We start from the raw sequence: 46714 nt of genomic DNA, 5'->3' as shown, positions 1-46714 counted from the left end.
ACTACAACTATCAAAGACCGCATCAAGCGCTCGATGGACGAACGCCAGTCGAGGAGGTTACTAACTAGACAGTGCCCTACGGTACAATCCATCACTGTCTTTAGATTTTGTAACAGACATATCAATAAAGTGAGTTTGTCCATTTATAATAATACCGAATTCTTTTTGAAAAACAAGCAGGGACAGTCAGATGTTGTTTAGATAGTCTCGTCGTTGTTCCATTTTCTCCATCTGTGAACGCTTATCGTAGTGTTTATCCAAAACCTTTTCAGACACATTTGCTCGGTCGCTGACTACTTTTTCTGGAAGACCATTTCTCAAAAAGTACGTTATCGATCCACGACGAATTCCGTGTGGGGAAACGGCATCATCGCATTTACGATTCTTGTGGTACCCATCACACTCTGTATCGAGACTTCGGAACGCAGGACAGGTTAGTTTGTACGACCACCTACGGAATGTGTTCCGGTGAACCCGCCCCTGGTTAGAACTGAAGAATGGCTCTCGTCCGAACTGGTCTGTGTTGTCTATCCTGTGGTGTTTGATGTAGTCTGAAAGAACCTCAGTTGTCTCTTCAGATAGGGCTACAGGGCGTTCACCGAGAACACCGTTTTTTAGCTCTGTACTGTCTCGTTCTCGGAAGTAGACGTATTGTTCACCTGGACTAAAATCTTCTAAATCTAAGGCTCTTAGTGATGATATTCTGGCGCTCGACCTCCAACCCAAAATGAAGAAGGCGTGGAGTTTTGTGGCATAATGATAACGGTCTAACGTTTCCAAGATTCTGTGCGCCTCGTCATCAGTAACAATGCGTTCATTGCGAGAGTCTTCCAGCTTCAAACTGATTGAAGGAACAGACTCGGAGAGTCCATTTTTGACTGCACCAACTCTTTCGAGATATTGAATATAGACACGTAGAGTGTCCATCTGTCCTTTCAACGTTGCAGGTGAAAGTTCGTCTTCGTCTCTCCGACCTACTTTGAACTGGTCAAAGTGTTTCTGTTCAATATCCTCGGCTGATTCTATTCCTTGTTCTGAACAGAACTCCAACCACCTTCGAAGACGGTATGTGTGGGACTGAATTGTACTTTCTCTTACGTTTCCTTTCCTACTTTCAAGATACATTTGAAGAGTGTTATTGATTAACATTGTCTTTGTTTCTAATATTTTTTATTGAACAAAGACCAGAGATCTGTTTATAATCCACGAGCGCCGTTCTGTGGCGGTGTACAAGGCTGAGGTCGGTGGTTCGAATCCGCCCGAGCCCACTAATTCTGTGCGAGCGACAGCGGGCACGAACTCGTGGATCGAGGGCGATTCGAATCAGGGAGCGAACGGAGTGAGCGACCGAGGTTCGAATCCGCCCGAGCAACCAAACCGCCGACTCACACGCTCCGTTGCATCACGAGCAGCGACATCGGGACGCTGGCGGCGACGAGACCGAACGCGCCGCCGACGAGCGGGTCGACGCCCAGCGACGGACCGAGGAGGTAGCCGCCGACGAACCCGACCGGGTCGAGCACCAACGCGAGGATGACGAGCTGTACTGCGAAGTTCTTCGACGTGAACCAGCGGGGGAGTAGTGACACGGTAGTCGAAACGTGTCTTCCACCTGCTATTTAGTTCCGTGTGGTCGCGTTCGAAGCCACGAAGACACGAACCCTTTAGCCCGAGACGGACCCACCACCGGGTAGTGAACCCAATCACGCGACTCCGCGAGAACCCGCGGCGGGCGGCCGTCGCCCTCGGGTACGCGCTCGGCGTTTTCGCGGCGTCGGTCGCGCCGACGCCGCCGGGGAGCCTCGCACCGATGGGACCGCTCGGAGTCGTCGGCCTCGACAAATGGGTCCACGCGGCCGGGTACGCCGGTCTCGGCTTCGCCTTCGCGTCCGCGGTGCGCGCGAGGGGCCGCGACGAGGTCGCGGCGGCCGCCCTCGCCGCCGGCGCGTTCGGAGCGGGTATCGAGGTCGTGCAGGCGGTGCTCCCGTACCGGTCGTTCGGCGTCGCTGACGCGGGGGCGAACCTCGCTGGCGCGGTCCTCGGCGGGGTCGTCTGGGTCGCGGCCGTTCGGGTCGCGGACGCTCGGGGGTAGGGTTATCTCACCCCCTCTCCAAGGGGGCACGAACGGTGAAGGCAATGGGCACGAGACGACTCATCCGGGCACTCGGTCTCGCGGGAATCGGCGTCGTCGGGACGTACCTCCTCGCGGTTCGGCCGTGGCACAGACGCTGGGGGACGACCGACGACGAGGCGACGGGCTGGCTCCCCGGCGACGACTTCGCCGGCGACGCGGACGTTTCTTCGACGCGGGCGATTACGATTATGGCCCCCGCGCGAGCGGTCTGGCCGTGGCTCGTCCAGTTGGGACAGGGCCGCGGCGGCTTTTACAGCTACGAGCGACTGGAGAACCTGTTCGGCTTGCAGATTCATAACGCGGACCGAATCCGCCCGCAACACCAGCGACTCGACGTGGGCGACGAGATACGGCTCGGCCCGCCGGGGTCGGGCGCGCCGTCGTTCCGGGTCGCCTTCGTGGACACCGAGCGCTGCCTCGTGTTGAGCGCGCCGGGTTGGGAGACCGGCGAGAGCCGGGCGACGTGGAGCTTCGCGCTGCACGAGGTGGCACCCGGTGCGACGCGGTTGGTCGTCAGATTCCGCGGGCGGTCGGAGACGCTCCGCGAGCGCGCGGTGAATCGGTTAGTCGTCGAGCCGGTCCAGTTCGCCATGGAACGGAAGATGCTCAAAGGGATTCGTTCGCGGGCGGAGCGGGCGCGGGCGAGCGCGACGGGCGGTCGGCACCGCTGACCCAGCGCCGACGGGCGATTCGAAAGTCTTTTTGATGCGGTCCGGCTTCGGAAGAGTGCGAGCCGCCTTAGCTCAGACTGGGAGAGCACTCGACTGAAGATCGAGCTGTCCCCGGTTCAAATCCGGGAGGCGGCATTTTCCTGTGAACTACCGAGGGAGCGTAGCGACCGAGTCGTGAGCAGTGAAAATGTGACCCGACCGGATTCTGAACCAGCGAGCGACGCGAACGAAGTGAGCGAGCGAGTGAGGTTCAAATCCGGGAGGCGGGGAGCGACATAGAACGTCGGGGCCGAGAGTCCCCTCGGAAAAACGACGACCGAACTCTCAACGACGAAATACGAACGACGCGGAATCTGGGCGGTTCAACCACGGAGAGTCGTCTATACCGCACTACGGGAAGCCGAGGCGTGCTTCAGAAGACTTATCAGCGTGAGGTCGTTGGGTTCAAAGGCAATGGCGAAAGGTAAGGTCGACTTCTTCAACGACACTGGCGGCTACGGTTTCATCTCTACTGACGACGCGGACGACGACGTGTTCTTCCACATGGAAGATGTTGGCGGTCCGGACCTCGAAGAGGGTCAGGAAATCGAATTCGACATCGAGCAGGCCCCCAAGGGCCCCCGCGCGACGAACGTCACCCGCCTCTAAGCAGGCTTCCGTTCACCGCAGTACATTCACAGACTGACGAACTTTCCTCCGTTTTTCACGACCGCGAGCGGCGGCGCTCGGTGGCGAGTCGTCGACTGGGCGAGCGATACCCACACATGCGGAAAGGTTATCCGTCCGCAGGGTCGTTGTACAGTCGCAATGGCGAAAGGTAAGGTCGACTTCTTCAACGACACTGGCGGTTACGGTTTCATCTCTACTGACGACGCGGACGACGACGTGTTCTTCCACATGGAAGATGTTGGCGGTCCGGACCTCGAAGAGGGTCAGGAAGTGGAGTTCGACATCGAACAGGCCCCCAAGGGCCCGCGCGCGACGAACGTCACGCGCCTGTAATTCGGTTTCCGAATTCAGTACCAGACGAATCGATTTCTGAGCGTTTTTTCACACCCCTGAGCTACGGGACCGTCCGGTGCGAGGCCGGCCGGAGCGCAGGAGACACCTTCCTCGGCCCGTAACCCAGAAGGCTCTTATCCTCCGGCAGTTGTGCATCAAACGAACAACAATGTCTGACGACGGGGAGCTGGAACCTCCCGCGGGAATGGACGACACCCACATCGGCGCGGGCGTCTTCGACGAGACGATGGGGCCGGGGTCGTCGTTTGCGCACCTCTATCGGGGAGAGATACACCGGATGAAGTCGTGGCGGGAGCGGCTGGACCGGACCAGCAACTGGGCGATCACGCTGATGGCCGGGATTCTGACGTGGTCGTTTTCCGCACAAACGCATCCGCACTACCTCATCCTGCTCGGAGTGGTGACGCTGAGCATCTTCCTCAGTATCGAGGCGCGTCGCTTCCGCGCGTACGACATCTGGCGCTCTCGGGTTCGGCTGATTCAGCAGAACGTCTGGGCGTACGCGCTCGACCCGGACGGCGGCGTCCTCGACGAGAACTGGCGGGAGAAACTCGGCGAGGACTACCGCACGCCGAACATGAAAATCCCCTTCGAGGAGGCGCTGGCTCACCGGCTCCGGCGGGTGTACCTGCCGCTGTTCCTCGTGATGCTCGCCGCGTGGGTCATCCAGTTGACGACGTACACGGACGGAACGACTCTCGTCGGGAGCGCCGGCATCGGCGGCGTCCCCGGAAACATCATCGTCGCGTTCGTCGCCGGGTTCTACGCGACGCTGCTCGGCATCTCGTTCCGCCCGCGCGAGTGGCACGTCAACGGCGAACTCATCCCGAGCGACGTGACGGGGTGGGAAGAGTCGGAGTACGGCGGGTCGTAGCGCCGCAATTCGAAATGGTTTTTTCGCTCCTGCGCGTCTGTCGAATCGCGCCGCCTTAGCTCAGACTGGGAGAGCACTCGACTGAAGATCGAGCTGTCCCCGGTTCAAATCCGGGAGGCGGCATATTCTGAGATTCTGAGCGACGCGGAGAATCGAAGAAACGACGCCGGACCGATTTGAACCCAAGAAGTCGAACGGAGTGAGCCTTCTTTCGGTTCAAATCCGGGAGGCGGCATTTTCCTGCGAACTACCGAGGGAGCGAAGCGACCGAGTCGTGAGCAGTGAAAATTCGACCCGACCGGATTCTGAACCAGCGAGCGAGTGAGGTTCAAATCCGGGAGGCGGCATCCGGTTTCTACGCGATTCTCATTCGAGAGTGGTACGAACTCGACTGAAGAGTGAGCTGTCCCCGTTCCCGCGAGCGACGCGAACAAAGTGAGCGGGCGGGTGAGGTTCAAATCCGGGAGGCCTCATTGAAGACCGAGACACGGACCCCAAACCGGCCCCCTACGCCCGCGCTTCGTCGAGCCACGCGGGTTCCTCGACGGTCGTCGAGCCGACGCCCGTGAGCGAGTACTCCCACGACCCGCTCACCTCGGACCCGTCGTCCATCCGCCCCGAGAACGACCACGATTCGTGGCGCGAGAGGCCGTCTTCGTCGACGAGGACGACGTACTCGAAGCTCGTGACCTCCAGAGTTCCGGGCTCGCCCTGCGCCGCGGCCGACCCGGCGAGAATCAGCGCCTCGTTCGCGGCCGACAGTTCGTAGCGTTCGACGGACGCGCCGTCGAGCGTCTCGGTGCCGGCGAACGTCAGGTCGTCGTCAGCGCCGTACGCGCGGGCCTGCGAGAGCGCGATGGCGGTGGCGAGAACCTCCGTCGACCCCTCGTACGAGGTGTACGTGGCCTCGTCGTCGCCGCCGACGCGGACGTACGTCACGCCGTCGGCGACGTACTGCTCGACGCCGCCCGCGTCGGACTGCCCGTCGGTCGTCGAGGTCGTGCGACTGTACGACCGTTCGGCGTCGAGGTCGGCGGCGAACTCGCGGGTGACCGCGGTTTCGACGCCGTCCGCGTCGACGCCGGTGTACGACCAACTGACGGTGAAACTCCCGGCGTCGCGGAGCAGGCGCTCGGGGTCGCTCAGTTCGAAGTCGTCGCCGTCGCTCGACGCGTCGGTGTCCGCGCTGCCACCGCCGTCGGTGGGAGTATCGGTGTCGTCGGCGTCGGCGGCCGGGGCGACATCCGCGCCGCCGGCGCACCCGGCGAGGAGCACGAGGACTGCGATAAGTAAGACGGGAATGCGGTTGGAGTACACGACGACGATACGACGAGGAGAATCTTAAGTAGGCACAGCGAACCGCGTCGTTCGGCGCTGTCGATGGCGAGTACGGGACGGGAGCCGCGCGAGCGCGGCGCTCAGACGGGGCGACGCTCAGGCGGTCACCGACGCCGACTGCGCCACGTCGCGGTGCGAGACGCGGACCTCGACGCCCGAGGGGGTGACGGAGACGGTCACGTCGTCGACGGTGCGTTCGTATTCGGCCGTGTGAGTTCCGGACCGCGAGATGCGCAGGCGTTTCGAGAGGAGGCCGGCGTCCACGAGCGGGTCGAGCTTTCGGTAGGTGGTCGAAAGCGGGAGGTCGCACGCCTCGGAGAGTTCGCTCGCAGAGCGGGCGATACCGTCGGTTGCGTCGAGGATACGTCGGCAGTCGTCGTCTTCGAGAAGCGAAAACAGCGCGTCGACCTCGTCGTGGTCGTCGACGACGCGGGGTTCGGAGGCGGCCGTTGCAGAGCGGAAATCGAACGGGAGCGAAGCCTGACTCATACTGTTGTAGAACCGGCGAACGGGGACCAACTGACAACCCCGATAGCGTGGGACGTTTATATACTCCCGTCGGACTCGGGTGGCGAGGGGCCGGCGGCGACGGCGGCGGGTCGCTATCCTTCTTCGAGCACGTCGCCGAGCAGTTTCGTCAGGGCGGCGGCGAGATGTTCCGAGAACGTCGATTGGTTGATGTCGAGTTCGGCGGCGACCTCGGTCGCGTTGGCCCCGCGCGGGCGCTCGAAGTAGCCCATATCGTAGGCGGTCTGGAGGACTTCGAGTTGGCGGGCGGTGAGCTTCCCGCGGTCGACGAAGACGCTGTCGCCGGGGGCGTCGCCGGTGGGCGAGCGCACGAGGCGCTTGATGTCGAGGCCGGGGAAGCGGTCGCGAAGCTCACCGATGACGGCCTGTAACTGCTCGTAGTCGGCGGCGTGGAAGACGAGCGTCAGGCTGCCGCGCTGGGCGAAGTAGCGGTCGACCGGACAGCCGAACTCCCCGAGGCACTCGCAGGGACAGTCGGCGCTCCCGTCGTGAGTGTAGCGGTAGAGGTGCTTCGAACCGTAGGAGAAGATGGGTTCGAGCGCGGACGCGTCCGGCGGGTCGTCGGCCTCAAGGACGAACTCGGAGACGCTCACTTCGCCGGGGGTGGAGACGACGCTGGTCGAGACGGAATCGACGACGGAGTCCGTCGAGTGGGCGACCGAGGCGACGGGGCAGACCGACGGCGAGTCGAACTCGACCGTGGCGCGGATACCGGCGGGCATGAGGTTACGAGCGGGCGGGTCGAGGTTCGTCGCGGGACGCGCTGCCCGCCGCAGCGACGACCGTCGCGACGGGGGCCGCCTCGGAGGCGACGACCGCGGGCATTACTGGTCGGACTCCGGGGCGTCCAGTTCGACGGCGCGCCCGCCCAGCGTCTCGGGGTCGAGTTCGAACAGTTGGATGTCGAGGTCGCGCTTCGTCTCGCCCCAGATTTCGAACAGCGGACGCTTTGCCTTGCCGTACTGGACGATTCGTTCGACGGTCAGCTCGTCGGGGTCGACGCGTTCGAGCGTCCCCTCGGCGATGATGCTCCGATAGCTCCCGTCGTTCGACTCGTGGACGACGAGTCGAGCCCGCGGCGACGACGTGAGGAACTGCCGTTTTTCGCTTTCGGGTGTGGAGACGAGTCGGAGATAGAACCGACCGCTCTCGCCGTCGTAGCCGTAGGAGATGGGAATCGCGTATGGTTCGTCCGCCTTCGCGAGCGAGAGGACGCCCGTCTCGTGACGGGACAGGACCTCGCGTATCTCGTCGGGCGAGAGTTCGGTCTGTTGGTCCAGAGACATCGGTTCGTACCACCAGACTCGCGGCCGACGTAATTACTGTTACTTCTCGGCACGCCCGAGAGAGTCGAGTCGGGTGATATCGGCGGACCCGGTCGCGACTCGGTCGCGGGCGCGCGCTCAGGTAGCCGAGAAGGCGTCGGTCGTGAGCGCGGCGCTGCAGACGACACAGCCGTTTTCGAGGAGAGCGTCGCGCATGGAGTCGTTGACCAGCATGGACTCCGCACACTCAGGGCAGACGAATGTGTAGTCCGCGCTGTCACTCATGTGGTTCGTAGTACGCGTGGCACACGTATATGTAGCCTACTGTTTTTCGAGTGCCGGGGACGCGGCGAGGCGAGCGCCCCGACCGAGCGCCGGTTCGGTCGCGGGCGCGACCGAAAAGCGAGACTCACGCGGGACATGGGTCGAAGGCGTCAGCCGAGACGGGGCTTCCGCAGATGGGACAGCCGCGTTCGAGGACCGCGGCGCGCATCCCGCCGTTGACGGCGAAGCCCTCGCCGCACTGCGAACACGTGAACTCGTAGTCGTCCGTCGTCGTCGTCGCGCTCATCAGTCCACCTCCGGCGAGGCGAGCGCCGTCTCGGTTCGCTCCGTCCGCCGCGCGGCGGCGCGCGTCGCGGTCATCGCGACCGGCCCTCCGCGCCGTCTTCGCCGCCGTCGGTGGCGACCTGCCGGAACGCGAGCGACACGCCGGCGTCGTCGAACGAAAACGAGAGCGTGTCGAAGTTGGTCGCGAACTCCCGCGGGTGGTGCGTCGCCGTCTGGACCCGCAGTCGCTCGTCGAGGAGCGACGCCTCGGTGAGCAGGTCGAGCTTCCGGTAGACCGTCGACAGCGGCACGTCACAGAGTTCGGCGCACTCCTGTGCGGTTCTCGGAGCCTCGTCGCAGGCGGCGAGGATTCGCCGGCTGTCGCCGTCGCTGAGCGCCGAGAGGGCACTCGACGGGTCAGAGAGGACGTGGCTGCGGCGCGAGTTTCGGGTCAACGACTGTTCGACGGCGGAGACAGATGACGTGTTCATACTTCGATAGACGACCGACAGCGGGAGGTATCTCCGCCCGCGCTATCCGGGGAGGTTTAAGTACTCGACCCGTCGAAGGCTTCGAGTCGGGCCAGTCTGCGGGGCACCGCGGGGTTCGAACTCGGCGCTCACGCGCGCCGGCGCTGAAGCCCCGACCGGGAGTCGATGCGAAGCTCCCAGCCGAGGATGTCCTGCATCGGCTCCGTCTCCGAGAACAGGGTCGGATACCACGCGTTGTCTTCGAGCGCGTCGCGGACGCGGTCCCAGTCGCCGTCGTCGACCTGGTGGAGTTCGCCGTCGACGACGACGCTCTCCCACTGGTCCCGCGACGGGGCGTTCCAGACGGTGAAGCTCGCGCGGGCGGTCCGCTCCGCGAACTCGGCCTTCTTCGAGGACTCGCCGGGGCGGAGGAAGACGAAGTAGAGCCGCCCCCGGTCGGCGTCGTAGCCGAACGAGAGGGGAATCCCGTAGGCGACGCCGTCGTCCGCGAGCGAGAGGACGCCGACGCCCTCCTCGCGGAGCAGGCGGTCTATCTCCTCGGCCGGCATCTCGATGCGGTTGTGTTGGGCGAAGTCAGGGGCCATGGGAGAGATACGCACGGGGAGACCATAAGTCTGCCAGCGAACTGACCCGTCTCACTAGCGTCCCCCGACGCGGCGACGCGGGGCTTATCCCCGGCGACGACGAACCGCGGGACGACACTCGGATGACGGTGAACACACTCCACCGGCCGACGCACCGCGACGCCCTCGTCCACCTCGAAGCCGCCTTCGAGCGCGGCGACATGGTGACGATATTCGGGCGGTGTACGGTCGATTACGACGGCCGCGCGACGAGCGAACTCGGCCCCGGCGACCGGCTCGTCGTCCTGAAGCCGGACGGCTCGATTCTGGTCCACACCGACGAAAAGCGGACGCCCGTCAACTGGCAGCCGCCGGGCTGTACCCACTCCGCGAGCGTCCGCGACGGCCGGCTTCGGGTCAGAAGCACGCGCACGAGCCCCGACGAGCGCCTCGACGTACAGTTCGAGCGCGTCGAGCAGTGTTCGGCCTACGCCGTCAACGACCGGAGCGACCTCGAACTCGTCGGCAGCGAGGAGGACCTACGTCAGCACATCCTCTCGGACCCCGATGTCCTCGAACCGGGGTTCGAGCCGCTCGAAGCCGAGCGACAGAGCGACGCGGGCGCTATCGACATCTTCGGCGAGGACGCAGCGGGCGTTCCGGTCGTCGTGGAGTTGAAACGGCGGCGCGTCGGTCCCTCGGCGGCGAGTCAGCTTCGCCGGTACGTCGACGCGCTCCACCGCGAGTTCGGTGACGACGAGCCGATTCGGGGCGTCCTCGTCGCGCCGTCGGTGACGGAGCGAGCCGCCGACATGCTCGACCGCGAGGGGCTGGAGTTCGTCGCGCTCGACCCCGAGACGGGCGAACCGCCGGTCGAGGAGGACGAGAGTGAAAGCGGGGACGAAGGAGAAGACGAGGACGAGAAAACCGACGCCGACGCGGACGCCTAATCAGTCCAGACCGGCGGCGGCGACGAAGTTCTCGAGGGTTCGGTCGGCCGTCACGTCGTCGAAGTCGCGGTCGGCGTCGTCGTCGGGCCAACCGAAGTCGTCGTCGATACGGTCGAGGAGGCCGGCTGTGAACTCGGGGTGGTACTGGACCGTCCAGACGGGCGCGTCCTCGTGGCGGGTGGCGAGGTGGTCGTAGTAGTCCGCGGCGGCGACGGTCTCCATGCGGTCGCCGGGGGCGACGACGTAGTCGCCGTGAACCATCGGGATACGTCCGGAGACGCCGTCGAACAGCGGGTCGTCGTCGAGGTTCACGTCGGTGATACCGCGGCGCTGGTCGCCGGCTTCGACCGTGCCGCCGAGGGCGTCGTTGACGAGTTGGTGGCCGAAACAGACGCCGAGCGTGGGCAGTTCGCGGGCGACGAGGTCGCGGGCGAGCAGGCGCGCGTCGTCGAGCCACGGTCGCTCGTCGGTCTCGTAAACGCCCGCGGTGCTCCCGGTGAGGACGACGGCGTCGACGTTCGAGAGCGTCGGGAGGCCGTCGGCGGGAATCGAGTGAACGGCCCCCTCGCGGCCGTCGAGCGCGAGGTCGGCGAGCGCGTCGGTGAAGTACGCGGGGCCGTCCGCAGGCATACAGTCGCAGACGAGCAGCATGGACAGAACCGTGGCGGCGGCGGCGCATAAGACTGTCTCCCGGCCGGGACGGTCGGTCCCTGCGACGAACCGGCGTGCGAGGGGCTGACACGACCGCGGCGGGCGAATGAAGCTTCGAAGCGTTTTTAGCCCGCCTGACCCTTCGGTTTCACAAGTAACCATGTCAGACAAACCCGCCTCTATGTACCGGGAGATTACGAACCCGGCGTACACCCGACGCGAGTACATCACGGGTATCCCCGGTTCGAAGATCGCACAGCACAACATGGGCGACCTGCAGGCCGACCCCGAGGACTACCCCGTCCAGATCAGCCTGAAGGTCGAAGAGGAAGTGCAGATTCGCCACGGGTCGCTCGAATCCGCGCGTCTGTCTGCCAACCGCCTCATGCTCAAGCACGCGGGCGAAAAGCAGTACAAGATGATTCTGCGCAAGTTCCCGCACCACGTCATCCGCGAGAACAAGCAGGCGACCGGCGCGGGTGCGGACCGCGTCTCCGACGGGATGCGCCAGTCGTTCGGGAAGGTCGTCGGGACCGCCGCTCGCATCCCCAAGGGGGAGACGGTGTTCACCATCTACTGCGACGTCGAGGACGCCGAAACGGCGAAGGACGCCTTCCGCCGCGCGTACAACAAGATGTCGCCGCCGTGCCGCATCGTCGTCGACCGCGGCGAAGAGCTGCTCGTCGCGTAAGTTCGCGTCGGCGCGTCGGCGCGTGCTCGGAACGCGCCTCGCCTCGAACCCACCATTTTTCCCCCGGGACCCCGCCTCGTAGCGTATGCTTCGGTTGGCGGTCACCACCTCCAGCGAGACGTTCGAGCGAATGCGCGGCCCGCTCGGAAACCGCGGCATCGACGTGGGACACCTCCGCGCCAAGGAGTTCGCGCTCGACCTCTCGACGCCGCCGGCCGAGTCGTTCGACGTTGGCTTCGTCTACCCCACGCGGCCGATGGAAGGCGGCGTCGTCACCGCCAGACACGACGTTCCGTGGGTGAACACGCGCGAGGACGTGCTCACCTCGCGGAACAAGGCGGGCGTCATCGCGGCGCTCGAACGCGCCGGCCTGCCGGTCCCGCGGAGCGTCTGCGTCTCGAACCCGGCGGACGAGTCGGACCTGCTCGACGCCGTCGAATCGGCGGGCCTCGACTACCCGGTCGTGGTCAAGCCGAACTCGACGACGCGGGGCGTCGGCATCGCCAAGGCCCACGACCCGGACTCGCTCTCGGGCCACGCGGACGTGCTGGGGCTCGTCCACGACTTCCGAGCGACCGGCGACAAGTCGTTTCTGATTCAGGAGTGGCTCCCGGAGGCGCGAGACTACCGAGCGATGGTGCTCGACGGCGAGGTCGTCGGCGCGGTGGAGCGCCGCCTGTCCGACGGCGCGCGCGACGGCGGGCGCTGGAAGCACAACGTCCACCGCGGCGCGGAGGCGGTCGGGGTGACCCTCCCGAAGCGCCACCGCGAGCTCGTCGAGTCGGTCGCCGACGAACTGGGCATCCGCTATCTCGGAGTCGACCTGCTCGAATCCGACGGGCGGGTCGTCGTCTCGGAGACGAACGCCCGGCCGACCATCGACGACGACGCGAAGTACGACGCCGACTTTTTCGACCGACTGGCGGCGCTCATAGAGCGGGTCGCAAAGAAGTCCTGAGCGGGCCGTAGCGAAGCCGAGTCGTTACTCGACGTCGATGGCGGCGGAGTCCTCGGCGCGGTCGAACGTGACCTGCAGGACGCCGTTGTTGAACGTGGCCGACGCGGAGTGTTCGTCGACGCGGGCCGGGAGGCGGATGCGTTCGTCGTACTCGCGGCGGTCACCGGCGGCGCTGATAGTCAACGTCTCACCGTCGCACTTGAGGTCGATGGCGTCTTTGTCGACGCCCGGGAGGTCCGCGACGAGTCGGAGTGTAGAGCCCTCATCGTACACGTCGATGTGGGTCTCGGAGGCGAATCCGGCGTCGCCTCCGGTCATGTCGTTCATCATCCGTTCGATTTCGTCGAAGATGTTGTCGAACGGGTCGTCGCGGTCGTCTCTGACCATGAGGGGCGCTATGAAATCGGAGGATAAAACGTTTCTGCCTGTGACAGTCACCTGCCAGCGAATCGCCAGGATTCGGCCGCGAGCGACCGTCTACAACCTGACCACTCGCCCCCGTGCGGGCGTGTCAATCGCCGCCCGTGTCTGACCGGTTATGTTCGTTTCTGTCTAGATTGTGATTGTGAATGAAAGGTAACGTTCGATTCAGTCAGATTTACCGAAACAGATATACTCCTGCGCTCGAGATATCTATACGGATACTACTCGAACATGAGTGAAAAATCCTACCTCAGCGCGGGCGAGAACGTGGATGAATCGGACGTGGTGCGGGTGGCACTCAACGGCTTCGGCCGCATCGGCCGGAACATCTTCCGTGCCGTCCTCGACAACCCGAAGGTCGAACTGGTCGCCATCAACGACGTCATGGACTTCGACGACATGGCGTATCTCGCGAAGTACGACTCCGTCATGGGCCGGCTCGACGGCGTCGAGCGAGACGGCGACTCGCTGTCCATCGGCGGCACCTCGGTGAGCCTCTACAACGTCCAGTCCCCCGCGGAGCTTCCGTGGGGCGACCTCGACGTGGACGTGGCGCTCGAATGTACGGGCATCTTCCGCACGAAGGAGGACGCCTCCGCACACCTCGAAGCGGGCGCGGAGAAGGTCGTCATCTCCGCGCCCCCGAAGGGCGACGAGCCGGTCAAGCAGATCGTCTACGGCGTCAACCACGACGAGTACGACGGCGAGGACATCGTCTCGAACGCCTCCTGTACGACCAACTCCGTCACGCCGGTCGCGAAGGTGCTCGACGAGGAGTTCGGCATCGAAAACGGTCTCCTGACGACCGTCCACGCCTACACGGGCAGCCAGAACCTCATCGACAGTCCCCACGCGAAACAGCGCCGCGGGCGCGCCGCCGCCGAGAACATCGTCCCGACGACGACCGGCGCGGCGCAGGCGGCCACCGAGATTCTGCCCCAGCTCGACGGCAAGCTCGACGGCATGGCGATTCGCGTCCCCGTGCCGAACGGCTCGCTCACCGAGCTCGTCGTCCGCCTCGAAGACAAGCCCTCCGTCGAGGAGATTAACGACGCCTTCCGCGCCGCGGCCGACTCCGGCCCGCTCGCGGGCGTCCTCGGCTACACGGACGACGAAGTCACCTCGCGTGACATCCTCGGCCTGCCGTTCTCCAGCACCGTCGACCTCAACACGACCAACCAGGTCAACGACGGCGGCCTCTACAAGATTCTGACGTGGTACGACAACGAGTACGGCTTCTCCAACCGGATGCTCGACGTCGCCCACTTCGTCACGCACCAGTAGACGCCGCCGCGAATCGCCCGCGGTTTCAGCGCGAGCTACCCACCACTAAGTACTCCCTCCACGTTCTTCCACCCGATGTTCAAGACCCTCGACGACCTCGACCCGGAGCAGCGCGTACTCGTCCGACTCGACCTCAATTCGCCGGTCGAAGACGGCGAGGTCCAAGACAACCGACGGTTCGACCGCCACGCGGAGACCGTCCGCGAACTCGCCGAGGCCGGCCACCGCGTCGTCCTCATGGCCCATCAGGGCCGCCCCGGCGGCGACGACTTCGTCTCGCTCGAACAGCACGCGGACATCCTCGCCTCGCACATCGACCGCGATGTGGGCTTCGTCGCTGACACCTACGGCGACGACGCCATCGCCGCCATCGACGCGCTCGAAGCCGGCGACGTGCTCCTCCTCGAAAACACGCGGATGTGCGACGAGGAACTCCCCGAAGAGGACCCCGAGGTCAAAGCCGACACCGAGTTCGTCCGGACGCTCGCCGAGCACGTCGACGCCTACGTCAACGACGCGTACTCGGCGGCCCATCGCTCGCACGCCTCCCTCGTCGGCTTCCCGCTCGTGTTACCCGCCTACGCGGGCCGCGTGATGGAGACCGAGTACGAGGCCAACTCCTCCATCGCCACCCGCGAGTTCGACGGGCAGGTGACGATGGTCGTCGGCGGGACGAAAGCCACCGACGTCATCGACGTGATGAACAACCTCGGCGACAAGGTCGACCAGTTCCTGCTCGGCGGCATCGCCGGCGAACTGTTCCTCCGCGCGGCCGGCAACGACGTGGGCTTCGACCTCGACGGCATGGACTTCTTCGACGACCAGTGGGAAGCGAACCGCGAGACCATCGAGTCGCTTCTCGACGAGCGCGGCGACCAGATTAAACTCGCGGTCGACCTCGCCTACGAGGACGAGACCGACGACCGCGGCGAAATCGCGGTCGCCAACATCACGGAGAAGGACCGCGCGTACCTCGACGTGGGCTCGATGACGGTCGACGAGTACGACCCCATCATCCGCGACTCCGAGGCCGTCTTCGTGAAGGGCGCGCTCGGCCTGTTCGAAGACGAGCGCTTCGCGGTCGGCACGACCGGCGTCCTCCGCGCCATCGCCGAGACCGACTGCTTCTCCGTCGTCGGCGGCGGCGACACCTCCCGCGCCATCGGGATGTACGGCATGGACGAAGGCGACTTCGGCCACGTCTCCATCGCCGGCGGCGCGTACATCCGCGCGCTGACCGGCGCGCCGCTGGCCGGCGTCGAGGCGCTGAAGCAGGACTGAAGCCGCGCTCAGAGATCCGCGTCCCTTTTTGCGACGAGCCCGGCGGCCCCGTCGACGAGTAACCCCACGCCAGTTGCGAAGACGCCGAGCGTCAAAACCGCAGTGAGAAGCCCGCCGTCCGGGAACGAACCGGCCGCGTGGACTGCGAGTGTATGAGCCGCGCTGTACGTCGTCACACCGACGAGCACCGCGCCGGTGAAGACAGTCCCGTGGTCGCCGGTTTCGAGGACGAGACCGTCCGAGTCGGTCGCGGCTGTCGGCTCGTCGTCGGGAATGTCGTCGCCGTGACGGTTTGGGTCGTCGCTCATTTCTCGGCCTCCGAGTCGATGGCGAGATGGTACATACCGGCGACAGCGGGCGCTCGGGATAAAAGTGTCACCCAACGTTGATAGCCGACGCCGCCGAACCGACGCGCATGAAACTCGGCGTCGTCTCCGACACGCACGACAACCTCGACCACGTCGAAGCCGCGGTCTCGCACTTCGAATCCGAGGGCGTTGACGCGGTCGTCCACTGCGGCGACATCGTCGCGCCCTTCTCGGCCGCGCCGTTCGACGCGGACTTCGACTTCCACGCCGTCCGCGGCAACAACGACGGCGAGTGGGCGCTCCGCGAGGCGGTCGAGTCGTTCGGCACCTACCACGGCGACTTCGCGCACCTGACGCTCGACGGCCAAGAGATAGCGGTGTACCACGGCACGGAAGCCGGACTGGTGGACGCGCTCGTCGACTCGGGGACGTACGACCTCGTCCTGCGCGGCCACACCCACGAGCGGGTGGTCGAACACCGCGGGAAGACGACGCACACCAACCCCGGCGGCCTGCCGATTCCCGGCGCTGACGACGCGTTCCACGTCGCGGTCGTGGACCTCGACACGGGGAACGTGGCGTCGCGGTCGCTGTGAGACGGGTGGAGTGAGCGGATAGCTGTTACAAACCTCTGCTTCAGCGAGGCCGTCGTGTGAAACAGCCGCTCGGTAGCGCGTACAAACTGGCCGGCTATTTCACTAAAGTTAGTATACAGTAATTGTCACTTCAACAGATCCAGATTACTCGTTGTCTTGGGTTTCCTCAACGGGCAGAATTTTACCCACATTCCGTTGTTGTAGCCACCCCTTCTTCTCTCCATCTGAGTCGAAAATAATCAGATTGTTTTCGGTCTCCTCAAAGTCCCAGCAAGTCGTTATTTTCCACCCATTATCATTGAGTACTGCTAATTCAGGCATGAATACATAAGAGAGACCTAGTTATTTAAAAGCCGTCCATTGTATAGATCTGCTTTTCTGAAGTGAATAGAACTACGGAATCCAGAGGGACATCCATCTTTCGCCTACTTTGTAGTCATTCCCAGGACTTTATTACACTTATTGCAAGCCCACACACGTCCATCCCCATGACCAACATCCGCATATTCAGGAATTGTACTCTTGTTGCAGTAGGGGCAGGTAACTTCCACCATATATATTGATGAAGTGATTGAAAGATAGTACTTTCGCTGGTTGGTATCAGAGCACGTCGTCAGTTGCAGTTCTCACATACGCTACTAATCGTACAGTCAAGATGTGGATCTGCTACGGGGTTCAAAGAGCCGAATGGGTGAAAAACCGCACCGAACCGCACCGCACCGAACTGAACAGACGATTCGCCGTTAGTCGTCGGCGAACTCCGCGCGCGCCTGCTCAGAGAACCCAGAAGGGTCGCCGGAGATGCCGATGCCGAGCGTCCGGTCGGTGAGCGCCATGCTGTCCTGTTGGTCTTCGAGGTCGAACATCGCGCGGATGGCGTCGACGTTCTCGGGAATCACGTCGGACTGCTGGTGGATGGCCTGGAACAGGTAGAGGTCGCGGCCGTTGACGCCGATGGACTCGCCCCACACGCAGTTTTCCCACATGTCGCCGCGCGGGCGGCCCGCGTCGAGCGCGAAGTCCATGAGCTTACCCGCGCCGTCGATGCCCATCCCCTCGGGGATGACGTAGACTCGGTTCTCGCCTTCGAGCAGTTGGCGGACGTGCGCGCCGGTCACGTCGTCTTCGAGCGTGACGTTGAGCGCGTGGACGTGCATCAGCGTCGCCGGCACCTTCAGCCCGAGCGTGTCGATTTCGAGGCCGGGGAAGATGGTCTTCACGTCGGGGCCGTGGTGCGACGGAATCTCGATTGGGTTCGGCAGGATGTCGTTTATCGGCCCGCGGGAGTTCTGGCCGGGGTCGCCGCCGCGGCGGACGAGCGTCGCCCGAACCTTCTCGACGCCGTACTCGGCTTCGAGCGGCGCGATGATGCGCGAGAGGCCGGTCGTGTTACAGGAGACGACGCGGACGTAGTCGGCGTCGCGGGCGGCGTCGAAGTTGGCCCGCGCGTTGAAGCTCACGTCGGCCACGTCGGCGTCCTCGCCCCCCTGGAAGATGGCGGGCGTGTGGTGCGTCTCGTACAGTTCGCGGTTCTCCGCGCCGATGCCGGACGGCGTGCAGTCGACGATAACGTCGGCCTCGGCGACCAGTTCGTCAACCTCGCCGGCGAGGTCGACGCCGGCCTCGGAAAACAGCGGCGAGCGTTCCGGAATCGCGGCGTACATCGGGTAGCCCCGTTCGCCCGCGGTGTGCGCTTCGAAGTTGGGCTGGGTCTTGGCCACGCCGATGAGTTCCATGTCGGGCTGCGCGTGGACCGCGTCGGCGACGCGCTTTCCGATTGTGCCGTAGCCGTTGACACCCACTCGTATCATGGGAGACAAACGACCGGGCCCAACCATAGTTATTTCGATGGTTAATACTTAGAAATTAACTCTCGGGCGAGTGAGTCCCTCGATTACCTCCGAGGCGAGTGAAACCCCCGATTCGGGGCGACGGGGCGGAAACCGAACGCGAGGGGGCAGATGGGAACGCCTAACAGCGCCGGTGGCGCAGGTGTCCACATGACCGAAGCCGACGCCGACCTCCGCGCCGCCAGCGAGACGGCGGTCCGTCAGTGTCTCGACCTCCAGCCCGACGAGTCGCTCGTCGTCGTCACCGACGACAAGCGCGAGCGCATCGGCGAGGCGCTCTACGAGGTCGCAGGCGAGGTGACCGACGACGCGACCATCGTCCGCTACCCCCCGGGGAACCAACACGGCGAGGAGCCGCCCGCGCCGGTCGCCGCCGCGATGCAGGCCTGCGACGCCTTCCTCGCGCCGACGACGAAGAGCCTGAGCCACACCCGCGCCCGCGGCGACGCCTGCGACGCCGGCGCTCGCGGCGCGACCCTTCCCGGAATCACCGAGGAGGTGTTCGTCACCGGCCTCGACGCCGACTACGACGCCATCTACGACCACAGCGCGGCGATGCTCGACGCCGTCGGCGGCGCCGACGAACTCCGCGTCACGACCGAGAAAGGCACGGACGTCACGTTCGTCCGCGGGGACCGCGAGTGGCTCGCAGACACCGGCGCAATCGCGGACGCCGGCTCGTTTTCGAACCTCCCCGCGGGCGAAATCTTCCTCAGCCCCGCGTCCGCGACGGGCACCTACGTCGTCGACGGGACGATGATGCCCCACGGCCGCCTCGACGAGGGACGGGAACTCCGCTTCGAAGTCGAAGACGGCTACGTCACCGAGATTTCCGACGACGACATCCGCGAGCAGGTCGAGGCCGCGGCCGAGGAAGTCGGGAAGGACGCCTACAACCTCGCCGAAATCGGCATCGGCACCAACGTCGGCGTCACCGACCTCGTCGGCTCCGTCCTGCTCGACGAGAAGGCCGCCGGCACGGTCCACATCGCCATCGGCGACGACGCCGGCATCGGCGGCGACACCGACGCGCCGCTCCACCTCGACGGCATCATCCGCGAGCCGACGGTGTACGCCGACGGCGAGGCAGTCGACCTGCCGCAACCCTAAGCGGGCGCACGCCGCGCCCGTGACCGGCCGGTCCGGTCGGTCGGCTCGCCCCGTTCGTTGAGCGAGCGTCCTGCCACCGAGTCCCACGCCGAGGCGGAGAAAGGCGGCTTTTTACGGCCTGATGGGCTAGCGACCCGTATGAGCCTACCCGACGCCGGCGAGCGCGTCCCCCTCTCCTGTCCGACGTGTTCGCCCGACGAACCCACCGTCCACGAGGTGCTGAAGCCCGGCGGTCACTCGACCGTCCGGTGTACCGAATGCAGCCACGTCCACAAGGAGAAAGTCGAGATTCCCGACGAGACCGAGATGAACGTCGTCGTCTCGCAGGACGGCGACTCCGTCTCGACCGAAGTGCCCGTGCCGGTCGGCACGACCATCGAGGTCGGCGACGAGTTCATCGTCGACACGCCCGAAGCGATTCAGCTCGTGCGCATCACGGGCATCGAGGTCGGCCCCGAACAGCGCGCCGACGAGGCCGCGGTCGCGGACGTGAAGACCGTCTGGACCCGCGTCGTCGACAACGTCGCGGTCAACGTCACCATCCACCCGAAGGACGGCAAGCGCGAGGACACCCGGAGCGTCACCGTCAACGTCCCCGGCGACTACGAGTTCGTCGTCGGCGAGACGGAGGCGTTCGGCGACGAGGAGGTCGAAATCGAAGGCCTCGTCGTCCGCTCGGACGCCCCCGAGTACCGCCACGGCAAGCTCGACCACCCCGGCGACATGGTGTACGCGAAGGACGCGAAACGCGTCTACGCCCGCGACCAGACCTCGACCGCGTGGTCGGCCTGGTAAGGGCGACTCCGACGCCGAAACGCTCCGCCCCGCCGACGCCGGACGGCACCGCCCGCCCAACGCACGACCTTTTGTCTCCCGCCCCGTCGGTGCGACCATGCCTACCCGCGACCGGTCGCAGTCGTCGGTCGAATCGCTCGCGCTCCTGTGGGCCGCCCGCGAGAGCGGCGTCATCGACGCGCTCACGACGAGCGCCGGCACCGCCGAGGCCGTGGCCGAGACCGCCGATATCGAGCCCCGTGCGGCCCGCATCACCGTCGAGGCGCTGGCCGCGATGGGCTTCATCAAGCGCGTCGGCGACGAGTACGAGATAACCAACCGCGCGCTCGGCTTCCTCGCCAAGCGCGACGTGCGCTCCATCGGCCGCCTCCCGCACGCGCTGGACCGCTTTTCGCTCTACGCCGACCTCCCGGAGACGATGGCGACCGGCGAGCCACCCGCGTTCCCGGACGACTGGCTTCGGAACCGACTCGGCGCGCACGATGCCACCGAGGAGTCGGTCGTCCGGGCCTGCGTGACCGCCGCGGTCCGCGCGGCTCCCGACGCGACGCGCGTCCTCGACCTCGGCGGCGCGTCGGGCGTCTTCGCCCGCGAGTTCGTCGCCCGCGGCCGCGACGTGACCCTCGTCGACGACGCGGAGACCGTGGAAGTCGTCCGACCGCTCCTCTCCCGGGCCGGCGTGGACCTCGTCGCGGGCGACCCGACCGACCCGCCGGTATCGGGGTTCGAACTGGTCTTCGCCGGCGACGCCTTCGCCGGGCGCGACCCGGACGACGCGCGGGCCCTCGTCGCGGGCGCGTTCGACGCCCTCGAACCGGGCGGCGCGGCGGTGTTCGTCGATAGCCTGCACGGCCGGTGTTCGACCGACGCGACTGCGGGGCGGGCGGTGAACGCGCTCGCGGCCGGCCGCGGCGACCTCCACGACGAGGAGACCGTTCGCTCGTGGGTCGAATCGGCCGGATTCGACGGCTGTACGGTTCGAGACGTGCCGGGGACCGACCTCCAGGCGGTCGTTGGCGAGCGTGCGGTTGATTAGGACCGACCTCCGAGGTCGACTATGGACAACTCGGTGCTGCGCGACGACATGGTCGACGGCTTGGAGCACTCGCTGGAGTCGCTCCCGGAGGCCGTCTCCATCGCCATGCGCAGCGTCCCGCGACACGAGTTCGTCACCGACTCGCCGTATCAGAACCGCCCGACGGAGCACCGCGACACGAACACGACCATCCTCGCGCCGACGACGGTCGCGCGCCTGCTCGCCGCGCTCGACCCCCAACCGGACGACGAGGTGCTCGTCGTCGGCGCGGGCGTCGGCTACACCGCCGCGGTCCTCGCCGAAATCGTCGGCGACGCCCGCGTCCACGCGGTCGACATCACGCGCTCGCTCGTCTACGAGGCGCGCGAGAACCTCCAGCGCGCCGGCTACGGCGGCGTCCTCGTGGACTGCCGCGACGGCGCGGAGGGGCTGGCCGACTACGCGCCCTTCGACCGCATCCTCGTCGAGGCCTCGGCGGTCCGCCCGCCCGCGCGACTCCTCGCACAGCTCGCTGACGGCGGCCGACTCGTCATGCCGAAGGGCGTCGGCGAGCAGACGCTCGTCGCCGTCGAGGACGGCGAAGTGGCCGAGTCGTTCGGCCCGCTGTCGTTCAAGCCGCTGCTCGTCGACGGCGAACAGACCGGAAGCATCGTCAGAAACCGGACGCGCCGCGAGGACCCCGAGTACGAGGGTCGCGGCTGGCACGCCGGCCACGGCTGGGAACAGGACTGGATAGACTGGGGCGGCAGCGGGTAGACGAGGCGGAACGACGCGGGTGGATGGAAGCGGGCGCGGCAGGTTGGCCGACTACGTCGCGCCTTCGAGGTAGCCGTACCGGAACCCTTGAATCGCGGTGGCGAGCGTCCAGACCGCCATCGCGAGACACATCGCCCAGAGGACGCCGAGGATTTCGAAACCGCTGATAACGGCGTAAATGACGAGCGTGAGCGTCAGAAACCGACCGATTGTGTCGTCTTCGCCGGGGAGGAGGAACGAGAGCCGGGGCATACGCGGGGGAGACGCGGCCGAGGGAGTTAGCTTTTGTCGACGTGTCGGCCGGCGTGACAGTCACGCGTCTCCGGGCGCGGGAATCACCGATCTACGATTTAGCCGCAGAGCGCGTACCTAGGTATCGGTGAATCAACCATGGAGAAGAACGTCGGCGGTTACGACCGTATCGCGCGCGCCGTCCTCGGACCGGTGCTCATCGTCGTCGGGGCGGCGAGTCTCGCGGGCTTCCTGACCATCGCGGCCGGCACCCTCGGACTCGTCATCGCGGTCGCGGCGCTCCTCGTCGGAGCGGTCCTCGCGACCACGGCGGTCACCCAGAAGTGCCCGCTCAACGACCTGCTGGGCGTCGACACCTACGAGGGCGCGACGGCGACCGAGACCGAATCCGCGGGCAAACCCCGCGCGCAGTAAGCGTTTCTTCGACTCGTCACTCGGACCCGGCCGGACCGACGAGTGCGGCGAGACCGGGAACTGACTATCAAATCTGATATCTTGCGGGAAACAGCTTTTGCATCGCTCCAGAGACCGGAAGTAGCGATGACGCCACCACTCCCGACGCGGGAACAGCTCCCGGACGACCTGCTCGAACGGGCCAACTGGGTCGGGTGGCGAACGCAGCTGTGCGACGGCGAGGAGACAGTTGTGCCCCGAAGCGCGACCGACGGCGGGCCCGCATCGGCAACTGACGACTCGACGTGGGCGACATTCGACGAGGCGCTCGCGTGTGCTCGGGAGGGGCGCGTCGACGGCGTGGGATTCGCGTTCACCGACGACGACCCGTTCGTCGGTATCGAGCTCGAAAACTGCCGCGACGTCGAGACCGGCGCGACCGACGAGTGGGCGCGGGCGCTCGTCGACCGACTCGACTCCTACACGGAAGTGACTCCCTCGGGAACGGGGTTCCGCGTTATCGTCCGCGGGACGCTCCCGTCAGGGAGCGCCCGAGCCGGCGGCCTCGAACTCTCGGACGCCACGCGGTTCCGTCCCGTGACCGGCGACTGCGCCGACGGCGCGCCCGCGGCGGTCGCAGAACGGAGCGACGCGCTCGCGACGGTTCACGGTGCGTACTTCGAAACCGACCCGGAGCCGTCGCCGTCGGTCGACGCCGTCGCCCCGGCCGCCTCAATCGACTCGGTCAACCCAGACGCTCCGAACTCGGACCGAGCGCCCGCCGACGCGCGTCTCGACGAGATAAGCGGCCCGGGCAACGACCTCTCGGACGACGAGGTCGTCCGCCGCGCCTCGAACGCCGTCAACGGGGTGGCGTTCACCCGCCTGTGGCGGGGTGACGCGAGCGGCTACGACGACCGCGACGAGGCTGACGCGGCGCTGTGTTCGATGCTCGCGTTCTGGACCGCCGGCGACGCGCGACAGATGTGCCGCCTGTTTCGGGACTCCGGACTCTTTCGGCCGACGTGGGACGAAGTCGTCCACGCCGACGGCTCGACCTACGGCGCGAGGACGGTCCGGCGAGCGATTCGGGAGACCAGCGAGTTCTACGACCCGTCCGGTTGGTCGAGCGCGGTGCGGCGGTCAGCGACGCAATCGGACGACGACCGACACCGGGACCGACACCGACACCCGAACCGGAATCGGCGCGACGACGACGCGGTGACCGACCCGGCGCGACGGCCGCCGGCTTCACCCGGCGCGTCACCGGGCGACGGTCGCGGGGGGTTCGACCGCCTCGACGAACTCCGGGCGCGGCTCGACGAGGTCGTCGACGAAAACGAGCGACTCCGCGACGAACTCGACGCGGAGCGCGAGCGGCGACGCGACCTCGAAGCCCGAGCGGGCGACCGCAACGCGGGAGCCGAAGCGAGAGCCGGCGTCGAAAACGCGGGACGCGGCTGGTCGTTGGTCGGCTGGCTCCGGTCGTGGAGAGCGCTACGGTAGCTGTGTTCTGAGCCGGCTCACGATTTGAGACCGCTCCCGGTGAGCGGCACGACCACGTCGGCGTCGCGGTCGAGGACGCCCGAGAGACGCAGTTCGCGGAGCGCCGCGGGCGCGACGGCGCAGGTCGGCTCCGTGTAGAAGCCGTGGCGGTGGAGCCGGTCGAGTTCGTCTTCGACCGCGTCGGCCGACAGGGCGATGGCGTCGCCGCCGGTGGCGTCGAGCGCCTCGTGAATCTCGGCCTCGCGGACGGGGTCGAGAATCTGGATGCCGTCGGCCACGTCGTTGGTCTCGTCGGCCGTGTGGTGACGGGCGTCGGCGATGGGCGAGTAGCCGGCGGCCTGCGCGCCGTACAGTTCGGGCATCCGGTCGGTCCAGCCCGCCTCGTAGAGCGCGCGGAAGCCGCGGTACGCGCCGAGAAAGAGCGTCCCGTGGCCCAGCGGCGTGACGACCGCGTCGGGGACCGACCAGTCGCGCTGGGCGGCGATTTCGTAGGCGACGGTGGCCGTGCCCGCGAAGAACGCGGGGTTCCACGCGTGGCTCGCGTACCACGCGTCGTCGGCCTCGACGGCCTCGACGCAGGCGTCGGTCACGGCCTGTCTGGAGCCCTCGATTCGGACCGGCTTCGCCCCGGCGCGCTCGATGGCGCGGACCTTCGAGGGCTTGACCGACGCGGGCACGTAGATTTCGGCGTCGATGCCGGCGCGGGCGGCGTAGGTCGCGACGGCGGCCCCCGCGTTGCCCGAGGAGTCCTCGACGACGCGCTCGACGCCGAGTTCGGACGCGACGGAGAGCATCGTCGTCGCGCCGCGGTCCTTGAACGAGCCGGAAGGGAAGACGTACTCCAGTTTGAACGAGGCCTCCCACTCCGCGGCGTCGACGAGGGGCGTCATCCCCTCGCCGAGGCTGGCGCGCGGCTCCGTCGGGAGAAAATCGTCGAACGCCCAGAGGCCGTCGCGGTAGTCGAGGTCGGCGTCGTCGGGGGTCGCTGCCGACGGCGTCGGGTCGGCCGCGAAGTCCAGCGGCTCGCCGCAGGCACAGCGCCAGCGCCAGGCGTCGTACGTCTCGCCGCAACTGTCGCACGCGAGTCGGAGCCGAGTGGGGAGGTCGGGTGGTGTCGTCATGGGAAGTGAGTGGGGTGAATCGGGTGAGGTGGTCGAGTCGAGTGAAGCGGTCGAATCGGGTGGACTGGAGTCGGTATCAGTACGTGTCGAGGTCGATGCCGACGGAACAGACGTACTCGCCGGAGGCGACCTGCGGGAGGCGGCGCGCCCGCCAGAAGATGCCGTCGTGGTCGGCGGTGACGCGGGCTTTGAGCGTGCCGAACACGTCGGTCACCTCGAACACCACGTCGCCGGCGGAGACGCGCTCGCCGAGGTCGCGCTTGAACCGGACGAGGCCCCCGACCGGCGAGCCGTACTGGTCGAAGCCGCGGGCGCGGGTCTGGGCTTTCAGCTCCACGTCGCCGTCGAGGAAGTCGTAGCCGCGGAGGACGTTGTGGACGCCGCGAACGCCCTTCTCGATGCTCTCTTCGTCCCAGCCGACGCAGCCGCCGAGTTCGGGGTCGATGGTCGGAATCCCGGCGTCGGGGCCGGCGCGGGCGAGTTGGCCGTCGGGACCCTTCTGGTCGAGGACGTAGCCGCAGCCGAACGTCTTGGCGAGCCGGAGACATTTCGCGTGCATCCGGTGGTGGCGGCCGCAGCGGACGCGGACCTCGTCTATCATCCGGCTCGTCGAGCCCTGATGGAGGTCGACTATGAGGTCGGCGTCGCGGGCGGCGGCGAACGTCGCGGCCGCGATGCGCTCCGAGGAGGTGCCGCGCTCGTCGCCGGGGTACGCCCGGTTCATCTTCGTGTCGTCTATCGGATTGCGGTGTTGTGCGACCTGAAACGCGTGGTAGTTGACGATGCCGACGACGAGAATCGCCCCGGAGATATCCGCGGGGTCGAGCTGCGGGACGACCCGCTGGATGACGCCGACGCCGTTGAGTTCGTCTCCGTCCGACGCCGCCTGCATGTAGAGCGTCTTGCCCGACGACGCGCCGTTGATGACGGCGACGGGCAGACCGACGCTCCCGCCGTCACGGGACTCGCCGACTTCGAGGCGGCCCACGTCCATCTCCCCGGGGGCCGCGCTCGCCGTTCCCAAGGTAATCATACCGCCAACCTCGGACCCGCCTCCCTTTAGGGGTTCGGTCCGCTGAGGCCCCGAGGAAAGCGTTGCCGCTATGGTCTCGCGGCCGCAACCGCCGACCGTGACAGACGACGTTCCCGAACGGCCGCCGACGGGGGGACTGGTACAGGCGCTGGACGTGCCGCGAAACGCCGCTATCGGGGCGGCCGTCGGTCTCGCCTTGGCCGTCGTCGCCTACCTGTTTCGGGTGCTCGAACTGTTCGGCCCCTTTGCCGGCACCCGCGAGTACCCGATACTCGGCCCCGAGGGCTGGTTTCTTCTCCTCGCGTTCGTCCTCGCGTCCGCGACGGCGCTGCTCGTGGCGACGGTGCTGACGCTCGTTTCGGCGTATCGGCTGAGTAAGACGCTCTGATTCGGGGGTTTTCGGGGGTTCCGGCGGTTCGGTTTCGGGGTCGGTCGGGTCGGGGTCGGCCTACTCGTCGAACTCGCGCTCGTCGCCGACGAGTTCGCCCAGTCGCTCCGCGCCGGCGCGGGTGCCCTTGGCGATGATGAGGTCGCCGCCGTGGAGCCGCGTTTCCGACCCCGGCGAGACGACCCACTCGCGGCCGCCCGCCCGGCGGACCGCGATGACGCGCATCCCCGTCTCGGACTTGACGCGCCGGTCCCCGAGGGTCGCCTCCGCGAGGTCGCTTGTGGGGGCGACCCGCAGGCGGATGATGACCTCGTCGGACTCCTTGACCGCGGCGGCGACGACCGGGTGGGCGTCGATGCCGCGGAGGACGCCCTCGGCGATTTCGAGCGCGGCGTCGGAAATCATCTCCGTCGCGCCCGCGAGTTGGACGAGTCCGCGGAGCGACACGGGGTCTTCGACCCGGCTCGCCGCGCGGAGCGTCCACGCCTCGAACCGGGACTTGAGCGCGTCCACCTCGGCTTCGAGTTCCTCGACCTCCTCGGCGACGCCCTCGCTGTCGAACAGCACCGCGCCGTAGGCGAGGTCGACGGCGAGTTCGCTCATGTCCTTCATCAGGACGATGGAGTCGACGGCGCGTTCGAGGTCCTCGATGGTCGGCTCGGGCACGTCCGGCGGGTCGTACCGGAGGCCGGTGGCGGCCTCGTGGACGGTGTGGAGGCCGTCGTCGCGGCCGCGGAGGAGGAGCACGTCGCCGGCGCGGAGCGTCGTCTCGTGGTCGGGGTTGGTCACCCACTCGCCGGCGCGGTGGATAGCGACGACGCGGACGCCCGTCTCGGTCTCCATGTTGATGTCACCGAGCGCGCGGCCCGCGTACGGCGACTCGTCGGTGAGTTCGCACCGAATCGTCGTCTCGACGGCCTCGGGGAGCGCCGCGCGGATGGCGTCCGGGAGGCCGATGTCCTCGATGACGACCTTGGCGATGTCGCCCGCGGCGTCCGAAATCTTCTCGGCCGCGCCGACGACGCCGAGGACGGGCGCGAGTTCCTCCGCGTCCTCGGGGCTGCGGGCGGCCATCATCAGGCTCATGCGCGCCTGAAGTTGGAGGATGTCCATCCGCTCTTCGAGGTCGAGGACCTCGGCCGCGAGGTCGTCGTTGGCGTGGAGGACGGCGGAGTACGAGAGGTCGATGAGTAACTCCGCGGTGTCTTTCATCTCGGCGAGGACGGCCTTGACGCTGACAGGCTCGTACTCGATGTCCTCCGGATTCATGCGCCCGCCTTCACGACGGGACGGCAAAAGGCTTGCCAGGAGTAATGGTGCCACCGTGGTTCGAGAGAACTACGCCGTCGGGGGATATGAGTTTGCAGGTCGCCCGAGCGGCGCGCGCGACCCGTCGGGGGGACTCCGTATAAGTGCCCCGAGAATAACGACAATCGTCGAACACTATTTTAGACACCGACTATCCGCGAAACCGACAGACGGGGCTGCCACTGTATGTGTATGGCGGTCGGTAACAGATGAGTGAAAACGATAACGCTTTTTTGATATGGTAGGCAACGTTCTGGGTATGTCAGGCGAACTGAAGCGGGGGCTGGAAGGTGTGCTGGTCGCCGAATCGAAACTCAGTTTCATCGACGGCGACGCGGGACAACTCGTTTACTGCGGGTACGATATCGAAGACCTCGCACGGGACGCAAGCTACGAGGAAGTGCTCTATCTCCTGTGGCACGGGGAGCTTCCGACGAGCGAGGAACTCGACGCGTTCAGCGACGAACTCGCGGCTCACCGCGGGCTCGACGACGGCGTGCTCGACGTGACACGCGGACTCGCTGAACAGGACGAGTCGCCGATGGCGGCGCTCCGAACGCTCGTCTCGTCGATGTCGGCGTACGACGAAAGCGCCGACTTCGAGGACGTGACCGACCGCGAGGTCAACCTCGAAAAGGCAAAGCGCATCACGGCGAAGATGCCGTCGGTGCTCGCGGCCTACGCTCGTTTCCGCCGCGGCGACGACTACGTCGAACCCGACGAGAGCCTGAATCACGCGGCGAACTTCCTCTACATGCTCAACGGCGAGGAGCCGAACGAGGTGCTCGCCGAGACGTTCGACATGGCGCTCGTGCTCCACGCCGACCACGGCCTGAACGCCTCGACGTTCTCCGCGATGGTCACCTCGTCGACGCTCTCGGACCTGTACAGTGCGGTCACGTCGGCCATCGGGACGCTCTCGGGGTCGCTCCACGGCGGCGCGAACGCGAACGTCATGCGGATGCTGAAGGACGTCGACGACAGCGACATGGACCCGACCGAGTGGGTCAAAGACGCCCTCGACCGCGGCGAGCGCGTCGCCGGGTTCGGCCACCGCGTCTACAACGTCAAGGACCCCCGCGCGAAGATTCTCGGCGCGAAGTCCGAGGCGCTCGGCGAGGCCGCCGGCGACATGAAGTGGTACGAGATGTCGGTCGCCATCGAGGAGTACATCGGCGAGGAGAAGGGTCTCGCGCCGAACGTGGACTTCTACTCCGCGTCGACGTACTACCAGATGGGCATCCCCATCGACCTCTACACTCCCATCTTCGCCGTCTCGCGGGTCGGCGGTTGGATTGCGCACGTCCTCGAACAGTACGAGGACAACCGCCTCATCCGCCCCCGCGCCCGCTACACCGGCGAGAAAGACCTCGACTTCACGCCGGTCGACGAGCGATAGGCGACGAACCGCACGCGACTTTTTCCGTCTGCTGCCCCCGGAGCGACGCGTCGTTCCCTTCACCCTCCGCCTCCCGCTCCCGCGTTCGCCGTCCGCCGCACGCGCCGCCCTCAGTCGTCTTCGCCCACGTCGTCGACGCCGACGCTCCCGCGTTCGACCATGAGCGAGTCGGCGTGGCCCGCCCAGTCGGCGTAGGAGAACGCGACGAGCGCGAACAGCCCCATCCACGTGAACGACAGGACGATGCCGATTCGCGCGCCGAGCGGGCCGTAGCCGAACCCCTCGACGAGCAGGTACGACAGGCCGACGAAGAAGCCGAACACCCCGGTCAGCCGGGCGACGAAGGGAATCCGCGTCGCGCCCGCGCCCTGCAACGACCCGGAGAGGCCGACGAACAGCGCCAGCCCCGGTGCGGCGAGACCGTAAGCGACGGCGAACTTCACGGCCCAGTCGAGGTCCGCGCCGCCGCCGGAGCCGACGAGGCCGACGATGGGTTCGGTGAACGCCGCGAGCAGGAGCCCGATGCCGCCGACCGTGACGACCGAAAGCAGCGCCACCGCGCCGCCCTGATACCGCGCGGTCTCGCTGTCGCCCGCGCCGAGCGCCTGCCCGACGAGGACGCTGGCGGCGACGTTGTAGCCGCGCGCCAGCGGGCTTGCGACCTGCTGGTAGACCCGGCGGCCGATTTGGAAGCCGGCGTTGACGGCGTCACCGAAGCCGAGGAGCAGGGCGTTGAACGGGAACTCCGCGAGTTCGGCGGCGATGCCCTCGCCGACCCGCGGGGTGGCGATACGGACGAGTTGGCCGGCGACCGTCCGGTCGCGGGGGCGGACCAGCGAGGTCGGTGACGCGGGGCGGGCGAGCGCGACCAGAAGCAGTCCCGCCGAGAGGACGTTTGCGGTCGAAGTGGCGAGCCCCACGCCCAGCACGCCGAGCGCCGGCAGGCCGACGAGGCCGAAGCCGAGACCGACCGACAGCCCGATGTTGACGACGTTGGCGAAGACGTTGACCAGCATCGGCGTCCGCGTGTCGCCGACGCCTTGCAGCGACCGCGAGCCGACGAGCGAGACCAACCGCGCGGGCGAGGTGGCGAAGATGACCGCGAGATACGTCGTGCCCAAGGCGACGGCCCGCTCGCTCGCCGGGAACGCGTCGATGGCCGCGCCGCCGAGCGTGAAGCCGAAAATCAGGAACGGAATCCCCGCGAGGAACGCGAGGAGGAGCGCCGTCGAGATGGCCTCGCTCCGGTTGGCGTCCGCGCCGCTGCCCGTGTCCTGACTGGAGAGCGCAATCGCGCCGCCGCCGAGGCCGAGACCGATGCGGAGCGGGAACCGGGCGTAGAGGTCGGCGAGGCCGATAGCGACGACCGCGGCGGGAGAGAGCGCCGCGGTGACGGCCACGTCGACGGTCCGCATCGCCGTCTGGGCGGTCTGCTCGGCCATCACCGGCCACGCGAGCGAGAAGATGCGCTTCCAGACCCGCCGGAGGCGACCGAGGTTCATGCCGAGGCCACGGCCCTCGCGCAGTTGACGGTACCGGAAGCGGCGACCGGCCGACCGCGCTCGATGCGACGCGCGAATGACGAGTGTCATACGCGAGCGTCGGGTCGCCGCAGTCCCCCGATTTCACTTTCACTCCGGGTGGGGGACGTTTATATGTGCGGGGACCAGAAAGACAGTTGCACGTCACACGCGTGCATTCCCCCTTTCCCCTTTCACCGACCGGCGAGCGACCGCGACGGCGTCCGTCGGCGGGTGCGAAACGGAGTCCTCAACCGACGACCATGAGGGTTGACATCACGCCCCTGATACCGATACATTCCCGAACGATTAAACGCGGACACGGGTGATTTCCGACCATGCTCACGCTTGACGACGTACGCGCCGCCCGCGAGCGCGTCGAAGCGGTCGCCCGACGGACACCGCTGGAGTACTCCCACACCTTCTCGGAGATGACGGGTGCCGAGGTGTACCTGAAACTCGAAAACTCCCAGCGCACGGGGTCGTTCAAGATTCGCGGCGCGACGAACCGCATCACGACGCTCTCCGACGAGGAGAAAGCCGCCGGCGTCGTGACCGCGAGCGCCGGCAACCACGCGCAGGGCGTCGCGCTCGCGGCGTCGCGAGCGGGCGTGAACTCGAAAATCGTCATGCCGGAGTACGCGCCGATTTCCAAGGTGAAAGCGACCGAGCGCTACGGCGGCGACGTGGTGCTCTACGGCAACGACTACGACGAGGCGCAGACCAAGGCCCACGAAATCGAGGAGTCCGAGGGCCGGACCTACGTCCACGCCTTCGACGACGAGTACGTCATGGCCGGACAGGGGACCATCGGCCTCGAAATCGCGGAGGACTGCCCCGACCTCGACACCGTGGTCGTCCCCATCGGCGGCGGCGGCCTCATCTCCGGCATCTCGACGGCCATCAAAGCGCAGTTCCCCGACGCCCGCGTCATCGGCGTGCAGGCCGAACAGGCCTCCAGCGCCGCGGACTCGCTGAACAAGGGGTCGATTCAGACCATCGACGAGGTGGACACCATCGCCGACGGCATCGCCGTCCGCAGAATCGGCGACAAACCGTTCGAGGTCATCCGCGAGCGCGTGGACGAGGTCGTCACCGTCTCCGACGAGGAAATCGCCGTGGCGCTGACCTACCTGCTCGAACGCTCGAAGACGCTGGTCGAGGGCGCGGGGGCCGTCGCCCTCGCGGCGCTCGTCTTCCAGAAGTTCGACTACGAGGAGGGCGAGGTCGTCGTCCCCGCGCTGTGCGGCGGCAACATCGACATGAACACGCTGACGACCGTGGTGATGCGCGGCCTCGTCGAGACGGGCCGGTACCTCAAGATTCGGACCGAACTGAAGGACCGCCCCGGCTCGCTCGAACAGCTCATCGAAATCATCGCCGCGGAGAAGGCGAACATCTACGCCGTCAGGCACGACCGCACCTCTCGGAAAATCGCGCTGAACGCGACCGAGGTCGAAATCGACCTCGAAATGCGCGGTCCCGACCACGTCGAGTCGCTCCTCGAAGAGCTCCGCGACGCGGGCTACGACGTGGAAGTCCTCGACTGACCGCGTCGACAGGAGCGGCCGGGCCCCGTATTCGAAACCGGCGCTCAGACGAGGCCGGTAGCCCCGATGAACACGAGGAGCGCCCCGATGCCCCGATAGAGCCAGACGGGAGCGTCGGACGCTCCGGACTCCTCCGAGGGCGAGCGCCGGAGGAACTCGAACCCGAACGCGTGGATTCGCGCGGGGAACGCGAGGTACGCGACGCTGAGAACCGCGATTCCGACGTGGACAGCCTGCCACAGGAGGGTCATGTGCTACATCCGAACGGTTCCGGCGTATGCTTGTCGGTCGGGACGGTCGGGACAGTCGAGGCGGTCGGGCAGTCGGGCGGTCGGGGCGGTTGAGGCGGCGCGTCGGTGCGTTGGCGACCGGAATCCGCCCGAGACGGGCGCGTTGCGAGCGTGTGAGCGCGTTTCTGGCCCGTCGAGTTCCGACGAACGCCCGCCTTTTTACCCGGTCGATTATGTCGAATTCGGGCGGGAGACACCGTCTACGATGATTTTCACTTCGTGGGAAGCATGCAGGGATTGACCCTCCCCCAATACGAAGGCGTTTAAGAGGGAAGCCCCATCCCCCGCGCCCCGGTTCGCCCCGTCGTCAGCGACCCCGCACCCCAACCATGCTCGACCCAGTCATCGCCAGTCGGCTGCAGTTCGCGCTCACGACCATCGTCCACATCATCTTCCCCGTGATGAGCATGGGCCTCGCGCCCTTCCTCATCTACTTCACGTGGAAGGACATCCGCACCGACGACCCGGTGTACGAACAGCTCAGGCGATTCTGGACCAAGATTTTCGCCGTCTCGTTCGTCGTCGGCACCGTGACCGGCATCGTCCTCGAATTCGAGTTCGGGACGAACTTCGCGGCGTTCTCGACGGCGGCCGGCGAGCTGTTCGGCGGCCCGCTGGCGACCGAGGGGATGATGGCGTTCATGCTCGAAGCGACGTTCCTCGGGGTGTTCGTCTTCGGCCGCGAGAAGGTCTCCGACGCCCTGTACATGGTGTCCGCCGTCGCTGTCGGTCTCGGGACGTGGCTCTCGGCGGTGTGGATTCTCGTCGCCAACTCGTGGATGCAGACGCCGCGGGGGTACGAACTCGCGCGCGAGAGCGGCCAGCTCGTCGTCTCGCTCGTCGACCCCATCGCGGCGTACGCCAACCCGCGGTTCCCGTGGATGTTCGTCCACATGCAGAACGCCGCGGTGCTGTCGGTCGCGCTGTTCATGGCCGGCGTCGCGGCGTACCACGTCTGGCAGCGCGGCATCAGCGCCGACGACGACGACCGCGAGGGCGCGCGCTTCTGGCGGAAGACGCTCAAAATCGCGCTCGTCGTCCTGCTCGTGACCGCGCCGTTTCAGGCGATTCACGGCGACGCCTACGGTCGGCACGTCTACGAGACCCAGCCGCAGAAGTTCGCCGCCATGGAGGCCGTCTGGGAGACCGACAGCTACGTCCCCGAGTACATCTTCGCCATCCCGACGAGCCTCGACGGTATCACCGACCCGCGCGCGAAAGAGCTGTTCGGCATCGGCATCCCCGGCGGGGCCTCGTGGCTGGCCAGCGGCGGCGACCCGCAGGCCGAAATCACCGGCCTGAACGAGTTCGACACGGAGGCCCCGCCGGTCGCAATCGTCTTCTGGTCGTTCCGGCTCATGGTCGCCGCGGGGTTCTGGTTCATCCTGTTGGCGTTCTGGGCGGGCTACCGCTGGTGGGCCGACGAGTTGTACGAGGACGACCTGTTGCACAAGGCGTTCGTCGGGTCGTCGCTCCTCGGCATCTTCGCCGTCGAGGTCGGCTGGATCGTCACCGAGGTGGGCCGACAGCCGTGGGTCATCCAGGGCGTCCTCCGGACGAGCGAGGGCGTCTCGCCGGGGCTCACGAGCTTCGAGGCGACGCTCACGCTCGTCGGCTTCGCCGTCGTGTACACCGGCCTGCTCGCGCTCTACACCTACGTGATTCGCCGCATCATCCGCGAGGGACCGCCGAGCGTCGACGAGACCGAGGCGGGTGCGGAGGCCGCCGCGCCCGCGGGGGTGACCGGCGATGACTGACTACGGCGCGTTCGCCACCGACCCGCTTTTCGGCCTGCCGTTGCAGGAGCTGTGGTTCGGGCTCGTCTTCTTCATCCTCGGGATGTTCCTGTTCCTCGACGGCTTCGACTTCGGCGTCGGGGCCATCTTCGCGACCCGCGACGACGACGAGGAACGCGAGACGCTTCTGGCCGCCATCGGCCCCTTCTGGGACGGCAACGAGGTGTGGCTCGTCGTCTTCGGCGGTGCGCTGTTCGCCGCGTTCCCGGCGGTGTACGCGAACCTCTTCAGCCGCCACTACCTGCTCATGTTCGCCATCCTCGGGGCGCTCATCCTCCGCGGACTCGCCCCCGAGATGTACGAACAGCGCCACGACGAGGCGTGGCAGACGTGGTGGGGCCGGGCGTTCGTCGTCGGCAGCGTGAGCGCGCCCTTCTTCCTCGGCGTGTTCGCCGCCCACTGGCTCCTCGGCGTCGAGTCGCTCCTGTCGCTGCCCGGCGTCGTCGTCGGCCTCGCCGTCGTCGCGCTCACCGTCGTCGCCGGCGTCGGCTTCCTCGCCATGAAGACCCGCGGGAGCCTCCAGCGCGACGTGGCCGACTACGGCCCGCGGGCGATGGCCGCCTACCTCGCGCTCGTCGTCGTCACGCTCGGCTACCTCGTCGCCGTCCGCCCCGACCTCGGCGTTCTCGCGCCGGTGCCGCTGGCGCTCGTCGTCGTCAGCCTCGCCGCCGCCGCGGGCTATCTGCTCGCGCTCCGCGAGGGGCGCTACACGCTCGCGTTCGGGGCCGTGCCGGTGCTCGTGTTCGCGTTCGTCGCGCTCGTGGCGACGCTCATGTTCCCCCTGGCCGACCCCGCGACCGGGCTGACCGTCGCGGACGCCATCATCTCCGTGCTCCCGCTGAACATCATGAGCGTCGCGTCGGCGCTCCTCCTGCCGCTCGTGTTCACCTACTTCGGCATCCTCTACTCGACGTTCAGCGGGCCCATCGAGACCGGAGAATCGTACTCCTGACCGACTGCAATCCACCACCCACTACCAACCAATCCACCCATGGCTACGCTCCCCAACACCGAACCCACCGCCGAATCGCTCACTAAACCGCTGACTCTCCTCGGCCTCGGACTGGTCGTCGTCAGCGTCGCCGTCGCGGGGTTCGCGCTCCGAGACGGCGACGTGGTCACCGCCCTCGGGATGGGGCTGTTGTTCGCCTCGGGCGTGCTCACGACCGGCATCAGCCTCTCCGGCAAGTCGGTGTAACCCGACGGACCGCGGCGGGGAGGTCCCGCCGCGGACCCGGACGTTCCACCCTATTTTATCACATCGTGGCGAAATCCACCGCGTATGAAGCGCGTCATCGAAACCGACGAAGCGCCGGCCGCGGTCGGCGCGTACAGTCAGGCGACGACCAACGGCTCGCTGCTCTACACGGCGGGACAGATTCCGCTGACGCCGGACGGCGAACTCCTCGACGACGAGGACATCGCGACGCAGACGACGCAGTCGCTCGACAACGTGATGGCCATCCTCGCGGAGGCCGGCGCGGACGCGACCGACGTGCTGAAGACGACGGTGTTCCTCGCCGACATCGACGACTTCGACGAGATGAACGAGACGTACGCGACCTACTTCGACGAGGAGCCGCCGGCCCGCTCGGCGGTCGAGGTCGGCAACCTGCCGAAGGGCGTCGGCGTCGAAATCGAGGCCGTCGCCGTCGTCGACGAGGAGTAACGTGGCCCGCCGCGTCCGGTCCGCGCTGGCGTGGGGCGCAGCGAGCCTCCTCCTCGTGGGCGTCCTCGCGCAGGGCGCGGTCCTCCTCGGACTCGGCATCGACGCGTCGTTCGGGGCAGTCGCCGCGGTGGCGGTCGCGTCCGGCGTCGCGGTCGCGTCTGTGACATACGTCATCGAACCGCGACTCGAACGGAAAGGAAGGGCTTAAATTATCCAGGCGGGAACGTTGCGTTGTAAGCCAGGATGGCCGAGCGGTAAGGCGCACGCCTGGAAAGCGTGTTCCCTCTGGGATCGGGGGTTCAAATCCCTCTCCTGGCGCTTCTCTGAAAACTACACTCCGAGCGATGCGTCTCGGCGCATCGCGGTGGCAGTTTTCGTGAAGCGTTCCCGAGAGGGAATTGAATTAGGGAGCGAAGCGAACGGAGTGAGCGGAGCGACCGAGGTTCAAATCCCTCTCCTGGCGCTTCTTCCGAACGCAACCCACGTAGCAGCGCGTCTCGTCGCGCTGCGGACTTCGAGTTCGGAAGAACGCCTCAGTTGGATTTGAACCAGGGAGCGAAGCGACTGAGGTTCAAATCCCTCTCCTGGCGCTTCTCTGAAAACTACACTCCGAGCGATGCGTCTCGGCGCATCGCGGTGGCAGTTTTCGTGAAGCGTTTCCGAGAGGGAATTGAACTACGGAGCGAAGCGAACGGAGTGAGCGGAGCGACCGAGGTTCAACTCCCGCTTCTGGTGCTTCTCTGGAAAGCTACATCTGCGACCCCGACCCGAACCGAGCACACCGAGTCGAACCCTGCCCTTCGCGCCCGAAGCACATAGTTTCTCTTTCAATCGCCGGACGGCGGGAACCGTCGGCGGAGTCTATCCCACCACCCGCCAAGAACAAGGTACGTCGAAACTGGCAGGGCACCCCCAGTTCGACGCGACCCAAGGCACCACCACAGACCCGACCGTATCAACTGTTCGGACAAAACATTCATCCCCATGGGATACGATACCACGATTGACAATGCCTGACACCAAGACCGGCCGCGAGAAGAAGGGCCTCAACAAGCGGACCCAACTCACCGAGCGGCTGTACGAACGCGAGTTATCGGTGTTAGACGGAGACGACGACGAGCCCCCGCTCGACGCCGCGAGCGACGACGCCGACGGCGAGTTCCTCGCGGACGAACTCCCCGAAGACGACTGACGGCGCGGCCGACACGACCTCCGACCACGCGAATTTTTATCGGGCGCAGCAGAACGTGTGAGCGTGCACCACCGCGCGAACTACGCGACCGTGTTCATCGGCTCGCACCTCCACCCCGAAGGCGAGACGCTGGACCTCGACTGGGCGGACGACGCCGGAGACGAGACGGAGACGTTCGAATTCGACGTGCCGACCGACGACCCCAGAGAGCCGTATCTCGGCATCCAGGCGTTCGACGTGGGCGAGTACGGCCACGAGATTCGAATCAACGGCGACCCGCTTTCGGGGTTCGATATCCCGCCGGGCGACGGCTGGCAGTACTGGGTCGACACCGTCACGGGCGCGAGCCTCGTCGAAGGGACGAACACCATCCGGGTCGTCCGCGACGACGAGGGGAACGACGCGTTCGCCGTCGGGACGGTGACGGTCCACTGGAAAGAGCCGGTCGAAGAGTAGCGTATAAAGCGGTTCGACCGGGCACAAATTGTGGTGTGAAATAGCGTACCATACTTTGCCCTCGAACACATCGAAGACGGGCTCAGTCGCGCGATTATCGGGAGTACACGGCGAGCGCTCGGATTCCGTCCTTCGATTCGCCGGCGAAGCTTTTTTATAGAATCACAAACAATCAAGGCCTGTCTATGAGCCAGCGAATGCAGCAGGGTCAGCCGATGATCATCATGGGCGAGGATGCACAGCGCGTCAAGGACCGCGACGCGCAGGAGTACAACATCCGCGCCGCACGAGCAGTCGCCGAGGCGGTACGTTCCACACTCGGCCCCAAAGGGATGGACAAGATGCTCGTCGACTCGATGGGCGACGTCACCATCACGAACGACGGCGTCACCATCCTCAAGGAGATGGACATCGACAACCCGACGGCCGAGATGATCGTCGAAGTCGCCGAGACGCAGGAGGACGAAGCCGGCGACGGAACGACGACGGCGGTCGCCATCGCGGGTGAACTCCTGAAGAACGCCGAGGACCTCCTCGAACAGGACATCCACCCGACGGCCATCATCCGCGGCTTCAACCTCGCCTCCGAGAAGGCGCGCGAGGAAATCGACGACATCGCGGAGCGCGTCGACCCCGACGACGAGGAACTCCTGAAGAAGGTCGCCGAGACCTCCATGACGGGCAAGAGCTCCGAGCTCAACAAGGAGCTTCTCGCGGACCTCATCGTCCGCGCCGTCCGGCAGGTCACCGTGGAAGCCAACGACGGTTCCCACGTCGTCGACCTCGAAAACGTCTCCATCGAGACGCAGACCGGCCGCTCGGCGTCCGAGTCCGAACTCCTCACCGGCGCCGTCATCGACAAGGACCCCGTCCACGACGACATGCCGGTCCAGTTCGACGAGGCCGACGTGCTGCTGCTCAACGAGCCCGTCGAGGTCGAGGAGACCGACATCGACACGAACGTCTCCATCGAGAGCCCCGACCAGCTCCAGAAGTTCCTCGACCAGGAGGAGGCCCAGCTGAAGCAGAAGGTCGACCAGATTGTCGACTCCGGCGCTGACGTGGTCTTCTGCCAGAAGGGCATCGACGACCTCGCTCAGCACTACCTCGCAAAGCAGGGCATCCTCGCGGTCCGTCGGACGAAGAAGTCCGACATCCGCTTCCTCAAGAACATCACCGGTGCGGCGGTCGTCTCCGACCTCGACTCCATCGAGGCCGCCGACCTCGGTCGCGCCTCCGTCCGCCGCGACGAGGCCGACGAGCTGTTCTACGTCGAGGGCATCGGCGACGACGTCCACGGCGTCACGCTCCTGCTCCGCGGCTCCACCGACCACGTGGTCGACGAGCTCGAACGCGGCGTTCAGGACGCTCTCGACGTCGTCGCCTCGACGGTCGCTGACGGCCGCGTGCTCGCCGGCGGCGGCGCTATCGAGGTCGAACTCGCCTCGCGCCTCCGCAACTACGCCGACTCCGTCTCCGGGCGCGAGCAGCTCGCCGTCGAGGCGTACGCCGACGCGCTCGAACTCGTCCCCCGCGTCCTCGCCGAGAACGCCGGTCTCGACTCCATCGACACGCTCGTCGACCTCCGTGCGGCCCACGAAGACGGGCAGGTCCGCGCCGGGCTGAACGTCTTCACCGGCGAGGTCGAAGACGCCTTCGACGCCGGCGTCGTCGAGACGGCCCACGCCAAAGAGCAGGCCGTCGCCTCCGCCTCCGAAGCCGCGAACCTCGTCCTCAAGATCGACGACATCATCGCGGCCGGAGACCTCTCCACCGGCGGCGACGACGACGAAGAGGGCGGCGCACCCGGCGGCATGGGTGGCATGGGCGGCATGGGCGGTATGGGCGGCGCGATGTGAAAATCGGCTAACGCCTTCACACCCCCATCCCCCGACGCCTGCCGCGCGACAGACCACGTTATTTTAGCGAGCGTCCCAGACGGCCGGAGAGCCGCGGCTACGGCGTCCGAATGGCGGCACGCGGCGGAGACCAACCGACTCGCGCCGACTACGACTTCCCGACAGTCCGAGGGGAGCCGACCGTTCCGACTCACCCGCCACTCAGAAGTTGGATAATTCTCTCACTTTCCAAGATACACTTGCAGTTGTGTTCAGAAATAGAACGAACTAAGTAGCAGGTACGGCAACGTGTCTCCATGCGCAAGACGCTGCTGTTGAACAAGGACGACGTTCACGAGAACGTCCAGATGCCGGAGCTCATCTCGGCCATCGAGGACGCCTTCGCCGCCTACGAGTCCGGCGACGCCCAGATGCCGCCGAAGTCCTACATCGACCTGCCGCAGTACAACGGCGACTTCCGGTCGATGCCCGCCTATCTGGACGCCGGCGACTGGGACGCCGCAGGCATCAAGTGGGTCAACGTCCACCCCGACAACGGCGACAAGTACGACCTGCCCACCGTCATGGGCACGATGATTTACTCCGACCCCGAGAACGCCTTCCCGCTGGCGCTGCTCGACGGGACGGAGCTCACGATGCTCCGCACCGGCGCGGCCGCGGCCGTCGCCACCGACCACCTCGCCGTGGAGGACGCGTCCTCGATGGGCATCGTCGGCGCGGGCGTCCAGTCGTACACGCAGCTTCGCGCCATCAGCGAGGTCCGCGACATCGAGGAGGTCGTCGTCTCCGACCTCGACGAAGAACGCGTCGCCGACTTCATCGACGCCTTCGAAGACGAGTTCGACATCCGCGCCGGCTCCATCGAGGAGGCCGCGAGCTGTGACGTGCTGTCGACCGTGACTCCCGTCGAGTCGCCCATCGTCCCGCGCGAGGCGGTCGGTGACCACACCCACATCAACGCGATGGGTGCCGACGCCGAGGGCAAACACGAACTCGCCGACGAGGTGCTGTTGGACGCCAAGCTCGTCATCGACGACCACGCCCAGACCACCCACTCCGGCGAAATCAACGTCCCGTACCACGAGGGCGTCCTCACCGACGACGACATCTACGGCGCAATCGGTGACATCGTCCTCGGCAACCTCGACGGCCGCACCGACGCCGACGGCATCAGCGTCTTCGACTCGACGGGACTCGCGATTCAGGACGTGGCGGCGGCGCACGTCGCCTACGAGCACGCCTTCGAAAACGACAACGGCTACGCGTTCGACCTCCTCGGTCTCGCCGAGTGAGGCCGCTCGACGCGACGCGGCTGGCATTCATCTTTCTTTTCGGCTCAAGTTCCCGGGCTACGGGCTCGGCCCGCGCTGCGCGTTGAGGTAGCCGAACACCTTCGAGAGGACGTAGACGATGGCGATGAAGGGCAGAAACGGGACTAACAGGACGACGAGGATGAGAAACATCGTCCACCCGATGGAGTCCATCTCGCTGTCGGGTCGCATGTGCGACCCCGGCGTGACGGTGTGGTAGGCCTTCCGTGCGAGGCTCGACGAGTCGTCTTCGCTCATACGATACTGTTAGTTCGGCTAGAGGATAAATCGAGCGACGGAGAGGAGCGGTCGCCCCGAGAGCCGCGTCGCGGGTCGGGCGAATCGCGGCGTTTCGGTCGCGGCGCGCCGAGACGCGCCGGACTATTCGAGGTGGACCGCGGGGCGGAACGGAATCGCCTTCGAGGCGCGGTCGCCCGGGTCGACGATGTCGTCGTCGTCTTCCGCGAACACCTCGACCGCGGCGTCGAACTCGCGGGCGAGGAAGTCGGCGGCGCGCTCGTAGGTATCGGCCTCGTCCAGTTCGAGTTGGGCGCGGAGCGTCGATTCGTCGCGGCCGCGGGTCTGGTCGACGAGGTCCTGCACGAGGTCGTTCACGTCGTTACCCCGCTCGCGCAGGTCGGGGTCCTGCATGACCTGTCCCATGATTGCGCCGACGTTGTCGCCGTTGTCGACGACCGTCTCGAACACGTCGCGCTTCCAGTCGGCGGCGACGTACACACGGATGGTGTCGGGGTCGGAATCGGTCACGTCGATGATGTCGCGGACGTCCTCGGTCAGGCGCTCGACCTGTCGCTCTTCGAGTTCGACCGACTCGTCCTCGAAGCTCTCGTCCGGCTCGGGCCACGGCGCGTCCTCGGCGGGCGTGCCGGTCAACTGCTCGTGCAGCTCGTTCGTCATGAACGGGATAAAGGGCGCGAGCAGGCGCAGCCGGGTTTCGAGGACCGTCCGGAGCGTCCACTTGGCGGCCGGGCGGTCGAGGTCGGTCCGGCGGCGGTACCACCGCAGCGACTCCTCGAAGTTGTAGAACGCCGCCTGACTGGCCGAACGCGTCTCGGCTTCGTCCATCGCGGTCGTCACGTCGCGGACGGTGTCTTGCAGCTTCGACAGGAGCCAGCGGTCGACCGTCTCCAGGTCGGGCTGGTCGTCCGGACCGGGGTCGGTGATAATCTCCTGCGCGCGGTTCCAGAAGCGTTCCAGTTGGTCGTGGACCGAGCCGACGAGGTCGTCGCGCCAGTCGTAGTCCTGCCACGGTTCGGCGGAGTTGAGCAGGAAGAAACGGACGGTGTCCGCGCCGTACTCGCCGATGGCCTCGCCGGGGAGGACGACGTGGCCCTTCGACGACGACATCTTCTCGCCTTCGAGCAGGCCCATGCCCATGATGACGATACCCTGCGGCCACTCCGGCTCGTCGAACAGTTCGCCGTGGTGGAACTGGTAGAACGTCAGGTGGTTCGTGATGAGGTCGTTACCTGAGAACCGATAGTCGACGGGGTACCAGTAGTTCCACTCCTCGCGCAGGTCGAGCGCCTTCTCGGGGGCGTCGTCGACCGCGTCGGGGCCGTAGAACAGCGCGTCGAAGAACTCCTGGGTGAGCTCCTCGGTCGGAATCTCCTGCAGGCGGTGGGCGATGGTGTAGTACGCCATGTAGATAGTCGAGTCCGAGAGGGGCTCGATGACGAACTGGTCGTCCCACGGCAGGCGGGTGCCGAGGCCGTAGTTGCGGATACACGGCCACCCGTTGAGCCAGTCGATGGTGTGGTGGTACTCGTCGCGAGTGTTCTCGGGGATGGCGTCCAGCCCGTCGGCCACGTCGTGGGCGAGTTCCTTCCAGTCCTCGTCGTCGTACGAGAGGAACCAAGTGTCCTGTTCCGCGACGACGACGTCGCCGCCGCAGCGACAGACGACCTCCTCGGAGAACTCCTGCATCACGTCGAACTGGCCGGCCTCGACGCCGTCGGCCTTGAAGTCGTCGCGGACCTCCTCGACGAGGCCGCCGGCGTAGTCGCCGTAGAACTCCTTGAGCCGACCCGCGTGGAACTCCTTGTTGTAGAGGTCCTTCGTCGCCTTTTCGAGCGCGGGGTCGTCGGAGGACTCGATACCGCGGTTCTCGACGGCCGACTTCGCGGGAATCTCGCCGTAGGTGTCGTCCTCGGAGTCGACGTCGAGAATCGGAATCGGCTCGATGGCGGCCACGTCGGCGGGGTCGATGCCGAACGATTCGAGGTAGTCGGTGTCGGCTTTGGCCTCCTGGAGCGCCACGTAGTCGTCGGGGCTGTGGGCCGGGACGGACATGACGACGCCCGTCGCGTTGTCGGCGTCGACGAAGTCGGCGGGCAGGACGAGCACGTCGTCGCCGGTGACGGGGTTTTCGACCGTCTGGCCGACGAGTTCGGCACCCTCGACGGTTTCGAGAATCTCCACGTCGCGGGCCTGATATTCGAGTTTGTCGGCCGCGTAGTCGGAGACGAACCACGTCTCGCCGTCGACTTCCGCGACCACGTAGGTCGCCTCGGGGTCGATGTAGGCGTTGGTCACGCCGTGGACCGTCTCGGGGCGAAGCGTCGCCATCGGGACGACCACGTCGCCGCCGTCTCGGTCCCAGCCGAAGCGGACCAGCGTGTACTCCTGGAACTCCGCGTTCTCGCCTTCCAGCAGGTCGTGGGTCGTGACCGGCTGTTCCTCGTTCGTACAGAACTTGACGGGGTGGAGACCCTTCTCCAGTCGCCCGCGGTCGCGGAGCGTCCGGTACTGCCACTCGACGAACTTCGAGTAGCGCTCGTTGTTGGTGGTGAACTCGCGCCGCCAGTCCACCGACAGGCCGAGCGACTGCATCCCCTTCTTGTAGTGTTCCTCGATGAAGTACCGCGCCCAGCCCATGGGCGATTCGAGATCAGAAAGCGTGTCCTCGGGGACGTTGTAGGTGTCTGTCAGCACCGAGAGCTGTTTCTCCTCGCGGTTTTGCAGGCGCTCGACCGCGCCGATAATCGGCGTGCCGGTGACGTGCCACGCGATGGGAAACAGGACGTTGTCGCCCTGCTGGCGTCGGTAGCGAGCGTACACGTCGGGAACGGTGTACGTCCGCGCGTGCCCGATGTGCATCCCGCCGCTGGGGTACGGATAAGGCACCGTCACGAACGTCGCGTCGTCGGCGTCTGCGTCCGGGTCGGCCTCGTATCGGCCGGACTCGGACCAGCGCTCCCGCCAACGCGCTTCGAGTTCCTGCGGGTCGTAGTCCATATCCGTGGTAGTGGTACCCCGGCCTAAAATAACTCCTATACTCGACTTGCGCGGCTGTCTGATTGCGGCAGAAATTGCCTCACAATGGCACGGGAGGGGCCCGAGAAAATCGAGTCGTGAAACGGAGACAGAGAAACGAAAACGGGGAACACCCACCACGAGGGGACCCATCGCGGGCGGCGTGTCAGAGACGCGTGCGAGCGACGACGCCCGCTCAGTCGATGTCGATGCGGCGGGAGTCGTCGGGTTCGGCGTCGTGTTTGGGGAGCGTGACCGTCAGCACGCCGTTGTGGTAGCTGGCGGACGCGCCGTCCTCGTCGACCGTCTCGGGGAGGTGAATCGTGCGGCGGGCGGACTCGTGGCGGCGCTCGCGGCGCAGATACTCGCCGTCGGCGCGTTCCGCGTCGAGTTCGCGCGTCGCCTCGACGGTCAGCGTGCGGTTGGCGACCGACAGGGCGATGTCCGATTTCTCGTAGCCGGGGAGGTCGACCGTGACGACGATTTCACCGTCGTGGTCGGTGACGTCGATGGCCATCTCGTGGCGGACCTGCGCCATCATGCCCGAGCGGTCGAACTGGCGTCCCATCTCGTCGAACTGGCGGGACATTCGCTCGAACAGTTCCTCGAAGTCGTCGAAGGGGTTGGAACGTCGCATCATGTGTGTTTTCACCGAGGGTCATAGACGCCGTCTGAGGAGATAATCGTTGCCGGAACGTGGATAGCAGTTCGCACGGCTCGGGAGCCAGAGCGCCGGTATTCAAAAGATGAGCCGCGTCACTCGATGTCGATTTCGGTCGAGTCGTCGCCCGCGGGTTCGGCCTTCGGGAGCGTCACGGTCAGGACGCCATTTTTGTACGACGCCGTCACCTCGTCGCGCACGACTTCGGCGGGGAGCGTAATCGTCCGGGAGACCGAGCGCTGACTCCGCTCGCGGCGGACGTACTGCTCGTCGTCGACCTCGCTCGACTCCTCGCGGTCGGCCGCGATGGTGAGTCGCCGCCCGCTGACGCTCACGTCGAGGTCGTCCTTCTCGAAGCCGGGGAGGTCCGCGACGACCTCGATGGCCTCGTCGTCGTCGACGACGTCGAGGGAGATATCTTGGAACCGACCGATACCGGACTCCTCGAACGACCGGCCCATCCGGTCGAACAGGTCTTCTATCTCGTCGAACGGGTTTCGCTGCATACGCGTTTAGATACGTCGCCGACGACAAAGAAAGATGTGCTCGGACTCACACGTTGAGAGCGACCGAGCGGGCGTGACGGAGCGGGACGGGGTGGACGCGGCGAGGTGCGGCGCTGGGCGAGCGTCTCGGCGTCGAAACGGCGTCAGTACAGGACGTGTCGGGTGTCGTACGACCCGAGGACGCGGACCCAGCCGTTGCTGGCGATGCCCTCCACCTCTTCGAGCGCCCCTTGCATCCGCTCCTCGTAGAGACCGGCGTCGGCGTCGATGTGGAACAGGTAGTCACCGAGGCGGTTGCCGCTCGGCCGCGACTCGATGCGCGAGAGGTTGATGTCGCGTTCGGCGAACGCTTCGAGCAGTTCCAAGAGGAGACCGGGGTAGTTCGCGTTCGGGTAGACGACGAGCGAACTCTTGCCGCCGGCGTCCGAGCGGGCGGACTCGGGGCCGATGACGAGGAACCGGGTGGCGTTCGACGACTGGTCTTGGATGTCCTCGGCGATGATTTCGAGGTCGTCACCGACGTTGTCCGGGTGGCCGATGCCCGCGACCGTCGGGTCGGCGCGGGCGCGCTCGACGCCGCGGGCCGTGCTGGCGACGGCTTCGAGTTTCGCGTCGGGGTAGTTCTCTTCGAGGTACGTCCGACACTGCGCGAGCGCTTGGGAGTGGCTGGCGACGACGTCGAAGTTCGCGCTCTGGGCCAACAGCGCGTGGCGGATGGGCGTGACGATTTCCTGGACGACGCTCACCTCCGAGTTCGCCACGGCGTCGAGGCTCTCGGTGACGCTCCCTTCGATGCTGTTTTCGATGGGGACGACGCCGCGCTCGAACGACCCGTCGGCGACCGCTTGGACGATAGACGTGACCGATTCTCGGAAGGAGACGTCGTCGGCGACCGCGCGGGCGGCGCGATGGGAGTACGTGCCCGCCGGACCGAGCGTGACTGCCTGCATGGGCACCCCTTCACGAAGCGGCGACAAAAGACCGTCGGGGCAGGCAGATTCGGCCTATCGCTCCGCGCAGAACTCGACGAAGTTGCGGAGGATGGTCAGCCCGGTCTCGCCGGACTTCTCGGGGTGGAACTGCGTGCCGAAGACGGTGCCCGCC

General features: G+C 66.3%; 56 protein-coding genes and 3 tRNA genes (1 of these 59 cut by a window edge). 32 read left to right on the top strand and 27 right to left on the bottom strand.

Annotation, left to right across the window (positions count from 1 at the left end):
- Positions 1-186 precede the first annotated feature (186 nt).
- Together E4P24_RS02755 and E4P24_RS02750 are read right to left on the bottom strand one after the other, a co-directional pair.
- The gene (locus tag E4P24_RS02755) at positions 187-1125 is read right to left on the bottom strand and encodes a site-specific integrase (protein ID WP_188148072.1); all 939 of its coding nucleotides are present in this window, start codon (positions 1123-1125) and stop codon (positions 187-189) included.
- A gap of 260 nt (positions 1126-1385) precedes the next feature.
- Positions 1386-1589 (bottom strand): hypothetical protein, encoded by a 204-nt coding sequence (locus E4P24_RS02750; RefSeq protein WP_004044421.1) that lies wholly within the window; start codon positions 1587-1589, stop codon positions 1386-1388.
- A gap of 104 nt (positions 1590-1693) precedes the next feature.
- On the opposite strand from E4P24_RS02750, the gene E4P24_RS02745 reads away from it, so the two are divergent.
- From E4P24_RS02745 to E4P24_RS02715, 7 genes are all read left to right on the top strand, one after another.
- Entirely contained in the window at positions 1694-2092 is a 399-nt protein-coding gene (locus E4P24_RS02745) for a VanZ family protein (RefSeq protein WP_115802158.1), read from the top strand.
- Positions 2093-2136: 44 nt separating this feature from the next.
- A complete protein-coding gene (locus E4P24_RS02740) occupies positions 2137-2805 on the top strand; it encodes a hypothetical protein (RefSeq protein ID WP_188148071.1) in 669 nt (222 codons plus the stop codon).
- A gap of 61 nt (positions 2806-2866) precedes the next feature.
- Positions 2867-2940 (top strand) — tRNA-Phe (locus tag E4P24_RS02735).
- Between the two features lie 318 nt (positions 2941-3258).
- Entirely contained in the window at positions 3259-3453 is a 195-nt protein-coding gene (locus E4P24_RS02730; RefSeq protein WP_004057907.1) for a cold-shock protein, read from the top strand.
- Positions 3454-3612: 159 nt separating this feature from the next.
- Positions 3613-3807, top strand: coding sequence for a cold-shock protein (locus E4P24_RS02725; RefSeq protein ID WP_004057909.1), 195 nt, complete (start codon positions 3613-3615; stop codon positions 3805-3807).
- Positions 3808-3976: 169 nt separating this feature from the next.
- Complete coding sequence (locus tag E4P24_RS02720; RefSeq protein ID WP_008606036.1) at positions 3977-4702, top strand: DUF2270 domain-containing protein; 726 nt, start codon at positions 3977-3979, stop codon at positions 4700-4702.
- Between the two features lie 49 nt (positions 4703-4751).
- Positions 4752-4825, top strand: a tRNA-Phe gene (locus E4P24_RS02715).
- A gap of 384 nt (positions 4826-5209) precedes the next feature.
- Here E4P24_RS02715 and E4P24_RS02710 read toward each other — a convergent pair.
- The 8 genes from E4P24_RS02710 to E4P24_RS02675 form a co-directional block, all read right to left on the bottom strand.
- Positions 5210-6019: a hypothetical protein gene (locus E4P24_RS02710; RefSeq protein WP_006600706.1), complete on the bottom strand. Its 810-nt coding sequence runs from the start codon at positions 6017-6019 to the stop codon at positions 5210-5212.
- A gap of 117 nt (positions 6020-6136) precedes the next feature.
- Positions 6137-6529 carry a helix-turn-helix domain-containing protein gene (locus tag E4P24_RS02705; RefSeq protein WP_004044428.1) on the bottom strand — a complete coding sequence of 131 codons (393 nt, stop codon included), beginning with the start codon at positions 6527-6529 and terminating at the stop codon, positions 6137-6139.
- 113 nt (positions 6530-6642) lie between these two features.
- A complete protein-coding gene (locus E4P24_RS02700; protein ID WP_115802155.1) occupies positions 6643-7290 on the bottom strand; it encodes a helix-turn-helix domain-containing protein in 648 nt (215 codons plus the stop codon).
- 102 nt (positions 7291-7392) lie between these two features.
- Positions 7393-7854, bottom strand: a complete 462-nt coding sequence (locus E4P24_RS02695) for a pyridoxamine 5'-phosphate oxidase family protein (RefSeq protein ID WP_004044430.1) — start codon at positions 7852-7854, stop codon at positions 7393-7395.
- Positions 7855-7971: 117 nt separating this feature from the next.
- Positions 7972-8118 carry a hypothetical protein gene (locus E4P24_RS02690; RefSeq protein WP_188148070.1) on the bottom strand — a complete coding sequence of 49 codons (147 nt, stop codon included), beginning with the start codon at positions 8116-8118 and terminating at the stop codon, positions 7972-7974.
- Positions 8119-8242: 124 nt separating this feature from the next.
- Entirely contained in the window at positions 8243-8404 is a 162-nt protein-coding gene (locus E4P24_RS02685) for a zinc ribbon domain-containing protein (protein ID WP_004065263.1), read from the bottom strand.
- A gap of 70 nt (positions 8405-8474) precedes the next feature.
- Entirely contained in the window at positions 8475-8873 is a 399-nt protein-coding gene (locus E4P24_RS02680) for a helix-turn-helix domain-containing protein (RefSeq protein ID WP_004065264.1), read from the bottom strand.
- Between the two features lie 128 nt (positions 8874-9001).
- Entirely contained in the window at positions 9002-9457 is a 456-nt protein-coding gene (locus E4P24_RS02675) for a pyridoxamine 5'-phosphate oxidase family protein (protein WP_004044434.1), read from the bottom strand.
- A gap of 122 nt (positions 9458-9579) precedes the next feature.
- On the opposite strand from E4P24_RS02675, the gene nucS reads away from it, so the two are divergent.
- The gene (gene nucS / locus E4P24_RS02670) at positions 9580-10386 is read left to right on the top strand and encodes an endonuclease NucS (RefSeq protein ID WP_188148069.1); all 807 of its coding nucleotides are present in this window, start codon (positions 9580-9582) and stop codon (positions 10384-10386) included.
- On the opposite strand, the gene E4P24_RS02665 is transcribed toward nucS, so the two are convergent.
- Positions 10387-11037 (bottom strand): type 1 glutamine amidotransferase, encoded by a 651-nt coding sequence (locus E4P24_RS02665; protein ID WP_115891384.1) that lies wholly within the window; start codon positions 11035-11037, stop codon positions 10387-10389.
- A 160-nt stretch (positions 11038-11197) separates the two neighbouring features.
- Between E4P24_RS02665 and E4P24_RS02660 the strand changes: the two genes are divergently transcribed.
- Positions 11198-11728: a 50S ribosomal protein L16 gene (locus tag E4P24_RS02660; protein WP_004044437.1), complete on the top strand. Its 531-nt coding sequence runs from the start codon at positions 11198-11200 to the stop codon at positions 11726-11728.
- An 85-nt stretch (positions 11729-11813) separates the two neighbouring features.
- Complete coding sequence (locus tag E4P24_RS02655) at positions 11814-12686, top strand: RimK family alpha-L-glutamate ligase (RefSeq protein ID WP_006600710.1); 873 nt, start codon at positions 11814-11816, stop codon at positions 12684-12686.
- A 24-nt stretch (positions 12687-12710) separates the two neighbouring features.
- Here the strand turns inward: E4P24_RS02655 and E4P24_RS02650 are convergent, their stop codons facing one another.
- Complete coding sequence (locus tag E4P24_RS02650) at positions 12711-13073, bottom strand: Hsp20/alpha crystallin family protein (protein ID WP_004970480.1); 363 nt, start codon at positions 13071-13073, stop codon at positions 12711-12713.
- A gap of 267 nt (positions 13074-13340) precedes the next feature.
- On the opposite strand from E4P24_RS02650, the gene gap reads away from it, so the two are divergent.
- Together gap and E4P24_RS02640 are read left to right on the top strand one after the other, a co-directional pair.
- The gene (gene gap / locus E4P24_RS02645; RefSeq protein ID WP_004065269.1) at positions 13341-14393 is read left to right on the top strand and encodes a type I glyceraldehyde-3-phosphate dehydrogenase; all 1053 of its coding nucleotides are present in this window, start codon (positions 13341-13343) and stop codon (positions 14391-14393) included.
- Positions 14394-14468: 75 nt separating this feature from the next.
- The gene (locus tag E4P24_RS02640) at positions 14469-15674 is read left to right on the top strand and encodes a phosphoglycerate kinase (RefSeq protein WP_115802149.1); all 1206 of its coding nucleotides are present in this window, start codon (positions 14469-14471) and stop codon (positions 15672-15674) included.
- Positions 15675-15682: 8 nt separating this feature from the next.
- On the opposite strand, the gene E4P24_RS02635 is transcribed toward E4P24_RS02640, so the two are convergent.
- Positions 15683-15982 (bottom strand): hypothetical protein, encoded by a 300-nt coding sequence (locus E4P24_RS02635; RefSeq protein ID WP_188148068.1) that lies wholly within the window; start codon positions 15980-15982, stop codon positions 15683-15685.
- Between the two features lie 107 nt (positions 15983-16089).
- Here E4P24_RS02635 and E4P24_RS02630 point away from each other — a divergent pair, with 107 nt between their 5' ends.
- Positions 16090-16578, top strand: a complete 489-nt coding sequence (locus E4P24_RS02630; RefSeq protein ID WP_188148067.1) for a metallophosphoesterase — start codon at positions 16090-16092, stop codon at positions 16576-16578.
- A gap of 144 nt (positions 16579-16722) precedes the next feature.
- Here E4P24_RS02630 and E4P24_RS02625 read toward each other — a convergent pair whose 3' ends face one another.
- Positions 16723-16899: a hypothetical protein gene (locus E4P24_RS02625; RefSeq protein WP_158543164.1), complete on the bottom strand. Its 177-nt coding sequence runs from the start codon at positions 16897-16899 to the stop codon at positions 16723-16725.
- Positions 16900-17321: 422 nt separating this feature from the next.
- A complete protein-coding gene (locus tag E4P24_RS02620; protein ID WP_115802147.1) occupies positions 17322-18389 on the bottom strand; it encodes a type II glyceraldehyde-3-phosphate dehydrogenase in 1068 nt (355 codons plus the stop codon).
- A gap of 189 nt (positions 18390-18578) precedes the next feature.
- On the opposite strand from E4P24_RS02620, the gene E4P24_RS02615 reads away from it, so the two are divergent.
- The 4 genes from E4P24_RS02615 to E4P24_RS02600 all read left to right on the top strand — a co-directional run bounded on the left by E4P24_RS02615 (position 18579) and on the right by E4P24_RS02600 (position 22125).
- Complete coding sequence (locus E4P24_RS02615) at positions 18579-19538, top strand: aminopeptidase (protein WP_188148066.1); 960 nt, start codon at positions 18579-18581, stop codon at positions 19536-19538.
- Positions 19539-19676: 138 nt separating this feature from the next.
- Positions 19677-20333, top strand: a complete 657-nt coding sequence (locus tag E4P24_RS02610; RefSeq protein ID WP_004065274.1) for an HVO_0476 family zinc finger protein — start codon at positions 19677-19679, stop codon at positions 20331-20333.
- 97 nt (positions 20334-20430) lie between these two features.
- Positions 20431-21369 carry a bifunctional 2-polyprenyl-6-hydroxyphenol methylase/3-demethylubiquinol 3-O-methyltransferase UbiG gene (locus E4P24_RS02605; protein ID WP_188148065.1) on the top strand — a complete coding sequence of 313 codons (939 nt, stop codon included), beginning with the start codon at positions 20431-20433 and terminating at the stop codon, positions 21367-21369.
- A 21-nt stretch (positions 21370-21390) separates the two neighbouring features.
- The gene (locus tag E4P24_RS02600) at positions 21391-22125 is read left to right on the top strand and encodes a protein-L-isoaspartate O-methyltransferase (protein WP_004065276.1); all 735 of its coding nucleotides are present in this window, start codon (positions 21391-21393) and stop codon (positions 22123-22125) included.
- A 51-nt stretch (positions 22126-22176) separates the two neighbouring features.
- On the opposite strand, the gene E4P24_RS02595 is transcribed toward E4P24_RS02600, so the two are convergent.
- Positions 22177-22377, bottom strand: coding sequence for a hypothetical protein (locus E4P24_RS02595; RefSeq protein ID WP_004044449.1), 201 nt, complete (start codon positions 22375-22377; stop codon positions 22177-22179).
- Positions 22378-22515: 138 nt separating this feature from the next.
- Between E4P24_RS02595 and E4P24_RS02590 the strand changes: the two genes are divergently transcribed.
- Together E4P24_RS02590 and E4P24_RS02585 are read left to right on the top strand one after the other, a co-directional pair.
- The gene (locus E4P24_RS02590) at positions 22516-22791 is read left to right on the top strand and encodes a DUF2892 domain-containing protein (RefSeq protein ID WP_115860471.1); all 276 of its coding nucleotides are present in this window, start codon (positions 22516-22518) and stop codon (positions 22789-22791) included.
- 126 nt (positions 22792-22917) lie between these two features.
- Positions 22918-24276 carry a hypothetical protein gene (locus E4P24_RS02585; protein ID WP_188148064.1) on the top strand — a complete coding sequence of 453 codons (1359 nt, stop codon included), beginning with the start codon at positions 22918-22920 and terminating at the stop codon, positions 24274-24276.
- Between the two features lie 17 nt (positions 24277-24293).
- Here E4P24_RS02585 and E4P24_RS02580 read toward each other — a convergent pair whose 3' ends face one another.
- On the bottom strand, positions 24294-25397 hold the full coding sequence (locus E4P24_RS02580) for a pyridoxal-phosphate dependent enzyme (RefSeq protein ID WP_188148063.1): 1104 nt from the start codon (positions 25395-25397) through the stop codon (positions 24294-24296).
- Between the two features lie 76 nt (positions 25398-25473).
- A complete protein-coding gene (locus E4P24_RS02575) occupies positions 25474-26430 on the bottom strand; it encodes a succinylglutamate desuccinylase/aspartoacylase family protein (RefSeq protein ID WP_006600716.1) in 957 nt (318 codons plus the stop codon).
- A 70-nt stretch (positions 26431-26500) separates the two neighbouring features.
- Between E4P24_RS02575 and E4P24_RS02570 the strand changes: the two genes are divergently transcribed.
- Positions 26501-26818: a hypothetical protein gene (locus tag E4P24_RS02570; RefSeq protein ID WP_004044454.1), complete on the top strand. Its 318-nt coding sequence runs from the start codon at positions 26501-26503 to the stop codon at positions 26816-26818.
- A 60-nt stretch (positions 26819-26878) separates the two neighbouring features.
- On the opposite strand, the gene E4P24_RS02565 is transcribed toward E4P24_RS02570, so the two are convergent.
- The gene (locus E4P24_RS02565; protein ID WP_115802139.1) at positions 26879-28087 is read right to left on the bottom strand and encodes a potassium channel family protein; all 1209 of its coding nucleotides are present in this window, start codon (positions 28085-28087) and stop codon (positions 26879-26881) included.
- A gap of 298 nt (positions 28088-28385) precedes the next feature.
- On the opposite strand from E4P24_RS02565, the gene citZ reads away from it, so the two are divergent.
- The gene (gene citZ / locus E4P24_RS02560; RefSeq protein WP_004065283.1) at positions 28386-29525 is read left to right on the top strand and encodes a citrate synthase; all 1140 of its coding nucleotides are present in this window, start codon (positions 28386-28388) and stop codon (positions 29523-29525) included.
- 110 nt (positions 29526-29635) lie between these two features.
- On the opposite strand, the gene E4P24_RS02555 is transcribed toward citZ, so the two are convergent.
- Entirely contained in the window at positions 29636-31027 is a 1392-nt protein-coding gene (locus E4P24_RS02555) for an MATE family efflux transporter (RefSeq protein ID WP_049916595.1), read from the bottom strand.
- A 356-nt stretch (positions 31028-31383) separates the two neighbouring features.
- Here E4P24_RS02555 and ilvA point away from each other — a divergent pair, with 356 nt between their 5' ends.
- The gene (ilvA, locus tag E4P24_RS02550) at positions 31384-32595 is read left to right on the top strand and encodes a threonine ammonia-lyase (RefSeq protein ID WP_004065285.1); all 1212 of its coding nucleotides are present in this window, start codon (positions 31384-31386) and stop codon (positions 32593-32595) included.
- Positions 32596-32639: 44 nt separating this feature from the next.
- On the opposite strand, the gene E4P24_RS02545 is transcribed toward ilvA, so the two are convergent.
- A complete protein-coding gene (locus tag E4P24_RS02545) occupies positions 32640-32846 on the bottom strand; it encodes a hypothetical protein (RefSeq protein ID WP_188148062.1) in 207 nt (68 codons plus the stop codon).
- Positions 32847-33214: 368 nt separating this feature from the next.
- On the opposite strand from E4P24_RS02545, the gene E4P24_RS02540 reads away from it, so the two are divergent.
- From E4P24_RS02540 to E4P24_RS02495, 10 genes are all read left to right on the top strand, one after another.
- Positions 33215-34642, top strand: a complete 1428-nt coding sequence (locus E4P24_RS02540; RefSeq protein ID WP_188148061.1) for a cytochrome ubiquinol oxidase subunit I — start codon at positions 33215-33217, stop codon at positions 34640-34642.
- Entirely contained in the window at positions 34635-35633 is a 999-nt protein-coding gene (locus E4P24_RS02535) for a cytochrome d ubiquinol oxidase subunit II (protein WP_004065288.1), read from the top strand. Before E4P24_RS02540 ends, E4P24_RS02535 begins: the two co-directional genes overlap by 8 nt.
- 39 nt (positions 35634-35672) lie before the next feature.
- The gene (locus tag E4P24_RS02530) at positions 35673-35879 is read left to right on the top strand and encodes a hypothetical protein (protein ID WP_004044462.1); all 207 of its coding nucleotides are present in this window, start codon (positions 35673-35675) and stop codon (positions 35877-35879) included.
- 84 nt (positions 35880-35963) lie between these two features.
- The gene (locus E4P24_RS02525; RefSeq protein WP_004044463.1) at positions 35964-36350 is read left to right on the top strand and encodes a Rid family detoxifying hydrolase; all 387 of its coding nucleotides are present in this window, start codon (positions 35964-35966) and stop codon (positions 36348-36350) included.
- Between the two features lies 1 nt (position 36351).
- A complete protein-coding gene (locus tag E4P24_RS02520; RefSeq protein ID WP_008577134.1) occupies positions 36352-36558 on the top strand; it encodes a hypothetical protein in 207 nt (68 codons plus the stop codon).
- A gap of 29 nt (positions 36559-36587) precedes the next feature.
- Positions 36588-36668 (top strand) — tRNA-Ser (locus tag E4P24_RS02515).
- Between the two features lie 691 nt (positions 36669-37359).
- A complete protein-coding gene (locus E4P24_RS02510) occupies positions 37360-37542 on the top strand; it encodes a hypothetical protein (RefSeq protein WP_004044465.1) in 183 nt (60 codons plus the stop codon).
- A 63-nt stretch (positions 37543-37605) separates the two neighbouring features.
- Positions 37606-37998: a hypothetical protein gene (locus E4P24_RS02505; protein ID WP_008606282.1), complete on the top strand. Its 393-nt coding sequence runs from the start codon at positions 37606-37608 to the stop codon at positions 37996-37998.
- A gap of 215 nt (positions 37999-38213) precedes the next feature.
- Complete coding sequence (thsB, locus tag E4P24_RS02500) at positions 38214-39857, top strand: thermosome subunit beta (protein WP_004065290.1); 1644 nt, start codon at positions 38214-38216, stop codon at positions 39855-39857.
- Between the two features lie 296 nt (positions 39858-40153).
- Positions 40154-41149: an ornithine cyclodeaminase family protein gene (locus E4P24_RS02495; RefSeq protein WP_004065291.1), complete on the top strand. Its 996-nt coding sequence runs from the start codon at positions 40154-40156 to the stop codon at positions 41147-41149.
- A gap of 57 nt (positions 41150-41206) precedes the next feature.
- On the opposite strand, the gene E4P24_RS02490 is transcribed toward E4P24_RS02495, so the two are convergent.
- The 6 genes from E4P24_RS02490 to hisH all read right to left on the bottom strand — a co-directional run.
- The gene (locus E4P24_RS02490; protein ID WP_004044470.1) at positions 41207-41425 is read right to left on the bottom strand and encodes a hypothetical protein; all 219 of its coding nucleotides are present in this window, start codon (positions 41423-41425) and stop codon (positions 41207-41209) included.
- A 123-nt stretch (positions 41426-41548) separates the two neighbouring features.
- Positions 41549-44425, bottom strand: a complete 2877-nt coding sequence (leuS, locus tag E4P24_RS02485) for a leucine--tRNA ligase (RefSeq protein ID WP_115860476.1) — start codon at positions 44423-44425, stop codon at positions 41549-41551.
- Positions 44426-44639: 214 nt separating this feature from the next.
- On the bottom strand, positions 44640-45083 hold the full coding sequence (gene hsp14, locus E4P24_RS02480) for an archaeal heat shock protein Hsp14 (RefSeq protein ID WP_115860478.1): 444 nt from the start codon (positions 45081-45083) through the stop codon (positions 44640-44642).
- Between the two features lie 116 nt (positions 45084-45199).
- Complete coding sequence (gene hsp14 / locus E4P24_RS02475; RefSeq protein ID WP_008605294.1) at positions 45200-45610, bottom strand: archaeal heat shock protein Hsp14; 411 nt, start codon at positions 45608-45610, stop codon at positions 45200-45202.
- A 143-nt stretch (positions 45611-45753) separates the two neighbouring features.
- Positions 45754-46560 carry a prephenate dehydratase gene (gene pheA / locus E4P24_RS02470; RefSeq protein WP_115891388.1) on the bottom strand — a complete coding sequence of 269 codons (807 nt, stop codon included), beginning with the start codon at positions 46558-46560 and terminating at the stop codon, positions 45754-45756.
- Between the two features lie 54 nt (positions 46561-46614).
- Positions 46615-46714: the final stretch of an imidazole glycerol phosphate synthase subunit HisH gene (gene hisH, locus E4P24_RS02465; protein WP_004044475.1), read on the bottom strand. Its footprint extends 560 nt past the window's final position; the window shows 100 of its 660 coding nt (coding positions 561-660); the start codon falls outside the window, past its right edge — the gene reads right to left on this strand; its stop codon occupies positions 46615-46617.

Origin of the sequence: Haloferax sp. AS1 (assembly GCF_014530665.1) — an archaeon.
Classification (GTDB): Archaea; Halobacteriota; Halobacteria; order Halobacteriales; family Haloferacaceae; genus Haloferax; species Haloferax volcanii.
Note: the sequence above shows the minus strand (reverse complement) of the source record. Positions and strands in the feature narration are given on the sequence as shown.

What these genes read in the sequence shown, in the direction of transcription:
- gap (WP_004065269.1), top strand. Translation starts at nt 13,341, where the DNA reads ATGAGTGAAAAATCCTACCTCAGCGCGGGCGAGAACGTGGATGAATCG.
- E4P24_RS02755 (WP_188148072.1), bottom strand. Translation starts at nt 1,125, where the DNA reads ATGTATCTTGAAAGTAGGAAAGGAAACGTAAGAGAAAGTACAATTCAG.
- E4P24_RS02530 (WP_004044462.1), top strand. Translation starts at nt 35,673, where the DNA reads ATGGCTACGCTCCCCAACACCGAACCCACCGCCGAATCGCTCACTAAA.
- E4P24_RS02660 (WP_004044437.1), top strand. Translation starts at nt 11,198, where the DNA reads ATGTCAGACAAACCCGCCTCTATGTACCGGGAGATTACGAACCCGGCG.
- E4P24_RS02685 (WP_004065263.1), bottom strand. Translation starts at nt 8,404, where the DNA reads ATGAGCGCGACGACGACGACGGACGACTACGAGTTCACGTGTTCGCAG.
- E4P24_RS02705 (WP_004044428.1), bottom strand. Translation starts at nt 6,529, where the DNA reads ATGAGTCAGGCTTCGCTCCCGTTCGATTTCCGCTCTGCAACGGCCGCC.
- E4P24_RS02605 (WP_188148065.1), top strand. Translation starts at nt 20,431, where the DNA reads ATGCCTACCCGCGACCGGTCGCAGTCGTCGGTCGAATCGCTCGCGCTC.
- E4P24_RS02535 (WP_004065288.1), top strand. Translation starts at nt 34,635, where the DNA reads ATGACTGACTACGGCGCGTTCGCCACCGACCCGCTTTTCGGCCTGCCG.
- E4P24_RS02495 (WP_004065291.1), top strand. Translation starts at nt 40,154, where the DNA reads ATGCGCAAGACGCTGCTGTTGAACAAGGACGACGTTCACGAGAACGTC.
- pheA (WP_115891388.1), bottom strand. Translation starts at nt 46,560, where the DNA reads ATGCAGGCAGTCACGCTCGGTCCGGCGGGCACGTACTCCCATCGCGCC.
- hsp14 (WP_008605294.1), bottom strand. Translation starts at nt 45,610, where the DNA reads ATGCAGCGAAACCCGTTCGACGAGATAGAAGACCTGTTCGACCGGATG.
- E4P24_RS02680 (WP_004065264.1), bottom strand. Translation starts at nt 8,873, where the DNA reads ATGAACACGTCATCTGTCTCCGCCGTCGAACAGTCGTTGACCCGAAAC.
- E4P24_RS02740 (WP_188148071.1), top strand. Translation starts at nt 2,137, where the DNA reads ATGGGCACGAGACGACTCATCCGGGCACTCGGTCTCGCGGGAATCGGC.
- E4P24_RS02590 (WP_115860471.1), top strand. Translation starts at nt 22,516, where the DNA reads ATGGAGAAGAACGTCGGCGGTTACGACCGTATCGCGCGCGCCGTCCTC.
- E4P24_RS02575 (WP_006600716.1), bottom strand. Translation starts at nt 26,430, where the DNA reads ATGATTACCTTGGGAACGGCGAGCGCGGCCCCCGGGGAGATGGACGTG.
- nucS (WP_188148069.1), top strand. Translation starts at nt 9,580, where the DNA reads ATGACGGTGAACACACTCCACCGGCCGACGCACCGCGACGCCCTCGTC.
- E4P24_RS02650 (WP_004970480.1), bottom strand. Translation starts at nt 13,073, where the DNA reads ATGGTCAGAGACGACCGCGACGACCCGTTCGACAACATCTTCGACGAA.
- leuS (WP_115860476.1), bottom strand. Translation starts at nt 44,425, where the DNA reads ATGGACTACGACCCGCAGGAACTCGAAGCGCGTTGGCGGGAGCGCTGG.
- E4P24_RS02690 (WP_188148070.1), bottom strand. Translation starts at nt 8,118, where the DNA reads ATGAGTGACAGCGCGGACTACACATTCGTCTGCCCTGAGTGTGCGGAG.
- E4P24_RS02640 (WP_115802149.1), top strand. Translation starts at nt 14,469, where the DNA reads ATGTTCAAGACCCTCGACGACCTCGACCCGGAGCAGCGCGTACTCGTC.
- thsB (WP_004065290.1), top strand. Translation starts at nt 38,214, where the DNA reads ATGATCATCATGGGCGAGGATGCACAGCGCGTCAAGGACCGCGACGCG.
- E4P24_RS02675 (WP_004044434.1), bottom strand. Translation starts at nt 9,457, where the DNA reads ATGGCCCCTGACTTCGCCCAACACAACCGCATCGAGATGCCGGCCGAG.
- E4P24_RS02510 (WP_004044465.1), top strand. Translation starts at nt 37,360, where the DNA reads ATGCCTGACACCAAGACCGGCCGCGAGAAGAAGGGCCTCAACAAGCGG.
- E4P24_RS02725 (WP_004057909.1), top strand. Translation starts at nt 3,613, where the DNA reads ATGGCGAAAGGTAAGGTCGACTTCTTCAACGACACTGGCGGTTACGGT.
- E4P24_RS02600 (WP_004065276.1), top strand. Translation starts at nt 21,391, where the DNA reads ATGGACAACTCGGTGCTGCGCGACGACATGGTCGACGGCTTGGAGCAC.
- citZ (WP_004065283.1), top strand. Translation starts at nt 28,386, where the DNA reads ATGTCAGGCGAACTGAAGCGGGGGCTGGAAGGTGTGCTGGTCGCCGAA.
- E4P24_RS02635 (WP_188148068.1), bottom strand. Translation starts at nt 15,982, where the DNA reads ATGAGCGACGACCCAAACCGTCACGGCGACGACATTCCCGACGACGAG.
- E4P24_RS02730 (WP_004057907.1), top strand. Translation starts at nt 3,259, where the DNA reads ATGGCGAAAGGTAAGGTCGACTTCTTCAACGACACTGGCGGCTACGGT.
- hsp14 (WP_115860478.1), bottom strand. Translation starts at nt 45,083, where the DNA reads ATGATGCGACGTTCCAACCCCTTCGACGACTTCGAGGAACTGTTCGAG.
- E4P24_RS02630 (WP_188148067.1), top strand. Translation starts at nt 16,090, where the DNA reads ATGAAACTCGGCGTCGTCTCCGACACGCACGACAACCTCGACCACGTC.
- E4P24_RS02655 (WP_006600710.1), top strand. Translation starts at nt 11,814, where the DNA reads ATGCTTCGGTTGGCGGTCACCACCTCCAGCGAGACGTTCGAGCGAATG.
- E4P24_RS02720 (WP_008606036.1), top strand. Translation starts at nt 3,977, where the DNA reads ATGTCTGACGACGGGGAGCTGGAACCTCCCGCGGGAATGGACGACACC.
- E4P24_RS02695 (WP_004044430.1), bottom strand. Translation starts at nt 7,854, where the DNA reads ATGTCTCTGGACCAACAGACCGAACTCTCGCCCGACGAGATACGCGAG.
- E4P24_RS02615 (WP_188148066.1), top strand. Translation starts at nt 18,579, where the DNA reads ATGACCGAAGCCGACGCCGACCTCCGCGCCGCCAGCGAGACGGCGGTC.
- E4P24_RS02555 (WP_049916595.1), bottom strand. Translation starts at nt 31,027, where the DNA reads ATGAACCTCGGTCGCCTCCGGCGGGTCTGGAAGCGCATCTTCTCGCTC.
- E4P24_RS02525 (WP_004044463.1), top strand. Translation starts at nt 35,964, where the DNA reads ATGAAGCGCGTCATCGAAACCGACGAAGCGCCGGCCGCGGTCGGCGCG.
- E4P24_RS02700 (WP_115802155.1), bottom strand. Translation starts at nt 7,290, where the DNA reads ATGCCCGCCGGTATCCGCGCCACGGTCGAGTTCGACTCGCCGTCGGTC.
- E4P24_RS02565 (WP_115802139.1), bottom strand. Translation starts at nt 28,087, where the DNA reads ATGAATCCGGAGGACATCGAGTACGAGCCTGTCAGCGTCAAGGCCGTC.
- E4P24_RS02665 (WP_115891384.1), bottom strand. Translation starts at nt 11,037, where the DNA reads ATGCTGCTCGTCTGCGACTGTATGCCTGCGGACGGCCCCGCGTACTTC.
- ilvA (WP_004065285.1), top strand. Translation starts at nt 31,384, where the DNA reads ATGCTCACGCTTGACGACGTACGCGCCGCCCGCGAGCGCGTCGAAGCG.
- E4P24_RS02595 (WP_004044449.1), bottom strand. Translation starts at nt 22,377, where the DNA reads ATGCCCCGGCTCTCGTTCCTCCTCCCCGGCGAAGACGACACAATCGGT.
- E4P24_RS02625 (WP_158543164.1), bottom strand. Translation starts at nt 16,899, where the DNA reads ATGCCTGAATTAGCAGTACTCAATGATAATGGGTGGAAAATAACGACT.
- E4P24_RS02620 (WP_115802147.1), bottom strand. Translation starts at nt 18,389, where the DNA reads ATGATACGAGTGGGTGTCAACGGCTACGGCACAATCGGAAAGCGCGTC.
- E4P24_RS02580 (WP_188148063.1), bottom strand. Translation starts at nt 25,397, where the DNA reads ATGACGACACCACCCGACCTCCCCACTCGGCTCCGACTCGCGTGCGAC.
- E4P24_RS02540 (WP_188148061.1), top strand. Translation starts at nt 33,215, where the DNA reads ATGCTCGACCCAGTCATCGCCAGTCGGCTGCAGTTCGCGCTCACGACC.
- E4P24_RS02570 (WP_004044454.1), top strand. Translation starts at nt 26,501, where the DNA reads ATGGTCTCGCGGCCGCAACCGCCGACCGTGACAGACGACGTTCCCGAA.
- E4P24_RS02585 (WP_188148064.1), top strand. Translation starts at nt 22,918, where the DNA reads ATGACGCCACCACTCCCGACGCGGGAACAGCTCCCGGACGACCTGCTC.
- E4P24_RS02610 (WP_004065274.1), top strand. Translation starts at nt 19,677, where the DNA reads ATGAGCCTACCCGACGCCGGCGAGCGCGTCCCCCTCTCCTGTCCGACG.
- E4P24_RS02490 (WP_004044470.1), bottom strand. Translation starts at nt 41,425, where the DNA reads ATGAGCGAAGACGACTCGTCGAGCCTCGCACGGAAGGCCTACCACACC.
- E4P24_RS02545 (WP_188148062.1), bottom strand. Translation starts at nt 32,846, where the DNA reads ATGACCCTCCTGTGGCAGGCTGTCCACGTCGGAATCGCGGTTCTCAGC.